The sequence below is a fragment of the Candidatus Neptunochlamydia vexilliferae genome (genome assembly GCF_015356785.1).
Classification (GTDB): domain Bacteria; phylum Chlamydiota; class Chlamydiia; order Chlamydiales; family Simkaniaceae; genus Neptunichlamydia; species Neptunichlamydia vexilliferae.
This window is the reverse complement of record NZ_JAAEJV010000014.1, coordinates 1-42319: the sequence shown is the minus strand read 5'-3', so window position 1 is coordinate 42319 and position 42319 is coordinate 1. Positions and strand designations below refer to the sequence as shown.

The following is a 42319-nucleotide window of genomic DNA, read 5'->3' as shown; positions in this document are numbered from 1 at the left end:
TTAAGCTGCTCTATCTGTTGCTTGTAGTTTTTCTCTTGGTTTTCTAGCGTTTCTTTGCTTAAGGTTTCTTTTTGCTGCAGCATGTTTTGGTGCTGGTTATTTAGCTTCTGTAACTTCTGTTTATGCTGTCGTCTAAGCTCTTTAAGCTCCTTATTTAGGTTAGCAACTGCTTCATCTTTGCTTTGAGAAAGTGTTTCCTGATGACGTTTATTAAGCTGCTCTATCTGCTGCTTGTAGTTTTTCTCTTGGTTTTCTAGCGTTTCTTTGCTTAAGGTTTCTTTTTGCTGCAGCATGTTTTGGTGCTGGTTATTTAGCTTCTGTAACTTCTGTTTATGCTGTCGTCTAAGCTCTTTAAGCTCCTTATTTAGGTTAGCAACTGCTTCATCTTTGCTTTGAGAAAGTGTTTCCTGATGACGTTTATTAAGCTGCTCTATCTGCTGCTTGTAGTTTTTCTCTTGGTTTTCTAGCGTTTCTTTGCTTAAGGTTTCTTTTTGCTGCAGCATGTTTTGGTGCTGGTTATTTAGCTTCTGTAACTTCTGTTTATGCTGTCGTTTAAGCTCTTTAAGCTCCTTATTTAGGTTAGCAACTACTTCATCTTTGCTTTGAGAAAGTGTTTCCTGATGACGTTTATTAAGCTGCTCTATCTGCTGCTTGTAGTTTTTCTCTTGGTTTTCCAGTGCTTCTTTGCTTAAGGTTTCTTTTTGCTGCAGCATGTTTTGGTGCTGGTTATTTAGCTTCTGTAAATTCTGTTCATGCTGCCCTTTAAGCTCTTCAATCTTTTTGTTTTTGAGTGTAATTTTGTTTTTTAAAGAGACGTTTAAAACTGCAAAAGGGGCTTTATTATTGTTCTTTTTAAGTGATTCCTTTTTATAGTTTTTCTTGCCAGTTTTTCTCTGCAAAGACTGAGGGCATGAGTTGTAGATATGAGGGTTAATGATGCTTGCAAAATGAATAATGGGCAAGGTAGCAATGGTTACGACCAGTCTTGCTAGATGCTCTAGATCACCTGAAAGCGCCCCAAGGTCAAGAGTTATAACATGCCAAGACAGTTTCACTGATATGACATAAATCGCATCGATTGAAAAAATAAAAGGGCTTAAGAATGCTGATATTCGGGATGTCAAGCCTGCTAAGCTCGAACTTTTGCTATTTGTTTGATCTATAATGCCACAAATCCAGCGACCACTTAATGAGTCTTTTTCAGTGATAAGTTTCCTAATATAGGGAACGTTTTGTGTAGAAACTTTAGACATAACTCGACACCTTGGGTAAAGCGGGGTTTATTTGACTAAAGCTTCTAACATAACCAAAAATTAAATGTCACCATCTTTTCGTAAGTTTTGCAATTTATTCGCTATGTGTATTAGTCTATAATGAATTACTATTGCAGATTCACCTAAAAAAGGAGGTGCAAAATGAGCGTAAATGAAACAGGATGTTTTTCTTTTCTATTTCAATGCTGTGCAAATACAAATAGTGGCGAGTATGAACAGCTAAAAGATTCAAGCAAAAAAAATGCAAGTTATTCAGGGGTAAATCAAGCTGAAAAATCTCAGATAAATGAAAAAACAGCAAACTTAAGTTCGACTCCCTTAAAAACTGCTGACCAGCAGCTTTTTCGAAAAGATACCCCAAAGGTAGATGAAAAAACCAAGCAAAAAGATACCAAGTTTTTACTAAACTCTCCTCAACAACATCTAAAAACTTCAGCAAGTAGTGGTTTGATTAATAATGGGCTAGACAGCTCCTTTAGCGACCCTTCCCTTGTGTTTGATGCGTTTGCAAAAAGTTCTAGTAAAAATCTTAACTATGATTCCGATGAGGGATTCTAATGCATGACTATTGTCTTATAGGGGCTGTTCCCGCTTCATCATTGATTCAATGCTTAGTGCTCTGTCAACCTTAAAATTAAGGATAGATTGGTTGAGTTTTTTTCGGCTGGCAAAGTGTGGAGATCGAACACGAAGCCAGTCGAGAAAAGATAAACCATTGTAGCAACTTCTAGAAAAACACTTTACATTTATCTAAATATTAGCTTAGAATTGGGGCACTACAAATTGATATGACCATAAATTGATGGCCGTCTAACTTTAAAAAAGGATGTAAAATGAGCAGTGTAAATAATAACAGTGGGGGATTACTTAATTGGCTATTCTCTTTTTTTGGCATTGAGTGCCGAGCTAAACCTTCTTCTTACTCCGGTGTATCGATCCTAAATGATTTTAGCGACGACGAGATAACTAAAAACACTTCGGAAATAGGAACCAATATTATAATAAACGTCTCTTCCGAAGATGAATCAAAAAACACATCTCTAGCCAATATAACCTCAACTCCCCCACCAAATAAACAGTTAAGCAATAACAGTCACCTCAACCTCAACTTAAGCCCCATAAATTTATCAAGTACTTTTAGTAAAAGCTCAGAGTGCCTATCGCCAACCAAGGCTGATAAAACTAACCTGAACTCAGGTTCTATAAAAATCAACTTAACAAGTAGCCTTAATAAAAGACCTCCAACTCCTGTTGGAAGCCCTAGTTCTTTAATTAATTCCTCTTTGCTACTCAATGAGTCTTCGGTCGATCAAAACGATACCTTTAGCTATAATAGCTCTTTCAATGATGCCTCTTCCTTTGCTGCAGACAGCGATAATGATGGCTTTAATACCTCTGGTGGCTTCTGAAGATTATAATGTAGAGCTCTGTAACCTTAAAACTGAGGCCGCTCCTTCCATTAAATCTAAAAATCAGATGATGACCAACTCTGAGTCCAAAGAGCAGCGCCAGCGTAAACGCTAGGGAGCCAGAAGAGCCACCCGATGATGGTGGTGGTCAGGACCATACTGAGGATGCCGGCGATAAAGCCGGCAGTGAGGAGGGGCATAGTGCGGGCCTTTAGCCCTCCGATCCGCTCACGGGCGGGCTGCCCTTGGATCATCAAGGAAAGGTCGGCCGCATCGATGAAAGCGATGTGGCCCATCCCCACCTGAGCAAGGAAGATGGCAAGGGGGCCGAAAAAGAAAAGAGCAATGAGGGTCACAAGGGGCCAGAAAAGGCGCCACCCTAAGGTTCTAAAGAGGACCTGAACCGTCGACACGGCAGCTTGAAAAGTCCCCTCCCCTTTAATGGGAACCTGCTTGTCATGAAGGATCTTCCCAATCATGTTTTCGAAAGCAAAGTTCAAGATGATCGGAAAAACCGAAACCCACAAAATAATAATGGTCAGCGAGGCATACCCAAAGGACTTAAAGACTCCCCAGGTATAGCTCAGCCAATTGGTCGTCCCTTCAGGCCAGCTAAAGTAGGTCGTTAGGACAAAGACGACAATCAAGATGATAAAGGAAAAAAGAGCGGCAAAAAGGGGGGCCACCCAAAGGTGGGGACGCTGAAAAAAGTAGCCAAAGCCGACAAAGGTGACGTTGGTTGAGGTGATCTTTTCCATAAGACCCACTATGCTTGGCTAGCTGCTTTGTGTAAATTTTTTATTCTGCATATGCAGAATTTTGTTTCTTAAAAATTTCTTTATCTTGTAGAATCTTGATTTCGTTAACTAGCGGTAGATAGGACTATGATCTATAGATTGGCATTTTTGGTTTTTATCTCTTTAGGAATGGCTCTTTTTGGACAAGAGGACATTTATCTCAACCCAGAACAGCATGTCCTTCGTGGCAAGGGATGGACGGGGATCATCGCTTTTGAAGATGGAACCTGTTTTAAAACCCTCCCCGATGATGCGGAGCGAGTCTATGAAGAGTGGGAGCATGGCGATACCCTCGTCCTTATCCCCAACACAGCTTACTTCGGAGGCTCTGAATACTACATCGAAAACTGCACCAAAGATGAGCTTGTTCATGTCGACTTCCACGCAGCTCCCGACAAGAGTGATGAGTATACCTGGACCATTTTCCACATCGACCCCTACTATGGAGAGATTGTGATCTCACGGGCAGGAGGAGAAAAGCAGGAATGGAAGGTGGAAGAAAAAGACCTTTCCCTCATCCAAGAATGGGAAAAGGGAGACCGGATCACGATTGGAAAAAATGATGTCTGGTATCGGCAATTTGTCACCAATTGCCGCTACATTATGCTGAACTGTGACAAAAATGAAACCGGTTACATCAGAATCAAACTCGGAGAGTCTCTATGAAAAAATATCTCACCCTACTGCTCCTTTCGCTCATGACCCTGGCATCTGCAGCCCAAGTTTCCTTCCCCAACACTTCTGGAGGAACTCTTGAGGTGGGAGAGCACCGGATTGCTGTTATCACCTCTTCAGGCATTGTTGAAATTGAAAATAGGGCCCAGTTTCGGGTGGTTGCCGCCGATCTCTATACCGTTGTTGACAACTGGTCGGTCCATGATAGGCTCAGCTTTAGCTCTAATCCCTACCCATTTGCAAAGGGAGAATTCTTTATAACAAACCTCAGCCGCGGGGGAGAGTATGTCCAAGCTGACTTTACCCAAGCCCCTCTTATTGGTCACCCTGAAACGAACCGCATCGTTGAGATAAATAGTGACGAGGGAGAAGTGGTCCTCATCAACGGACAAGGGAAGCAAACCCGCTGGGAAATCGAACTATCAGACCTCTCGATGCTCGAAGAGTGGCGGAAAGGAGACTCCATCCTCGTTGGGATGAATGATAACTGGTGCTCTTGTGTTTTTTCGAGTTGTCCAAATATCCTAGCAAGCTATGAAGCCAAGCGAACCATTCTATACCTGCATGCTACCCTAAAGGAAGAAAAGTGATAAATCGTAAAACTACTACTCCTAAGGACACTATAGCAACCTTCTTTGATAGCTGCTTGATCAGAGGGGGCTTTTCTATCCTTACAACCGCTGTGGCCTATAAAGTCTTAAAAACCAAGTGGCTGAAGCGGACTCGACTCCGCAGTTTTGTTGTCTTAACAATAGGAGCAGCGGGCTTTTTCTGGACAGGTGGCTTTACAACTGCTTGTTGGAAAAAAACAAACGAGTATGTCCAAAAGTTCCTGAATAAAAAAGATAGGGCTAAGTGATTAAGATAACTGGAGAAGTTTCTCATAGGAGGAAAGTTCAAGGCGCCCGATGCAAAGAGCCCCAAAGCGGGCTCTTGAAGGAGGGCAACAAAGAAATTTCCCCTATGAGGGACTTAAACAGTCTATCTTAATGCGTTAACCCTGTCTAAAACTAAAGATTGACCTATAGAGTTCCGATTCTTATCGTAAGGATATGGATGCAGATCGCTCTCTTTCAGCCCAGACCTTCAAGTATTGGGAGATTTTTCTCTCGTGGCTTTTTAAGTATGGCTCCCGCTGCTATGAGGTAAGGGGGGCTAAAGATCCCCATATTTATGAGAACCCCTCAGAAGGACTTGCCCAATTTGCAGAGAGCTACCGGAAGTGGCAGGCCTCTAAGGGAATCATCTGCCAGGTCACCTCTTCTTTTGAAGATGTTGAAAAGGTGAGCGCCGTCCTTAAAGAAATCTACCAAACGGTCGACAGCTCTGTGATGTGTGAGTGGGCCATCTGTGAGGTCCTAGCAAAAGCAATGGCCTACCGCAACCTCAAAGAGGGGTATGAAATTCCCCTTCCCATCATGGGAAAAGATGGGTGCATGGAGATGGCAACCTATCGGGTTGATCGGGTTTTTGATCTATGGCGTGAGGTGCGCGCCTTTGGCCTTATCCGATGTGACAGAAGAGAGGGGGCGCCGACCCTCCTTTTTCGGGGAACCGATTTCTCTCTTGTAAGCGAAGGGGGGCGGGCGTCCATCATTAGCGATCTCGATCCCAAAGGGCCCGGCTGGACCCTTTTTGAAAGGGGGCAAAATGAGATCCATCAGTGGCTCTCTGCAGGACAAGAAAAGGGACGGGTGATGGGGCATAGTTTAGGGGGAATCGTCGCTGCCTACACAGTGATCCATGAAGCCCCACTGATCAGCCAACGGCCCCACGAGTGCTCCTATGCATTTAACTTTCCAGGCGTCTCTGAGGAGCTCGCTAAGGAGTGGGATGCCTTGAAGGAAAAACCTCTTTTCAAAGGGTTCGTCTGCCGCGGCGATCTCGTCTCTAAATTGGGAATCCTCTTTGGTGATATCTATGAAATTTCTCTTGAAAAGCCCCTCTCTCCGATCCGGGCTCATGAGATGCTCCTTTTTGCCGCTGCAAGGGGGTATCTCCATGAGGTGGACCTCGAAAAAGAAAACAGCTCCTCCTCTCGCGCTTTTTATTCGAAGCTTCAATCACAAACCTCTTCCATTATATATGAATTTGGGTTAAAATTCCTATTTACACAATGATGTACGATATAGACCCTGCTATTATTCAGCCCGCTTACTGTGAAGAGCGAACAGTAACCCAGCTAAAGTGTGTGGAAAAGCCTGAGCTTGTTCTTTACATGCGTCCCAGTTGCCCCTATTGTCAGCGGGTAACGCGCTACCTCCAAAGCATCGGCAAAACGATCCCTCAAAAAGATATTGGAAAGGATAAACAGGCTGCTGCTGAGCTGATCCGCGTTGGAGGAAAAAGGCAGGTTCCCTGCCTTTTTATCAACGGCAAGCCCCTCTATGAGTCGCGCGATATCATCAACTGGCTCAAGGCAAACCAAGATAAATATTAATGCTGTAATGGTTTGTGCTCTATTAAGATATTCCCTATAGGCCAACTGAAAACTCTAAAGACCCATATATAGATCCGTCGGGGCTACGCCCCCGCTGCCCCTTGAGCTTCAAGCGAACAGTCAAATCGGACCTTCAGTCGGGGGTCTGGGCGAAGCCCTAGGCAAGCCCCTTCTTCATGCCAATTTTACAGGTTCGCCTTGAAGCCGCGGACTGCTCAGAGCAGCCCTTTCCAACCTGACGATTGAGGGCTGTCCCTTCGCAGGAGAGTTTTTTTCTTTTTTCTTCCCCAGTGAACTGACGTGAGTTCAAGCCCGGAGGGCGCCAGAACGAACGCGGTGAGCTGTCCGCGGCTTCAAGATGGCTGTGCAAAATCGATCTGAACGAGGGGCCCGCACAGGGTTGTAACCCGGGCCCCCGAGGAAGGTCGATTTGGCTTGCCAGATTGAAGCTCAAGGGGCAGCGGGGGCGTAGCCCCGACGGATCTATATATGGCTCTTTGGAAGCTTTAATTATTTTTAAAGGAAATAAACCACTATATTAATGCTGAGAAATCCAGCGAAGAAGGAGCCCATCCATCCAGTGAAAACCTCCCTCTTTCCCTGGCATCCCTAGATACCCAAGATGTCCCCCCTTCTCGGTAATGAGAACCTCAATCTGCTCGGGAAGATCGATCCCTTCTAAAACATGGCAATCAACAATGGGATCATCACGGGCAAAAAGAAGGTGGCAGGGAACGGTGATTTTATGAATGAGCCGCCCCGAACTACAAGCCTGATAGTACTCCGCAGCATTTTCTTGCCCCGACTGTGGAGCAATATAAAGCTCGTCAAACTCAAGAAGGGTCATCTCGGGAGAAATCCGAATCGGAGGCAAAGCCTCAAAGGTCTCATGACGAAAGGTAACCTCCTCTCGAAGAGCGCTCATAAAGTAACGTTCGTAGAACCGGTTTTTGCTAAGGTGCGCAATGCTGGAACCTAGATCAAGGGGAGGGTTAACCGCAATAATCTTAGTGACAAGACTTTCGATCTTTTCCTCATATTCTCCTGCCATCTTGAGGATAATGTTCCCCCCAAGAGAAAAACCAACCACCGTCACGGGAGAGTGAGGTGCATCCCGCTGAATTTCCTTAAGGGTGAGATACATGTCTTCGCTTGCATCGGCATGGTAGAGCTTTTTCCCATACTCTTTTCCACTTCCACACCCTCTAAGGTTCACCCGAATGGCGCGGATCCCTTGGCGATAAAGCTTACGGGTCATCCGCACAAGGTAAGAAGAGCGGTGACACCCACAAAGACCATGGATCATCACCACGGTAGGATCACTTTCTTTCCACCCTTTGGGAGTGCTCACCTCCATTGCAATCCTTTCTCCATCAGGAAGATGGACAAAACGGGTAATCGATGGTAAGCGGCGGGTAAATGGTAAAAAAGATGCTGTGATCGTCTGAGCATGCCGCCCTGTAAATAGCGGAAATGGCCTAAATGAAGGCTGCTTCCCCATACGTTTCCCCCCTTAGATAGTAGTCACAAGTAACGGTCCCCTATATTTATTTTAAAATGGGGGGAGTTTTTTTATCAAAGAGGAATTGAGTAGAAGAATACAAGGCACTCAGTGCCAGGGTTTCTGAACCCAAGACTAGCATTCGAAATGTGGTAGAACATCGCCCCAAAACGGGACCTTTTTTTGAACCGGTAAGAGAGCTCTGCAGAAGAGCGGAACTCGAGAGGGAGACCTAGCTCCATCCCTCCCCCCTTGATGTAGATCCCTGGGGCAAAGCTCGGGGTAAAGACGAGCTGGGGAAAGAGAAAAATATCAAAGGCGATCCCCCCATAAAAATAGGCTGAGCCTGTGGTGGTTGCCATCACCCCAACCAGGGGACGGAAAAAAAGACGTGAATTCCTATAAAAAGCGTAGTCCGAGCGGTATTCGACCTGGAAGAGGAGGCTCTTTGTATTCCTCACAATGTTAAAAACCCCCATCCCTACATTGAGGAGCTTCGGCTCTTCTATGGGAGGCTTGTCTTGAGCCATGAGGAACAAAGGAACAAAGAGGAGGAGGAGAGTTTTTCGGATCAAGTGAGTGCCTCAACGATTGCTTTTCCAAAGGGGGGAAGGTCTTTAGGGGTGCGGGAGCTGATGAGATTCCCATCGATCACAACGGGTTCATCCTTCCAAATCGCCCCTGCGTTTTCGAGATCATCCTTAATCGCCACAGTTCCTGTTGCCGCCCGCCCCTTGAGGATCTTTGCGGAGATGGGCACCCACCCTCCATGACAGATAAAGGCGATCATTTTCTCGGCCTGGTCCATTTCTTGAACGAGTTTAAGGACTTCGGGAACCCGCCGGAGCTTATCGGGAGAAAATCCTCCTGGAATGAAAACGCCATCAAACTCCCCCGCTTCCATCTCTTTAAAAGTGATCGCGCTTTTGGAGGGGTAGCCATGCTTGCCGAGATAGGTCCTCTTTTCCTCTCCTGCAATGACCACCTCGATCCCCTCTTCTTGCATCCGAATCACCGGATAGAGAAGCTCTGAGTCTTCAAAAATATCGTGAACAAGAACCAGGCAGCGTTTGGAAGCTATTTTTGATACCTTTTGACCCATCTTTTTATCCTCTTTGCCTTCTAAAAATTTCGCCTTGTCTTCTGGACAATGTTCTCAATTTTGAGAACGCAAACTGAACTAAAAATCTGGGCACAACTTGCATCAAAAATAACTTCCAAACACTGCTAACTTTTGTCATTTTTTCCCCTTTGTCTGAAAGATGATCCGCATCATCCCCTCTTCAAAAGTCACCTCAGGCTCTTCGTCCATATCGACCTTTTTGGAGAGGGGGACCCGGTAGGAAAAATCCTCGGTGGCGCGACGGTAATATTTCCGCTCTTTTTCCTCTTCTTTTCGCTCCCCCTCGATGAGGAGGTAGGTATCGGCCTGGGTCACCTCTATCGCATCGGCGCTAATCCCAGGAAGGGCCGCCTCCACAACAAAGCTCTTCCCCTCTTCATAGACACTCAAGCCAGGCTCGTCGGAGGCTATGGAAAGATCTTCTTCCGAAGAACAAGAGAAGTTCACAAATTTTTTCTTTAATATTATCCTGGCTCCTCTTGCCGTACTTTATTTTCTGGAGAGATTTCTTGTCAAAAGTTCTGTTTTCTGCTATATTTCTCCCCATGGAAGGAAAGCAATTACTTTTAGAACGCCTTGTCTTAGAATTTCCCGAGAGCTCCCGCTCGACCCTGCGCAAGTGGGTGAAAAATGGGCGCATCTTCGTCGATGGAAAAAAGATCAAGCTCCCCAATGAAACGATCGGAGAAGGGGCAACGATTACCCTTAAGGAAAAGCAAAAGTTCCTCGATCTAGATATCGAGGTGCTCTATGAGGATCGTGACCTCGTTGTGGTCAATAAACCCGAAGGGGTTTTAAGTGTTGCTGCTGCGTTCGACAGTGAAAATACGGTCCATGGGGTGATGAAAAAGCACTACCGACGGGCTTTCCCCGTCCACCGCCTTGATCGGGAAACCTCGGGGGTGATGGTCATGGCACTGACCGAAGAGGCGTGGGAAAAGCTGAAAGAGCAGTTCCACGCTCACTCGATCCATAGGCAGTACCGGGCAATCGTCCGTGGGCGTCTCGAGGGAGAGGGAACCTGGAAGTGTCGTCTGAAAGAAGATCAAAATTACTTCGTCCGCCCCCACCCAAAGGGAGACATGGCGATCACCCACTATAAGGTCCTTGAGACTCGGGGAAAAACAACTGCGATCGAGTTTACCCTCGAGACGGGGAAGAAGAACCAGATCCGCGCCCAAGCGCTTGCGGCCACCTTTCCCATCCTAGGAGACCAAAAGTATGGAGATACCGGTAGTCACCGCCTCCACCTACATGCCTGCTGCCTCGCATTTACCCATCCCATCACGGGAAAATCAATGCACTTCGAATCCCCTGTTCCCTTTTAAAGGTGCTTTAGGGATAATAAGCGTATGAGACGGTTATATAGAGATCGGTGGGACAAGAAAATTGGAGGGGTCTGTGGCGGCCTGGGACACTTCCTCGGAATGGACGCGACGGTGATCCGCCTCCTCCTTGTTTTCCTCTGCATTTTTACGGGGGTCTTACCCCTTCTAATTGCCTATTTTATTGCATGGATCCTGATGCCGCTTGGCCCTACGAACTACATCCAGTATGACTGCAAGCGGCTCTACCGCTCGTTAGAAGGGAGGAAGATTGCTGGGATCTGCGCGGGCGTTGCCGAGGCTCTTTCGATCGACCCGACGATCGTCCGGATCGTAGCCCTTGTCGCTATGGTCCTTACCGGCTTTTTTCCCGTGATCATCGCCTACATCGTTGGCGCCGTGATCATCCCCGAAAAACCTCTTTAACCCTACTCAAATTACGTGCATGTAATTTAAGTAGGGTTAAATGACCATCAATCTACCCCATTAAGGGATAAATAGTAGGTAGTTGTCTCCTTCCTGGAAGGAAGTGGGAGAGAGCATCTTTATCTCGAAGGGGAAGTGATCAACGACGTTGTAGGGAATCTGAACCTTTTCAGAACTTGGTTCATGGCCGGCGCAGGTAACGAGCGACTCGATCTCCACTAGAGGAAGAGCGAGATTAAAGGGAGTCTCCGCCACCCCCACAACTTTGAGATGAGAAACCTCTCCTTCCATTTGGATGAAGAACTTTTGGTCACACCGCCGTTTAAAGGCTGAAAAGGAGATTTGCTCCATATCGGGAAAAACCCCTCGGGCAATCAGAAGATCTTTCATGCTTAAAAAAGCTGTTTTGCTGACAAAGTCTCTCCAGATGCTTTTTTGGTTTTGGGTTGGCTCGTTCAGATACTCGGGGTAGATAAACTGGAAGCAAAGGGTGGTCCCCTCTTCGGTGTTGAGCCCCACCCACATCTGGTAGTAGTGGCGCCCTTTCGGCCCTTTAGCATGGAGCTCCCGATAGGGGAAAATCCCCCACTTCCCTCGCTGCATTTTGATCCCGGTAAAGCCGGCAGCCGCCAGGTCGTGAGTGTTGGCATCGCAAGAAAAGCGGTCAAAGCCGAGCTGAGCGACCTTGGTCGAAATTTGGGCGCGGATCAGACACCCTTTAAGGGTGCTCGTATCGGCAAAGTAATCTGCAGTATTGCTCTTGGTTCCCCAGTAATAACCTCCTTCCTTCATCCCTAAGGTGAAATCTTGGGGAATGCAGGGGTTGACTAAGGGGGGATGGGCAATATCAGGGAGGAGTTGCAAAATGCGCAAATCTTCGGCCTTGTTTTGGGAAAATCCCAAAACAGTCATCGCCATTAAGAGAAGGAGGTAACGTAGCATTTTTAACTCGAGTTTTCACCTATGTTAAACACTCTCTTTTTTTCCCGCCATTTTTTTTTGAGCTGTCATCACATATTGATGAACCGAGAGATCGACAAACGCATCGGCATACTTGTGGACGATAGCGGGACTTTCTGCTGTCAGGTTAGGGCATCCACTCACCCTGAGGACATCGAGAGGGAGCTTGAGAAGAGCCTCTAGCCCTCGGTTGGTGAGATGGGGAACCGAGGTTAAGCGAAGGTGTCTAAGAGATGTCTCTTCGATTTGTGTGAAAAGGTGATCGGTAAGCTGCGCGCAATTCGTCAATTTAAGAAAACGGAGAGTGGGGTGGGGAGCAAAAAGGGTGAACGCTTCTTCATCTGTGAGCCCCTCGCAGTCAACGAGGTCAAGTTTTGAAAGAGGAAGGGCATCGATCACTTCCCGAATTCCTTCGGCAGTAAGGTGGGTATAAGAGAGGTACAGACAAGAAAGATAGGGAAAGAGCTTCGGCAATTTTTTGAGCGATTTGATCGGTGTTTCTTGGATGTTAAGGGTGTGGAGTCCTTTGATCGGGGCATCGAGTGTTTCTAAGTCAAATCCTGATACATTGAGCTCATGGAGGGTTTGGGGAAGAGCATAGAGCCATTTGTCCGTTAAAAGAAGACACCCCGACACATTGATCTCGATAAGGGCTGGGCACCGCTTTAATAAGGTCTCCATCCCTGCGTCGGTGACTCGATAGGAGTTTGTTAGGTGAAAGGTGGTCACCTCCGGGCTTACCTTAGAAAGTATGGCATCATCGATTTTCTGATCATCGTAGGCGGTAAACATAAGTGCTAGAGGAGGATCTTTTTTATCAAAAGAGGGGGGAGCGAGTCGCTTACCCCGATAGAGCCCTCCTATCATCTCCCGGAATGCATCTAAAACAGGGGCTTTCCCCTCGAGCACTTCATCTTCTTTGCGTGTGCAGAGGTCCGCCTCCAAGTAGCTAGGGTTATGATAAAAAATCCGAGGCTCTCTTTCTTTGCGGAGAAGGGAGCGCCCGATTCCATGCTGGTACCCTTGCCACCCGAAAAGGTCCATGACCGTCGGAAGGAGGTCGCACTGAGAAGCCAGTACATCGCTTTTTTGTGGGGTTTCGATCTTCCCCTCCCCATAGATCAGTAAGGGGACATGGAAGTTTTCCTTCCGGTTGCCCCGATTGTACTCGTAAGCGCCATCTTCGACCACCATCCCATGGTCTCCCATAATAAAAAGGAGGGTGTTTTTCAAAACCCCCCGCCGTTTTAGCTCCCCAATAAAGTGACCCACACATCCATCGGTGTAGTGGAGCGTCTGGAGATATTGGGGATAATACTCTCCCCCTACCTCTTCAAAATTTGGCCCCTTATAACTCTTAGGAACCTGCCATGGGTGATGAGAGGTAATCGTGAACAAGGTATAGAACTGAGGGACCTCTTGGTGTCTTTCCAAGTGGTCTGCCACACCGTTCAAAAGATATCCATCCTCAATCCCCCAGGAGCTTCCAAGCGCTTCGCTGGAAAAATCCTTTTTATCAATCACCCGTGTGACTGCCCTTCTCTTTAAAAAATGATCCACCCCACCCAGAGACCAAGAAGCGCCAGTAAAAAAGTTGGTCTCATAGCCCCGCTCATGAAACAGCTCTGGAAGGCCCACAGTGGGGAGGTTGAGCTCAAGCCCTGTCTTTGTCCCGAGCGAGTACGGGAGGCCATAGAGCGCGGTATAAAAAGCGCGGAAAGTCAAAACCGAGTTCGAATAGAAGTTAGAAAAAACATGACTCTTCTTTGCCAACGCGCAGAGGTTCGGGGTCACCTCTTCCCGAAAATCTTTGGCGCGGAGCGACTCAAAAAAGAGGAAAATCACATGGGGTTTTTCCCCGGGTTCTAGCCTAATATTAAACGTGCGCTCCCCCTTAAAGCCGGCCGTATAACGAAGAAGGGGGTAGTCAATTGAGGGGGCACTTGAAATCTCATTTTTAGAAAGAAGTTCCCGTTTGATGAAGGGAAGAAAGTTTTTCTTTTTAGGTTTGAAGAGCTTTTGGAAAAGCTCCTTTTCCCATATGAGGATAAGACTCTCTTTTTGAGCTGGAACAAGTCCCAAAACAAGAAGCCAAGGGGTGAAGGGATGAAAAAAAAGGGAGAGAGCCGTCACCCCTAAAAAAAGAGGGAGGACACGGAAGATTCCGATCGCTTTGGCCGAGTCCTTAAACTCCCCGAGCTGAAAAAGGAGAGGAAAAGAGCCGCTTCCCAAGCGAAATCCCATCTTCTTATCGATATAGGCGTCATATAAAACCAAAAGCTCTAGGGCAGGAGCCAGCCAAGGGACAAGGGCAAGCTGCATCGCAGCTCCCAGTTCCTGTAAGATCCCCAGGATACTAAAGTCCCGCCTGATAAAGAGGCGAGCGAATAAAAGACTCAGCATTAAAATATACCTAACGCATCAAGCATAATAATGACAACCATGAGAGGGGCAAGATATCTGATACTGATCTCAAAGTACCACTTTAGAGAAGGATAACTCCCAAAGAGCCCCTCTGCCCCCTCTTGAAGATGGGGGAAGGCCCGCTTAAAGGTCCACCGCCACCCCACAAGCAAGGCAGCACACAGCCCCCCAAGAGGAATCAAGATATTCAGGGACACATAGAGAAGAAGATTGAAAAAATTCATCCCAAAAATGGTAAACCCGCTCCACGGCCCAAACGACAAGGTGCACGGAAGGGCCACAAGAAAAACGGCTCCCCCTGTAAAGGAAGCTGCGCGGTGGCGCTTCCATTTTTTTGCGTCGATCAGGTAAGCAATCAGCGGCTCCATCGCCGAGATCTGAGAGGTGAGCGCCGCTAAAACAAGGAGGAGGAAAAAGAGGATACTCATCAAGTAGCCTCCCGAGATCTGGGAAAAGACGATCGGCAACGTTTCAAACATCAAGCTCTCCCCCGATGCCGGAGACAGGCCGGCAGAAAAGACGATCGTAAAAATGGCAATTCCCGCGAGCATCGAGACAATGATCCCAAACAGGGTGATCGGCACACAGGTTCCCGGAATATTTTCCTTTTTGCCTAAGTAGCTCCCATAGGTGACCATCGTCCCCTGTCCCAAGCTTAAAGAAAAGAAGGCCTGTCCCAGGGCAAGGAGGATTGCCAGAGGGGTCACCTCCGACCAGTCGGGCTTAAAGACAAAGGCAAGACCCGCCTCTCCCCCTGGCATCATGAGCCCCCGCACTGCGAGGAAAAGTAAAACAAAAAAGAGAAGGGGCATCATGATCTTATTGCCCGCTTCGATCCCTTTGCGCACCCCCGTATAGAGGATCAAAAAGGCCAACGATAAAAAGGCAATCAGTACACCCACTCCCCAAAGAGGAGAAGCGGTAAAGGCTTTGAAGTGGGCCGTTGCCGCACCGCTTGAGTTTAAGCCGGAGAGCTTGCCCAAAACCGCCTGGACCAAATAGCCGAGCGCCCATCCAGCGACTGTCGCATAAAAGGAGCTGACCAAAAAGCCGGTGAAGATGGTCATCTTTCCCGCTCCTTGCCATCCCCGGTGACGCCCAATTTGCTTGAAGGAACCTGAAGGGTTAAGTTGCGCTTTGCGCCCAATTAAAATTTCTGAAACCAAGACAGGAAACCCGACAACCAGAAGACAGATCAAGTAGAGAAAAACAAAGGTCGCTCCCCCATTCTCCCCCATCACATAGGGGAAGCGCCAGATGCTCCCCAGCCCAATCGCTGAGCCTACCGCCGCCCATATAAATCCAAGACGTGACTTCCACTGTTCCCGTTTCATCCACTTATGTTACCAGAGATTCCTGATATAGACCAGTGAAAATCGGAGCGTCTTCGGGCACAATTCGCTTCTCTGAGTAGAGGCGGTGGAAGAGGCGCTCGTAGTCTTTAACACTTTGGAGAAACTCCTGCGCAAGTTGCGGATTTTGGGGCGCAATATTTTCCTTTTCCTCGGGATCCTTTTCAAGATCGTAGAGCTCGATCTCTTGGGAAATCCGGGTATAGATGAACTTATATTTTCCAGCGCGGCACCCAAAGTTTTTAAAGACATAAGGGTTGTGGAAGAAGATGGGGCGCCCCTCACTTTCTCGTATCAGAGAACTTCCAATCGAGATGTTAAACCCATGGAGATCGAGGAGGTCCATCAGGGTCGGAACAAGGTCGAGCTGGCTCCCGGGAGCGGTGATCCGCTTGGGCTCGATGATCCGCCCCTCGCCGTAGATCAGCAAGGGAACCCGGATGTTTTCCTCATAGAGGTAGCGCTGCTCCACAAAGTTTCCATGCTCTCCCATCGGGTAGCCATGGTCACCTAAGATGAAGAGAAGGGTGTTTTGAAGGAGCCCCTTTTCTTTGAGAAGCTCGATAAGAAGGCCCAAGCACGCATCGGTATAGTGGAAGGTGCTGAGGTATTTTTTATAGGTGCGGGAGATCTCTGGAGGGAGCGTCGGAGGCTTATAGTGCTCCGGCAGGTTCCAGGGGTGGTGGTTGGTGATCGAAAAGAGGGTGAGAAACTGGGGATGATCCTTATGCTTTTCTAAAAAGTCTGCGGTGTAGTGCATCAGGTATTCATCGGGAAGACCCCAGCTCGAAACAGGCGCCTCAGGAAAGGCCCGCATCATCTCTTCCTTCCCGTGGATCGCATCGTAGCCATGGAGCTCAAAGAAAGCGTCTTGGTTTTCGAACTCGACCGTTCCATTGTGGAGATAACTTGTTTGGTACCTCCCTTCATGCATCAGCTGCGGAATCCCGATAAAGGGCGCTTCTGTCCGAGCAGCCTGCTCCGAAGCGTCCACATCGGAAGGAACCCCAAAAAGGGAGGAGACAACAGAGCGGGAGGTGCGAACCGAGTTGGCATAAAAGTCGGTGAAGAGGATCCCCTCCTTTGCTAGCCGATCAAAGTGAGGGGTCACCCCTTTTTCAGCGCCAAGAGTGCCCACATTTTTTGCCCGAAAAGACTCTAGAAATAAGAAGATCACATGGGGCGACTCCCCTTCATCGACGCGGATGTTAAAAGCCTTATCGCCTGTGAACCCTTGGGTATATTTAAAGAGAGGGTACTCCGATGAGGGAGCGGTTTTCTTTTCATTATGGCTTTGAAAATGGGAGCGGGCAAGGTAGCCTAAATCGGTCCGATCACTCTTCCTCTTGATGAAGCGGATCAGCTTTTTAAGATACCACATCTCATGTTGAAAGACGATATGATCGGTCCCATAAGAGAGCTTCTTTGGGAGGAAAAAGTGGCCTGCAACTCCCACGACTCCCAAAAGAAGGCCGAAAAGGAGCCACTCCCCTTTCAAAGAAAGAGTCCTCAAGCTCTCCCAAGAGTGCCAATAGGTGAAGAGGGGAAAGGACAAAAAGAGAAGAGCTCCGGGGATAAACCGCCAGATCTTCTTTTCCTTTGCCGAGTCCCAAAAGCAGCGGGCATCGTTAAAAAGGGAGAGGAAAGAGACCTCCATCCGAATGGCTGTTTTCCGGTGGAGAACAGCATCAAAAATCAGATGAAGTTGAAGAAGGGAGGATAGGGTCACAAGAATCCAAAACAGGGCCCCTTGGGCAAAGGGAAGAACCTTCACCATCAATACAAGGATAAAAAGCTGTTGAAAAGCGATAAAAAAATCTTGGCAGGCGCCGGTGAGATAGGAGAAAAAGAGGGAGGGGCGTGCAGGTAAGTTCCTGTGCAAAATCGTAACCCTCACAAAAAGAGAGGGAAGTGCCATTAAAAAAAGGAATACAAGTGCCGCCGCCATGGGTAAAGGGTACCCTCTCTATAAGGAAAAGTCAAATAACTCTTGTTATAAAATTATTTTTTGCATTAACATCTATTTTAATTTTGAACTTTGGGAGCGCTTGTTTGCGATGGAACAGAGTTTACCTGCCCTCTATGTACAGGCAAGTCAATAAAATTTTACTTTGCCATGGTAGATAAGAGCTCTTCACCAAAAGAGGTAAGGTCAAAGTCTCCCTGGTTGGTGAGAATGACGACTCCTACCCCTTTATCGGGAAGGTAACCGATATACATGGCAAAGCCAAAGAGGGAGCCTCCTAAGCAGTAACAATCCCCTTCCTCAATAGAGCGTAATTGCCACCCCAGCGCCATCTTAAAATTTTGAAAGGTATGGTAAGGGGTTTCCATAATAGGAAGAATGGCATTGAGACTTGTCTTTTCCCTTCCCATGCAAAAGGAGAGAAACGTGAGCATATTGCGGGGCATCGAGTAGAGTCCACCCGAACCAATAAAAATCGAGTAGACTTTTTCACTTAAAAGAGGGTAAATACCTCTCGCCTGCTCATACCCCGTAGCAAGCCGTTTTTTCTGCTCGGCCGATAAAGTAAAAACCGTGTCGTCGAGGTTGAGAGGGTGGAGGATCTGATCCTTCATCAGCTCGGGGAAAGAGCGCTTCGACAAGCGGGAGAGGAGGCTTGCCAAAAAAGCATATCCAAAGTTGGAATACTCACACTCGGTTCCCGGCTCCCTTGGAAGCTGATATTTTGAGAGGAAGCGGTACATTTGGCTCACACTAAAGGAGGAGCGGCTCGAAAGCGAGTAAGGCATATCGGGAAGGCCCGAAGTATGCGTTGCCAAGTCGCCCAGAGTGATCTCTTTTCCATTGTAGGTGGGAAGGACTGTTGACTTGGGGACAAACTTGGAGACCGGATCGTTTAGGCTGACCTGCCCTTCTTGAACAAAATAGGCCAAGATAGAGGCGGTGAAGAGCTGTGTGATCGGACCAATCCGAAACTCGGTGAAGGGGTTGACAGGGATGGTCGTCGTCAGAGAAAGGGTTCCCCGCGTCACGATTTGTTGAAAAGGCTCTCCCTCATCTTCCCCAATGGCTATCACAGCGATCCCTGTCGGCGAGTATTGGTCCCGATAGGCGGTCACCTTTTTTTGGATCGTTTTTTGCATCTCTCCCGAAAAAAGGAGGGCTGGCAGCAAAAAAACAAGGATTTTTCTTTTCAACTTCATATAAGTCATGCTATAGTGGATCCTTTATTATCTATAAACAAAAAGATGAAAAACAGCACCCGCACCCTCAATATTTTTCTCTTAGCCATGATTAATGTGGCAGCGATTTGTAGCATTAAAAATTGGCCATTCACCGCTGTTTACGGCTTTTCCTCTCTCTTTTACTTTATCGTTGCGATCCTCATTTTTTTTATTCCGGTTTCTCTCGTCTCTGCAGAACTAGCCACTGGATGGCCTGAAAGAGGAGGAGTCTATGCATGGGTCAAAGCAGCCTTTGGCCACCGCCTTGGATTTCTTGCTGGATGGCTCCTTTGGACCGAAAATGTGGTCTGGTACCCAACAATCCTTTCTTTTATCGCCGGAACAGTTGCCTACATCTTTAGCCCTACATTGGCAAATAATACTTTCTATATGTTCTGCATGATCTTTGGAACCTTTTGGGGAGTAACATTGATCAACCTTCTGGGAATGAGAGTCTCGGGATGGATCAGTTCCCTTGGGGTAATCCTTGGCACGATTACTCCTGGCATCATCATCATTGGACTAGGAATCGCTTGGCTCAGCGGTGGGAAGCCCTCCCATGTCGACTTTAGCTGGGGAAGCTTCATCCCCGACTTAAGCAGCCCCGCTAAACTCTCTCTCCTTGTCGGAGTCCTCCTCGGTTTTGCAGGAATGGAAATGTCAGCCGTCCACGCTCGCGATGTTCAAAACCCCCAGAAAAATTATCCCCGCGCTATCTTCCTTTCCGCAGTCATTATCGTCATCCTTTCTGTATTAGGAACCCTTGCGATCGCTGTTGTCATCCCAAAGGAAAATATCAACCTCGCTTCAGGGGGAATGGAAGCGATTTCTATCTTCCTTGATTCTTATAACCTTAGCTGGGCCATCCCGGTCATTGCTGTGATGATCACCTTTGGCGCTCTTGGAGGTACAAGTACCTGGGCTGCGGGTCCAAGCAAAGGGCTCCTTGCCGCCGCTCAAGATGGAGACTTTCCTCCGGTCCTTCATAAGGTCAACAAACATGGCATGCCTGGTGCGATGCTTATCTTTCAGGGAATCATCGTTTCGATTCTCGGAGCGATCTTCCTTTTCATGCCAGATGTCAACAGCTCTTTCTTAATTCTCCTTATCTTAGCCTCACAGCTCTATTTGATCATGTATATCTTGATGTTTGCTGCTGGAATTGCTTTGAGGTATAAAAAGCCAAATACGCCTCGTCCCTATAAAATCCCAGGTGGAAACTTTGGAATGTGGCTCACAGCTGGTACCGGTCTTCTTGGCGCCCTTTTTTCTATCATCATTGGCTTCTTTCCTACTGATGACCTTGAAACAGGAAGCATCCTCTTCTATGAGCTCTTCCTCTCTCTTGGAATTATTGGCTTCTGCGCCATGCCTTTTATTATTCTCCTCTTTAAAAAACCAAGCTGGAATGAGCCCTAATGAGGATTGTCTGGTTTCGCCAAGATTTAAGATGCCAGGACCACCCCGCCTTATCAGAAGCTGCTCAAAAAGGAGAGGTCCTCCCTCTCTATATCCTTAATGACACCCATCCTGGAAAGTGGGTGATGGGAGAGGCAAGCCGGCTCTGGCTCCACCACTCTCTCAAAGCGCTGAGTGATTCTTTCAACGGCCACTTAGCTTTCTACAAGGGAGATCCCCTAAACATCCTCCCCCAGCTCATCAAAGAAACAGGCGCTGAAGGGGTTTACTGGAACCGGTGCTACGAGCCTTGGGCCATCACAAGAGACAAAAAACTGAAAGAGCACCTCAAAAAAGAGGGGCTCGATGTCCAAAGTTTTAATGGCTCTCTTTTATGGGAACCGTGGGAAACCACAAAAGGAGATGGAACCCCTTATAAGGTGTTTACCCCCTTTTACAAGACCAGCTGTTTAAAGGGAGAGCCTCCAAGAACTCCTCTCCCTAAGCCAACTCTCACTTGCGCCCCTCTCCCCCCTTCCAGTCTCACTCTCAACGCCATCGACCTTCTTCCTAAAAAGCCTTGGGGAAAAGAGGTTTTTTCGGGGTGGGAGCCTGGAGAAGCCGGAGCGGAAAAAAGGTGGGAAATCTTCCTCAAAGAGGGGCTCAAAGGATATAAAGTGGGACGGGATTTGCCCGCACAAGCCCATGTCTCTCGCCTTTCCCCCCACCTCCATTTTGGGGAAATTTCTCCCCACCAACTGTGGGCAGACGTCTCCAAAATAGAAGAAGGCCATGACACCAACCACTTCTTAAGTGAGCTCGGATGGCGAGAATTTTCCCATAACCTCCTCTACCACTTTCCCTCCCTTCCTGAAAAAAATCTCCAAGAAAAGTTTGACCGCTTTCAATGGAAAAAAGATCCTAAACTCCTTAAAGCTTGGCAAACAGGACACACGGGTTACCCCTTTGTCGATGCAGGGATGCGGGAGCTTTACGCCACCGGCTACATGCATAACCGAATGCGGATGGTTGTTGGTTCTTTTCTGGTGAAAAACCTCCTCCTACACTGGCACGAAGGAGAGGCTTGGTTTTGGGACTGTCTCTTCGATGCTGACCTTGCCAATAATAGCGCCAGCTGGCAGTGGATCGGAGGGTGTGGCGCCGATGCTGCCCCCTACTTCCGGATCTTTAACCCGATCACCCAAGGGGAAAAGTTTGACCCTCAAGGCGACTATACCCGCAAATATGTGCCCGAGCTCGCAAAACTTTCCGATAAGTACCTTTTCCGTCCCTGGGAAGCCCCCGAAGAGATCCTCGAGCAAGCAGGGATTGTTTTAGGAAAAGACTATCCTCTTCCGATTGTCGATCTAAAAGCTTCAAGAGAAGAAGCTCTTGCAGCCTTTGAAAGAATTAAAGAGAAGTAAGAAACCCTTCTGCATCTTCTTTGATCATCTTGATCCGTTCAGGATCCATTTTTTGAAGGGTCCGGTAGATCATCTGAAGGCGCCTGTTATCAGAAAGCTTCGTCTGATTTCTCAAGAGAAAATCCCAGTAAAGATAGTTGAAAGGGCAGGCCTTTTCCCCATTTTTTTCTTTGACATTGTAGGCGCAGTTTTTGCAGTAGTTGGACATTTTATTGATGTAAGCCCCACTGGCGGCATAGGGCTTGGTTCCTAAAATCCCCCCATCGGCATAGAGAATCATACCAGTAACATTTGGAAGCTCGACCCATTGGTAGGCATCAGCGTAGACGATCCAATACCACTCATTCACCTCATCGGGGTAAAGCCCTGCAATCAATGCAAAATTTCCCAAAACCATGAGACGCTGAATGTGGTGGGCATAGGCATTCTCCTTTGTCTCTCGAACACACTGAGCTAAACAGTTCATCGGGGTTTTTCCTGTCCAGAAAAACTCGGGAAGGGAACGCTTTGCGTTGAAAAAATTGAGGGTTGCATACTGGGGCATCTTCAGCCAGTAGATGCCTCGCACATACTCCCGCCATCCTAAGATCTGTCGAATAAATCCTTCAACAGCGCTGAGGGGGGCCTTTTCTTTTTGGTAGGCCTCTTCAGCCCTTTCGATCACCTCTAACGGCTCGAGCAAACCGGTATTGATGTAGAAACTGATATGGGAGTGAAACATCCAGGGCTCTTTTTCGATCATGGCATCTTGATAGTGGCCAAAAAGGGGAAGGCGCTCGGTGATAAAAAGATCGAGAGCCTTTAAAGCCCCCTCGCGAGTCACTGCAAAATAAAAGGGGGCAAGGTCTCCAAAGTGGGTAGAGAAGTGGCGTTTTACAAGGGCTAAGGCCTCTTGTGTTATTCTATCTTGTTTTTCCTCGTAAGGAGGAGGAACCTGGAGCCCCTCTTTGGGAGGGTTTCGGTTTTCAGCATCATAGTTCCACTTCCCTCCAATCGGCCCCTTTTGCTCCATTAAAACTTGGTGTTTTTTTCGCATCTCACGATAGAAAAACTCCATCATGAGCTCTTTCCTCCCCTTCGCCCAAGCGGCAAACTCTTCTGGAGTGGAAAGGAAGCGGGTATCGGAACGTATTTCTAGCTCGACTTTAAGGGCCTCAAGCTCTTTTAAAACATGATACTCGCTTGGAAAAGTCACGATCAGGCGGCTCAATTTCTTGTCTTGCATCACCTTTTGAATGACAGTGGAAAGAGAGTCTTGTGTCAGCTCGACATAGTAGACGGGATACTTTTTCTTTTTAAGCAGCGATGCAAAGTGGCGACGAGCAGAGATCAAAAAGGCAATTTTTTTCTTGTGGTGTTTGACATGTGTAAACTCATCAAGTGTTTCGCAGAAAAGGATAGAGTCTTTTTTCTTATCACACCCTTCAAGCGCTGTCAGGGTTTCACTTAGCTGATCACCTAAAACAAGTCTTAAACTTCCCATCTTAAAGGAGCCACCATGTCCCTAAAGAGAGGTAAATCAGGGTGGTGAGGACGTCGGCGAACATGAGGACCACAGGGCCGGCAGCCACGCGGGGGTCCCATTTCCGGGCATGGAGGATCAGCGGGACCGCTGAGCCGATCGTCGAGGTGACATAGACCGAGATCATGATCCCAAAGGCAATGGTCAGTCCAGGAACGATCCCATCCCCCCAGAGGAGGGAGACCGAGCCGACGATCATCCCGGAGGTGGCTGCAATCAGAGCTACGATCTGCCACTCTCGAAAGAGGCATGCCCAGGTATATTTCGACCGGCGGGTATTCTTCTTGAGAAGCTGCATACTCTGCGCCATCGATTGCATCGAGATCGACTCGGAAAGGGTGAGGACAAGGGGGATGAACATAGCGAGAAGGAGAACTTTAGCAAGGACCACCTCATAGACCACAGCAATAATGGCGCAGGCAAATCCTCCAAGCATATTACAAAAGATCCATGGCATCCGAGAGCGGTACCCTTGCCAAGGGGTGGCTTTCTTCCCCTCTTCGACATACATCCCCAGCAGCTGAAAAACGTCAGAACGGTGACGGGCCGACGCAATGTCGACCTTTTCTTCAAGGTAGACGCTGACATCGATCACCCCTAAAAGATGGTTGTTATCGTCAACAACGGGAAGGGCGAGGAGGTGGTGGGTCTCTAAAAACTCCATCGCCTCTTGGAGAGTCTGGTCTCCTTTGAGGCTAAAAAGATGTGTTCCCATGATCTCGGTAATGGGCACTTCTGGCTCGGTGAGGAGAAGGCGGCGGGTGGGGACAACGCCAAGGAGCTTCCGGTGCTCATCAACCACATAGATATAAATAATTTCATCGGTGATATGTTTATCACGGAGGTAGCGGAGGGCTTCTTCAACAGTATGGTCAACGTGGATGGTAGTCCTAACGGGAACGATGAAATCTCTAAGGGGCTTGCTCAAGTCTCTTTCTGACATGTCATTAGATTTACCTCTTTTGCCATAAATGTCAATTGGGTAAAATGGATCTTTATGAAAGATACGTCATGGAAGCAGGTTGGTAAATGGTATGATACCCTCGTTGCTAAGGAGGGACATACCTACCACAAAGAGGTGATCTTCCCAAGGCTGAAGGAGTGGTACTCCTTCGGTGAGGAAGATGCGGTCCTCGACCTTGGGTGTGGACAAGGGGTTTTTGCCCGGCAACTCCCAAAGGGGGTGCGCTATGTGGGGGTCGATGCGGCAAAATCACTGCTTCAAAAGGGAGAGAAGCGGTCGAATCATCGGTTTATGCTCGGAGATGCTACCAAACCGCTGAAAGTAGAGGGCGATTTTAGCCATGTTTTCATCATTTTAGCGCTCCAGAATATGACCGATGGGGCAAAGGCAATTGCCAATGGAGCCAAGCACCTCCGGAAAGGGGGGACGCTCACCCTGGTTCTCAACCATCCCTGTTACCGGATCCCGCGGCAGTCGAGCTGGGGGGTTGATGAAGGAAGAAAGATCCAATACCGGCGGATCGACCGCTACCTCTCTCCGATGGAAATTCCGATTCAGATGCACCCAAGCAAGGGGGGAAAGTCAGAAAAAACTTTTTCCTACCATGTTCCCCTCTCAACTTACGTGACGTGGATGGGAGAGGCAGGCCTTGCGATTACCCGCATGGAAGAGTGGGATTCGCCAAAAATGAGCACTGGAAAGTGGGCAAAAATGGAGAACCGCGCCCGAAAAGAATTTCCTCTTTTTCTTGCCATGGAAGGAACCTTAAGCTAAAATCACAGCTATGTGTGGAATATTTGGTTACATTCGCTCCCCCAAAGAGCTTAGGAGTTCTGTCGATGTCTGCATCGATGGGCTAAAACTTCTCGAGTATCGGGGTTACGACTCTTCGGGCATTGCAGGGATGATCGATGGGAAGATCCGGGCTTGTAAACGAGCAGGCAAGGTGGGCGCGCTCGAAGAGGCGGTCACCGAGGAAAACCTCGAGCTGGAAAGTGCCATTGCCCATACCCGCTGGGCCACGCATGGAATCCCTAACCAGGAAAATGCTCACCCCCATCTTGACCAAGAAGAGACCTTGGCAATTGTCCATAATGGAATCATCGAAAATCACCATGCTATCCGGGAAAAACTGATTCAAAAAGGGGTACAGTTTTCTTCTGATACCGACACCGAAGTGATCGCTGCTTTGATCTCTCACTACTATCAGGGAAACCTCCGGACAGCGGTCCAAAAAGCGCTCCGAGAACTCCATGGTTCTTTTGCCCTGGCGATCATCCATAAAGATCACCCTAATGAGATTATTGGCGCCTCTAGAGAAAGTCCCCTCGTCGTCGGGATGGATCCCAAAACGGGAGAGGCTTATCTCTCCTCTGATGCAAACTCTTTTAACGGAAAGGTGCTCGACGTCCTCTACCTCAAAGATGATGAGGTGGTCCTCCTCAAGCACAACAGCTTTACCCTCTATAATACCCATGGGCGCAAGGTAGAGAAAAAGCTGACAACGGTTGCTTTTGAAAATACCTCTGTCTCGAAAAATGGGTATGACCATTACATGCTCAAAGAGATCTTTGAGCAGCCGCAAACGGTTCAACAGGCAATGGCAGGACGCCTGTGCGAAGAGTTTGGAAAAGCAGAGCTAGAAGGGCTCAAGCTTTCCGATCAAAAACTGCAGTCGGTCAACCGGATCCTCATCTTAGCCTGCGGAAGCTCTTGGCATGCGGGCTCCATTGCCGCCTCGCAGTTCGAACACCTCGCCCGGATCCCCACCGAAGTGGAAATCGCCTCGGAGTTCCGCTATACCAACCCCATTATCTCTGAAGATACCCTCGTCATCGCCATTAGCCAATCGGGAGAAACAGCTGATACGATCGCTGCCGTCCGTGAAGCAAAAGCAAAAGGGGCCAAGGTGGTTGCTCTCTGCAATGTTGACCACTCGACACTTGTCCGCGAAACCGACTCTTTCCTCTTTTTAAGAGCGGGACCTGAGGTAAGTGTCTGCTCGACCAAAGCTTTCACCAGTCAGCTGACAGTTCTTTCCCTCCTTTGCCTCCACATGGCCCGCCTCCGCCACCTCAGTGAGGAGGAAGGGCAGCAATTTATCAAAGAGCTCAAACACCTCCCCCATAAGATCACCCAAGTGCTCGCGCAAGGGTCGCAGATTGAGGCCTACGCCGAAAAGTATGCATCCTTTGAGCACTTTTTTTTTATGGGGCGGCGTTACATGTATCCCACAAGTTTAGAAGCAGCTCTCAAGCTCAAAGAGATTAGTTATCTGAATGCAAATGGCTACCCCGCTGGTGAGATGAAGCATGGCCCCATCGCCCTTGTAAATCCCGACTTAGCCGTCATCGGCCTCTGCGGCAACCTTCAAACCTTTGATAAGATGATGAGCAATTTGATGGAGATCAAAGCGCGCGGCGGCTCCATCCTCGCCTTTGCTCCGAAGGGAAAAGAGGAGGTCCTGACCATTACAAACGATGTCCTCTGGATCCCCAAAGTGATCGATCCCCTCGCCTCGATCCCCTACTCAGTTGCCGGACAGCTCTTTGCCTACTACGTCGCAAAAATCCAGGGTACCGACATCGATCAACCCCGCAACCTTGCTAAATCAGTTACCGTTGAATAACTCACAAGAAGACAATTCTTTTCACTAAACCATGAAAAGCGTAAAATTCTCTTGTTGAAATAGATAGAAATACTTAAATACTTATATCTGATATAATAAGGGAAAATAAGGAGAGATGCTATGGCTACTCAAATGACTCGAATGTCTATTGACATTCCAACAAAAGATCACCGACGTCTAAAAGTTCTTGCTAATTCTCAGGGGCTTACTATTAGGGAGTTTGTTCTAACTTCTCTAGAACCAGCTCTACACCCAACAAAAAAGCCTAACAAAGAAACACAAAAAGCAATGGAAGATGCTAGAAAACGAAAAACAATCAAAGCAAATGACTTTGAAGATCTCTGTGATAAGCTAGGAATATAATGCTTTCTGTAGAATATACAAATACGTTCCAAAAAGACGTGAAAAAGATGAAACGTCGAGGAAAAAACACAAAGAAACTAACCGATGTTATCTATCTTCTTATGTAAGAAGAACCATTACCTCCAAAGTTTAGAAACCATAAGTTAATAGGAAACTATAGAGATCATTGGGAGTGTCATATTGAGCCCGATTGGCTCCTTGTTTACCAACTGATTAGGAAAACTCTAATCCTAGTTAGAACAGGTACTCACACAGATCTTTTTTAAGAAGTCACTTACGCCATTCAGCAATAAGATTGGCAACGAGACCCGTCCAGCCGGTTTGGTGCGAAGCGCCCAGCCCCCGCCCCGTATCGCCATGAAAGTGCTCATAAAAAAGAATAAGATCTTGGAAATGAGGCTCGTTTTGAAGGAGGTCATAGTCCCCATAGATGGGGCGTTTTCCTTCAGAATCCTTTTTGAAAAGGTTGATGAGAGCATCGGCAAAGTAGTGGGCCATTTCGTGGGGCGTTTTCCCCTCCACTTTAATCTGATCTCCTGTGTGCTCTCCTAAGGTTTTGAGCGCTTCGATAAAGAGGAATGAGGTGGGAAACCAGATCGGCCCCCGCCAGTTCGAGTTTCCTCCCATGAGGGTCGACTCGGCCTCTGCCGGCTCATACTTGATCCGGCTCCCTAAAAGCTCGTAAGGGTTTTTCTCATGATATTTCGAAAGACTGCGGATTCCGTAGTCAGAGCGGAATTCATTGGGATCCCACACCTTTTCGAGAACCCGTCCAATTTTTTCAGGTTCCATGAGGGTGAGGAGATACTTTTTCTTTCCGTCTTGCTCGATGGGGGTGACACAACGGCTACAGATATCTTCCCGGTTTTTGGTAAACCACTGGAAGCTCTCGGCAAACCCTTTGAACTGGTCAAGCTCCTCAGCGGTAATGCAATCGACAGCATAAAGAGGGATAAGCCCCACCATCGAGCGGACCTTGATCCGGATATGGTTATTGGTCTTGCAACCGGTGAGGACGTCGTAGAAAAAGCCATCCTCTTCGTCCCAGTTTTGGACCTCTCGGTTTTCGGCAGCAACTAAGGCATTGGCAATATAGACAAAGTGCTCATAAAACTTGATCGCCATCCCCTCGTAAACAGAATCCTCTTTAGCAAGCTCGAGAGCCATCCGCATCAGGTTAAGGCAGAAAAAGCCCATCCATCCCGTTCCATCGGACTGCTCGATCTTCCCGCCGCCGGGAATCTCCTGACTCCGGTCGACAACGGTGATGTTATCCATCCCAAGAAAGCCCCCCTCAAAGACGTTATTCCCCTTTGCATCGACCTTATTGACCCACCAGGCAAAGTTGAGAAGGAGCTTATGAAAACACTTCTTCAAGAAGGCGGTATCCTTCTTCCCATCCATGTTAAAGAGGCGGAGGGCTGCCCATCCCTGCACCGGAGGGTTGAGGTCAGAAAACTCCCACTCATAAGCAGGAACCTGCCCGTTGGGATGTTGAAACTGATCAAAAAGGAGGTACCACAGTTGGTCCTTCGCAAAATCCATATCGGTAAGGGCAAGAGATATACAGTGAAATGCCAAGTCCCACGCCGCAAACCAAGGATATTCCCACTTGTCGGGCATCGAAATGATCCGCTTTGAGATAAGGTGTTTCCAGTGGGTATTTCGGATACTTTCCCGCGACTGAGGAGGAGGCTCCTCAGGATTGTCCCCTTTGAGCCACAGGTTCACATCGTATAGGTAGATCTGCTTGGTCCAAATCATCCCCGCTAAAGCCTGCCGCTGGATGATCTTTTCCTCTTCAGTGGCCCCTTTCGGATGGATCCCCGCATAGTATTCATCAGCCTGCCGCTTCCGTTTATGGATCGTCTCCTCGACCCCCGTTAGCGGATGCTTCAGCGGTGTATTGGTCAAACGGAGGAGGATCTCTTCCTTCCCTCCAGCAGGCACTTTTAAGTCCCTAAAGTAGAAACAAGCTTTGGTCCCCTTCTCCTCAGGGTTCACCTTCTCCTTATCGTCTAAAACAATATAGCGGTGAAAGGCATCTTTCGTATAAGGGGTCTCACTTTTTTCTCCATAGAGATGCTCTTTATTGGTCTCATTGTTGGTAAAGAGGATCTCGGCCCGCTCATCGGCATAAAAATAGCGCTTTCCTACATGGTAATCAAAGCTTAAACGGCTAGGCGACTGGGCCATACTATCATCGGCCTCGATGCATCCCCCCTTGCCTCGCCGCATCACCGGCTCAGGAAGTCTCTCCTCGCCCCATCCCCACGTATTGCGAAAGATCAGCTGGGGAATCACATGGATCGACTCCTCCTGGGAGCTCCTATTCTCGATGGTTAGCTTGACGCAGATGTCATCCTTGCCCCCCTTGGCATACTCGATATAGATGTCAAAATAGCGCCCCCCATTAAAAATCCCCGTATCGACAAGCTCATATTCCCGCTCTTCGATCCCCCGCTGTCGCCCTTCCTCAGCAAGCTTCTCATAAGGGTACTCTTCGCACGGATACTTATAGAGATAGCGCATATAGGAGTGGGTAGGAACCCCGTCTAAATAGTAATAATATTCTTTAACATCTTCTCCATGGTTCCCCTGATGGGTCCCCACTCCATAAAGTCTTTCCTTCAAAATGGGATCTTTTCCATTCCAAAAGGCGTGGGTAAGAGCCAAAATCTGATACCGGTCGCAAAAGCCAGCGATTCCATCCTCGCCCCACCGATAGGTCCGGTAAGGGGCCATCTCATAGGGGAAGTGGTCCCAAGCATTTCCATCTCCACTATAGTCCTCCCGGACCGTACCCCACGAACGCTCAGAGACATAGGGCCCCCACTTCTTCCAAGGAAAGACATCTCCCCCCTTTTGCAAAAGGCGGAGCTCTTCCTCCCCATATTCAAAAAAAATTCTGTTTTTTTCCATGTCCTTTTTTTATAACAACAGCGTTAAATTGTATAATTAAAACTTTTTTATTTTATAAAAAACGCTTAATTATTTATTTAGTGTTTACATTAATAGCGACTATGCTATAATCGTGTCATAATAATAAAATAATAGAGGTAATTATCATGTCCTACCCTTTGTATGATCTTGGCGCTTCACTTGTCGATAAAATCCCCGGTGCCAGCACCCTTAATGGAGCCTATAGCTTTTATAAGGCTATTTCTCCCTTACTCGTTCTCCTTCCTGAGCTTGCAAAGCTCACAGGAAGCGCTTCAGACAATATGAAGAAACTCAAAAAATGTTTAGAAGAATTTGACAAGGCGATCGACCAGAATAACTATAATCGGTTGCAGCAGCTCGCTCCTCACATCCAAGTCACGATTAAAGAGGTAAGCGAAGACCTTGAAAGTAATTTCACAGCAAGTTCTTCGCAAAAACAAGCAGGGGCTCTTGCAGATCTCTATGCAAATTTAGCAGACTTTCTAGCTTTAAAAGGACCTGACCATAACAAATTAAAAGAGCTTACAGGAAAAGCATTAAAACTCGTTGAAAAAGAGGTCGAGGAGCAGAAAGGTGCGGTTCAAAAAGGTGTGGGAGCCATCGCTAGAAAAGCCAAGAAGGTCTTTAAAGAGGAGTTTGGTGGCATCGAAGGACTGACTCCCCTCGAGCTTCCTCCCCTTCCTCTTCACAAGCTCATGAGTGACCTTGCAAAATTTAGGTTTAATCTCAATGGATCTCTCCCTCAGCTTGTCCACAATACACTAGCAAACGACCTGAAAGAACTTGAGAAATCTCATCCCTTATTTAAAGGGGTCTATAATGATGTGATGGGAAATCGTGGCAATAAAAAACTTATTGATATGATTGAGCCTGCTTTAACCAATTTTATTAAAAAAAAGGTTCAGCCTAATCTTGAACTATCGACAGATAAGACTCTCTTTTTGGCTGTTGCAGAAGCTCTTGAGATCGAAAAGTTCGATAAAATCATGCATGACTTAGAGAATGGCCAAGGGCTTTTACCAGAAAAGGTCGACCAAGCAATTGATGCCCTGAGAAGACATCCTTTTATGACTAGAGCCAAAGATTTCAAAGCCCGTTTTGGAGCTCTTGTTAAGCGTTATATCGATGCGACTTATAACCGCTTCCAAACCGAAGATATTAATGAGGCCTTTACCTATTTGCAAAATAGAAAATATGGTGCTGCTCTGCTTAAGCTTAAGAGGATCTATGGAGTGACTGGAGATGGAAGCTCTGAAATTGAAAAAACACTCGATACCGTTACCTCATATGGAGAGAAAATTCTTCCTAAAACGACAATGGAGAGTCTCCGAGAAATCCTTGAAGTTTTTAAGACTAATGTGGTTTCTTTTTGTGGATCAAAAGCAAAACCAAAAAGCGCTCTTCCTACCCCTCCTTTAAAACAGATCTTAGACCGAGTAAGAGCGGGAGGAAATGACCTTGTCATCCAACATAACCTCAAAATCGATGTGAAAATATTAAAATCGGCCTACCCCGAATTTAAAGACCTTGAGGTTAATTTTGAAGATCATGAAGGTGTTATAGAGCAAATTGCAACCTTCATTGAAAGCCATGTGCAAGAAAGCTTAAATAGTGATGACTTTGCTCTAGCCCTTTACCATGCGGCTATAGAGTATGGAGAGGTCGGCTCAGATGTTCAAATAGAAAAAGCAGGTCAAATCGCTTGGGGAAAAAAGTTTTTAGAAAAAGAGAAAGAGGGTGAAAACATCCATCCTATCTTTTTCCATGCGGTTACCCGTGTTCTTGAGATGAAAAAGCTCGAAGGAGCCATCAATGCCCTTACAAATGGCAACCCTAAAACGCTCCAAGAAGTATCCCAGAATGTTGATATTGCCCTAACCCTTCTTGAGGGAGTCTCTTACCTAGAGGGAGCAACGGAGTTGCTCCAAGGGATCTACTCAACAGTTGATAGACTTATTAATAGCGCTTACTCTCTGATTAAAGCAGACCTTACCCATGAGGAAGCAGAGCAGGTCGAGGCCAAAATCCATGAAGCAACAAATTTGGCAAAGGCCAACCAGCCAGCTGCAGCCTTGAAGATCCTTAAAGGGCTCTTTGAGAGTGGTCCTGTTGCAAGGAAAACCCTTGCAGTCGAAGAGACCGCTTCATCAGCGATTGGTGACCTTGCCCGCGATTTTACCAAAAATACCCGCCCTGTCGAAGAGGTTTCTACTGAACAGCTCACCCCTGCTACAGACCCTAAACATAAGATGATCAATAACCTGACTGAGTTTGCAACGGTGCAAGCGATTGGAAGCTTCATCGGTTGGGATGCAGAAAGAATTAACAGCGAGCATTACAAGCTTAACCAAGATCTTGGGGGAAAAACAGGAGAAGACAGAAAAGCGGCCTTTAAAAAGGCTCTTAATAAATGGATTGAAGACTCCAACCTCGGTTTTTTCTCTAAAGTAACGGGGTATATGATGACCTCATTGGTTCGTAAACTCACGAAGATCTTTGCTAAAAGGTTTATTGAAGCGGTTGTTGCTCAAATGAGAACGTTGATGTTCGAACCGATCAACAACCCCTTAAGTAATGTCCATCATAAGCCCATTGAAATAGGGATCGAAGCGATTCTGCGTTATCTTAACGCTCATAACCAGTGGGAGAAAGGAAGTTCTCTCTTAGGAAAGTCAGAGACAATCCACCAAAACCTATGTGATCCAGCCCAAAATGGTGGAGTCGATGTTGCTAGACTTTATCGCAGAGTGATCAAAGATGGGTTGAAAGTGGTGTTAAGTCGACTCTCCCTTCGAGAAAAAGCTGCCACGTGGCGACAAGAGCTTTCTGAAGCTGTAGAAAGTAGTCACTCTAAAACAGAAGCAGCCTTACGAATAATTGCTTCTGGGTTAGGGGCTACCGCTACCTACTTAGGGCTTCCCCTCCTTGTCGTTGCAGACTGGGCCCAGTTCCTTACCCTTAAAGGAAGTTCCAACGTTGCCCTAAAGCTCTTTAAGGTTGGAGAGCATGTCCTTCATTCAGTGAAAGGTGTGATGGGAAGCTCGGCCCTTTCCCATCAGCTTAATACCGTTATCCTTACTCAGCTAGAGGAGTTTGAAGCCTCTATGGATGAGGATGGAGAAGACGGTATGGAACACCATGAGACCAGAAAAGGAAAAAGGCTCTTTGGAGAACTTGCTAGCAACTTCATTAAGTTACTTGAGAAAAAACCAAAGCTTTCTCGAGATCAACAGCTAAAAGCTGACACCATCCTCCAGCATTTAAAGAACGGAGTTGAAGGTCTAGCAAAAGATCAAATCGTCGCCATTGCTGGTGACATTACCGCTCTTATTTATGAAGCGATGAGAACCAAAGAAAATATGGAGATGATCCTGAATGGAAGTCTAGAAAGTATTGCAGAAGCCTTCCTTCCAACAAGGCATGGCTGCCTTCAAGATCTCTATAGCGAAGAAGAAATTAAGCAAATAGGGAATCATGAAGCCCTACTAAAACATTTCGAAAAAAGCCATGAAGATTTCACTCCAGCGAACTTTGAAAAAGCTCTTCGAGAAAAACATGCCGAAACCGAAAAAAAAATTCGAGAGACGATCGAAAGGATCTGCTCGAAAAAGCTCGATGCCGTGATTACCGAACAGTTTAGTCCCCTCCTTACACCAGCAAACCAAGCCGTTTTAGACCAGGTGACGTTCATCGAAAACCAGCTGATCCCCGAGCGCGCTCTTGCCCAAACAAGAGAGGCTACCTACATCGCTAGAGTGGAAAAGCTACTTAAAGAAAAAGACTTTGAAAATCTTAATGAGGAGCACCGAAAGTTCCTTAGCCAATTTAAGAGAAATATAGATCTTCTCAAAGCAAAAGAAGATGGAGCTAGATGTGCCACGCAAATGCGTACTCTATACGAAATGGCAAAAAGACTTGCTCCTCATATTGAAGCCCTTTCCAACGCAATTGCAGATAAGCGATACGCAATAGCACAACAAGCTCTAGCAGAGCTTCAGAAAAAAGCAAAAGATGAAGTTACCCTTCTCTCGACAATCCGTCATGCCATCGATACACAGCACCAATCCTTAGGAGATAAAGCGGGAACTTGGGGACATCACCTCCTTCAGATGGGAGCCGATGCTGCAACTCCTCTCGTTAAGAAAGGGATCGGAGCTGCCTTAAACACAGTTTTTGATAGAGTCCTCGATCTAAAAGATGGCAATGTTTATAGCGCACTTGCTATCGCAGGGCTTAGAAACTTTGACAAACGAGAAAGAGGCGGATCTGTGCAAGACAATCAGCTCATCGACCAGAGTACCAGTGCCACAATGAACTCGTTTCAAGTCATGTAATAGGGTCATACTTGGGCTTGCAGTAGGTCTCTTTAATGAAGAAGAGGCTGCTGATAACGCCCACAAAGAAACAAAGCGGGACAACCACGAGGCCAATGTGGTAGTTCTCAATCGAGTAGACCGGGGCACCATATCCGTCCCGGCCTCCTCCCCAGTAAAGCTGGAGCAAAAAGCCCACCAGCGGCTGAAAGAGAGCCCCTCCTGCCACCACCGCCATATTATTCAATCCAACAGCCGTCCCTACTACTGAGGGGCGGTTATTATCCTTTACAAGGGCAAACGACAAGATCTGACCTCCAGCCGCAATCCCCATCCCAAAGAGGAGAGCAAAAGCCGTTCCAAATCCCACCGGCAGATAAAACAAAATCAACGAGCAAACCAGTCCCACCGAAGAGCAAGCCGTTAAAAGGACTTTCCTCCTTCCCAAGTGATCAGAAATCCATCCCAAAAAGGGACTTGTAAGGCCAATCCCGACCCAAACAAGAGCCATCGCCAAAGCCGCCTCCGCTGTTTCCACCCCAAAGCGGACCTTCATGTAGGGAACACCCCAAAGAGCTGCAAAAACCGCCACCGGCCCCCAGCCACAAAATGCATAAAGAGCGATCCACCACGTCTGGCTACTCCGAACGATTTCCCGCAGCTCAGCCAGCAAATGATGGTGACGTTGATAGGGGCGATCGCGGATCACCCCTACGCAGAGGCAGGTCAATACAACCCCCAGTCCCCCCAATAGGACCATCACCATCCGCCAGTCAAGTTCCTCCAAAAGCCATGACAAAGGAAGCTCCCCACAAAGCGCCCCCATCGCCGCCAGGAACTGGGCAACGCCCACCAAAAAAGCAAAATATTTCGGAGGGAACCACCGGGCCGCCACCACCAAAACCCCTACAAAGGCAAATGCCGAGCCGATTCCCATCAAAAAGCGGCCCGCAGACGCCCATATAATCCCATCGGCCCAGCCAAAGAAAAATGTTCCCAAAGCGCAAAGAAAAACCGCCCCCGAAATGAGCCACCGGGCGTTGAAGCGGTCAAAAAGGAGCCCCACTGGGATCTGCATCAGCGTGTAGCTATAAAAATAAAAAGAGGCCATCACCCCAAGGGCCGCCGCTCCCCCACCGAAATCGAGCATTAAATGCTGCGTCATCACACTTGGGGAGACCTGCAAAGCCATCTCATAGAGGAGGAAAAAAGCTGCTAAAAGATAAATAAAAATTCCAATCATTGTTTCATATATACCATAAGGTGTAAAATAATGGCCATGAAAATCGCCGTAGCCCTATCAGGAGGAGTCGACTCCTCAACAGCCCTCTATCTTCTCAAAAAAGAAGGACACGATCTTTTTGGTCTTTTCATGAAGAACTGGGAAGAAGAAGATAGAGAAGGGCACTGCATCGCCGAAAAAGATGCCGAGGATGCCCGCGCCGTGTGTGAGCTTCTCGACATTCCCTTCTACACCGTCAACTTTGCCAAAGAGTATTGGGACAATGTCTTTACCCATTTTCTCAAAGAGATTGAGCTGGGCCATACCCCCAACCCCGACATCCTCTGCAACCGCGAGATCAAATTTAAGGTCCTTTTCGAAAAAGCCCTAGCTCTCGGCGCCGACGCTCTTGCAACAGGCCACTATTGCCAAACCCAAAATGGGCAGCTCCACAAAGGGCTTGATCCCAATAAAGACCAAAGCTACTTTCTCTACACCATCAAGAGCTCCACCCTCAATCGCGTCCACTTTCCCATCGGCCATCTCGAAAAGCCCCATGTCCGCGCCCTCGCCGAAAAAGCTTCTCTCCCCGTCTTCAGCAAAAAGGACAGTACCGGCATCTGCTTCATCGGCAAAAGAAATTTCCGCACCTTTCTAGAAAAATACATCCCCCACGAGCCTGGGATTATCGAAACTACCGATGGCAAACAGGTCGGCACCCATGATGGGATCTATTACTACACCATTGGCCAGCGGAAAGGGATGGGAGTGGGCGGTCCAGGCGAGCCCTGGTTTGTCGCTGCCAAAGACAAAAAAAGCCGGAAGCTCATTATCGCCCAAGGAGAGGATCATCCCGCCCTCTTCGCTCCTGCCCTTATTGCCACCGAGCCCTCCTGGGTAACCGAAGAGCCTACCTTCCCCCTCCATTGCCGGGCCAAAATCCGTTACCGTCAAACAGAGCAGCCCTGCACCGTTGAAAAGAGTCGCGATACCCTCCATGTCCGCTTCGACGAGCCCCAAAGAGCCATTACTCCCCGCCAATCTGTTGTCTTCTACGATGGGCCCCGCTGCCTTGGCGGCGCCATCATCGACCATCCAACTCACTAAAAAACAACCCACTAGACAGGTGTGCGTTCACAACGCACACTTTTAGCCAAAAGTGTGTATTGACAACGCACACCTATTTAGGTATTATAAAAGCAAAAAGGGTAAATAATGGACCGTGAGTTACTTAAGCAAGTAATTGCAGATCAGAAAGACTATGCTTTTCCCAAAACTTTCTTTGATCGAACCCAAGAAGCGGTGATTCAAAAATTTATTGACGATCCGAGCATATTGATCATTAGTGGAATCAGAAGATCGGGAAAATCAACCATTCAGCGAGTGCTGCAACAAAAGCTGCCTGAGTCAGACTATTATCTTAATTTCGACGATGAACGATTAGTCCGCTTTGGGGTTGAAGATTTTCAGGTATTGCTAGAGGTTTTTGCAGAGCTATTTGGGAAGCAGTCGACCTTTTACTTCGATGAAATTCAAAATATTGATGGGTGGGAGCAGTTCGTCCGAAGGCTTTATGAAAAAGGAAACAAAATTTATATCACAGGGTCTAATGCAAGGCTTCTTAGCCAGGAATTAGGGACCCATCTGACAGGTAGGTACATTCGATTTGAAGTCTATCCCCTTTCCTTCAAAGAGATTATCCAACATGAGTATCCACAAGTGCTCACTAAAAAAACTCCCACAACAGATGATGTTGGGATGGCACTGCACCATTTTTCTGACTATCTAAAGCATGGAGGCATCCCAGAGTATTACAAGTTTCGAAAAGCAGAGTATCTAAAAGATCTATACGAAGGGATTCTCTATCGGGATATTGCAGCCCGTTACAACATTACCAACGAAAAACCAATCCGAGAACTTGTTTACTATTTTGCGAGCAATATCGGGAAAGAGTTTAGCTATAGAAAGCTAGGGGAAGCCGTAGGACTTAGCAGTCCCCACACCGTCTCCAACTACTGTGACTATCTAGAAAAATGTTACCTTTGTTTCTTTTTAAGTCGGTACAGTCATTCCCTCAAAAAGCAGATTCTATACAATAAAAAATGTTACATGATCGATCCTGCCCTAATCCGGACGATAGGGTTTCGAGTGAGCAAAGATAGAGGAAGGCTCTTAGAAAACATTGTCTTTCTCCATTTAAAAATGTTGGGGCTCGAAGTCTACTTCCACAAAGAGAAAAAAGAGTGTGACTTCATCACAAGAAAAGAAAACCGGATTACCCAAGCCATCCAAGTTTCTGCAAGCCTTTCCGATGAGAAGGTCAAAAACCGAGAGCTCGAAGGGCTTATGGAAGCGATGAATGCTTATGGGCTTAAGGAAGGTCTCATCATCACTGAAAATGAGCAAAACACCCTCGACATCAACAGCTTTACAGTCAAAGTTATTCCAATATGGAAGTGGCTACTTGAGCTTTAGTGCTACCAATCATCCGCTTTATAAATAGAGCCACACAGCCCACAAAGACCGCCCCTAGCGTCAAAAAGAGCCCCATTTTCCCCAATCCCACCAGTTTCGGTCCCACGCCGTAGACCAACATGCCAGCCCCCAGGCTCCCTCCAATTAGAAGCGCCATCTCTCTTACAGCAATCCCAGTTTTCCACCCCTTCAGGGCCCCTCTTAGCCCCAAAAAGTTCATCCAGATGCCCAGACTCGTACTCAGAGCGATTGCAATGGGGCCCAGTCCCATTCCAAAGACGAAAAGGCCATTAAGTCCAATATTCAAAGCCACCGCTCCCACAGAGAAAAGCATCGGCGTTTTAAAATTCCCCTCAGCATAAAAGACCGTCGAGTAAAGAAGGATCAGGGTTGCCGGAACGATGCCCAGGCCATAGACCCCTAAGCAAGCCGCCGTTTGACCCACCGCATGCTCAGAAAAGCTTCCCCGCCCGAAGATACAGTCGATAGCCCCGTAGCCCAGAACCCCAATAGCCACCGTCATCGGCACCATGACAGCAAGGACCCTGCGGCATCCAAAGCGAAAGATCCTTTCCCCCTCTTCCCGATCGCCCCCCTTAATCGCCCGAGACAACACCGGCACCAACGTATTCACAGCCGCAATACCGAAAAGAGCCAGAGCCAGCTGCTGGAACTTACTCGCATACCACAAGTAGACAGGACCACTTACGTGAGCAAACCGAGCAAAAACAGCATCCAAAAACGAGTTAATCTGAGCAGCGCCCACCCCGATTGCGCCCAAGCTAAACGTTCGCCCCAGTCTCCACATCTCGCCATCAAATAAGCCACCCCCAAGCCACCGACCCCGTCCGATCTCCAGCCGCAGCTGGACAGCCGTCACGAGCCATTGAAGGACAAAGCCCCCCAACACCCACTGAGCGAGACCGACCATCGCCCTTTCCATCTCCCAGTTCCGCACCATCCAAGCACCAATCATCCAACAGGTGTTGCACAAAACGGGAGCCATGCTCGAAACAAAAAACTTATTTCTGCACTGCAGTAGCGAGATATTCAGGCCATATAAAGCGACAAAGAAAAGAGCAGGGAGCATCCACCCCGTCAACCGGGCGATTTCCCCCTTGCCCAATAGCAGCTCGCCCAGTCCAATCGCACACAAGACAACCAGCCCGACCACCACACACAGTTTCCGGAAAAACGCCTCCCCTGCACGCCTCTCTAGCCCCTCAAACTGTGGAATGAATGCTGACTGCAGAGGGCCCTCACCAAAAAAGCGTCTCAATACATTCGCAAACCTAAAAGCGACAATAAAAGCGGCCACCGACGGATGGTCCCCAAAAGAATAGGCCATGACCAGGTCCCGCCCCAGCCCGCTCACACGGCTCAGCATCATTCCCGAGAAAAGTCTTCTTAGGCCCGACCCAAAATAGCTAGATAATTGCCTGCTCATCCCCCTACGATATCCCAATTCCAACCCAAAAAGCAATCCCCAGCGCACCAACTTTTGGAATTGATGATGGCTCCAGCTTCGCCAAATTCCCTTTCCTACTTACCCATAGCATCATTCAAGACCCTCCTCTGGATTCCTTATCCCTGACCTAGTAGAAAATTTCCTTGCTTATCAAAAAAGCATTAACTAGACTCAATATTTTTCAACTCCTGGGGCTCATATGAAGATCTTTCGCTTTCTGCTCATTTTCTGTATCCCAGCAATCTTTTTGAATAGTCCGATTGAGGCATGCTCCCCTCTTAGGTTGTGGGAGGAAAAAGAATCCATTTGGGATTTTCTCTCTTACGAAAATCTTTCTTACGATAGCCTGTTGGCTTTGATCGATACCATTGAAAATGGAAAAGGCTCTGAGATATGGGAGATCAATGAGGTCATTAGCTTTGTCACATTCCTAGCTCGGAATGGAATAGTAGAGGGAGATATAGCTGCAAAAGAGGAACTAGAGCAAGATATTGCAGATCTTTTGGAGGATGAATCATTTACTTATTGGGAGGAAGAACAGTGGAATATTGCACCGGCAGGTTACTTTGGAGAAAAACCTCACCTAATGACTTGCGGATGGCTATCCAAAAAATGGAAAAAGACGAAAAGGTTTGTTAAAAAGCATAAAAAAGCCATCATCGTTGCAGCTGTCGTGGTGGTGGTAGCAACCGTAGTTATTGTCGCTACAGGGGGATCAGGTACTGGACCCGCTGTAGCAGGAGCAGCAGGTGCTATTGGAGCTGCTAATGGGTCTGAACGTCCTCGAGTGAATAAGCCCGGAGAAGTGGGGTATGAAGCTGAAGAAGAGCCGATAGCTAAGAATCCACCTGTTGAAGAAACCGTTAAAAAGCATATTTTTGCAGTTAAAGAAACCCTGACCGATGAGCTTCCCAATGAAGCAATGAATATCCCCCTTGCAGAAGAAGGAGCCTTTTGGCAAGAGGCTGTTGATAGGACAAAGAATACGGTTTCTTGGATCGCCCATGATGCAATAGAAGAAACAGGAAAATTAATAGGAGCTCCAGAGGAGAGCACCTACAATTGTCATGAAAAGATTGATGGAATAATGGGAACAGATTTTTCCTCGCAATTCAACCCCGAAGTCTTAGCAAAGCAGCCCGATATCATTAGAGGAGAGGTTCCTATCCCTGTTGGGGGCATTGTTGGCTCCTCTGGAAGAGTGGCAGCAGCAGCAAGAACAGCAGGGATTATTGGAGGAGCAGCCGTTGCAAGAGGTGCCTTGAGAGAAACTCCATTTCCCCCATCAAATGCAAACAGCCAATTATATTTAGAAAGACAAATAAGGGAAGATTTAACGTTAAAAGGATACAACCCACCAGGAAGGCCTACGGGTATTCCTGAAGATTGGAAAGTGCATAGATGTAGAAAAGATGGAGGGGTTAAGTATGCCTCTGAGATTATAAAAAAAGACGGGACACCTTATGCAAAACAAGAAATAAGAGTGATGCCGGCTAACCCTAATAGCTCGTTTGAGGGGCACCAAAGGCCTTATGTAAAACATAGGGTTGAGAACAGCTTTTACGATAAAGATGGCAATGTTGTCCCTGAAAGGAGCTTAGAAGCACACATAGATTACGATGAGTATGACTTTGAAAAAATTTCATCTAAGGTTGAAGGATAATTACTATAATGGATAAAAATGCGCTAAATTATTACCGAGATATTTTTCTAGAAAACCTTGAGGGAATCTCGAACATTGATAAGCAAAAAAAAGCTTGGATAGGTGGCAATTATGAAGGCTTTAATACGTTTATCGAAATGTTTGAGAGTTTTGTTTCTCCATGCGAGTATGTGATGAAATGGTCAGTGCTTTCAGACCAGCAGCGGGAAGACCTCAAAAAGTTATATGATATGCTAATAAGCTATCAGGATAAAAAAGAAGAGGATGGGAAAATGGTTGACAAAACAGATAGCGAAATCTGTCAAGACCCCCTTTGGAATGAGATTAGGACGTTTGCTCGTAAGGTTTATAGGGACCTTGAGCCTATTGGGCGGAACAAAGAGGGTTAAGTTCGACTTGATCTTCGATCAGGTGATTGGATGCCAGTGGAAATCCAGTATCAAAAGGGAGTCCTGATTCCCATCTATATCCACCTGAATGAATTGATCAAAATGAAAAAGATATCATTTTATCTCTTGAAAGTGCTGAGATAGATCCAATGTATAATGCCACCAATAGACGTAGACACAAAAATGCGGTAAATTAACAGCCAAATGTAAGGAGGCAAACATGACCGCAAAAAAAGGAAAGAGTAGTGTAACACTACCAGAGCCAGATCGCGCAAACTTTTCAGGAATCCCAGCTGCAAGACGAATGTTTTCAAGCTGATGCTATATTAGTAGAAAATTTCCTTGCTTATCAAAAAAGCATTAACTAGACTCAATATTTTTCAACTCCTGGGGCTCATATGAAGATCTTTCGCTTTCTGCTCATTTTCTGTATCCCAGCAATCTTTTTGAATAGTCCGATTGAGGCATGCTCCCCTCTTAGGTTGTGGGAGGAAAAAGAATCCATTTGGGATTTTCTCTCTTACGAAAATCTTTCTTACGATAGCCTGTTGGCTTTGATCGATACCATTGAAAATGGAAAAGGCTCTGAGATATGGGAGATCAATGAGGTCATTAGCTTTGTCACATTCCTAGCTCGGAATGGAATAGTAG

The 42319-nt window shown here is 47.2% G+C and carries 36 protein-coding genes and 1 pseudogene; 21 read left to right on the top strand and 16 right to left on the bottom strand.

The window, feature by feature from the left end:
• The coding region (locus NEPTK9_RS03940; RefSeq protein ID WP_194847528.1) for a coiled-coil domain-containing protein at window positions 1-1253 on the bottom strand (1253 nt) is incomplete at its 3' end.
• A 162-nt stretch (window positions 1254-1415) separates the two neighbouring features.
• Between NEPTK9_RS03940 and NEPTK9_RS03935 the strand changes: the two genes are divergently transcribed.
• Both NEPTK9_RS03935 and NEPTK9_RS03930 read left to right on the top strand, forming a co-directional pair.
• Window positions 1416-1832 (top strand): hypothetical protein, encoded by a 417-nt coding sequence (locus NEPTK9_RS03935; protein ID WP_194847527.1) that lies wholly within the window; start codon window positions 1416-1418, stop codon window positions 1830-1832.
• A 275-nt stretch (window positions 1833-2107) separates the two neighbouring features.
• Complete coding sequence (locus NEPTK9_RS03930; RefSeq protein WP_194847526.1) at window positions 2108-2683, top strand: hypothetical protein; 576 nt, start codon at window positions 2108-2110, stop codon at window positions 2681-2683.
• A gap of 56 nt (window positions 2684-2739) precedes the next feature.
• On the opposite strand, the gene NEPTK9_RS03925 is transcribed toward NEPTK9_RS03930, so the two are convergent.
• Window positions 2740-3441, bottom strand: coding sequence for a hypothetical protein (locus NEPTK9_RS03925; protein ID WP_194847525.1), 702 nt, complete (start codon window positions 3439-3441; stop codon window positions 2740-2742).
• Between the two features lie 126 nt (window positions 3442-3567).
• On the opposite strand from NEPTK9_RS03925, the gene NEPTK9_RS03920 reads away from it, so the two are divergent.
• The 5 genes from NEPTK9_RS03920 to NEPTK9_RS03900 all read left to right on the top strand — a co-directional run bounded on the left by NEPTK9_RS03920 (window position 3568) and on the right by NEPTK9_RS03900 (window position 6595).
• A complete protein-coding gene (locus tag NEPTK9_RS03920; RefSeq protein WP_194847524.1) occupies window positions 3568-4146 on the top strand; it encodes a hypothetical protein in 579 nt (192 codons plus the stop codon).
• Complete coding sequence (locus NEPTK9_RS03915; RefSeq protein ID WP_194847523.1) at window positions 4143-4745, top strand: hypothetical protein; 603 nt, start codon at window positions 4143-4145, stop codon at window positions 4743-4745. The genes NEPTK9_RS03920 and NEPTK9_RS03915 overlap by 4 nt, the downstream gene beginning before the upstream one ends.
• Complete coding sequence (locus NEPTK9_RS03910; RefSeq protein ID WP_194847522.1) at window positions 4742-5014, top strand: hypothetical protein; 273 nt, start codon at window positions 4742-4744, stop codon at window positions 5012-5014. The genes NEPTK9_RS03915 and NEPTK9_RS03910 overlap by 4 nt, the downstream gene beginning before the upstream one ends.
• A gap of 193 nt (window positions 5015-5207) precedes the next feature.
• Window positions 5208-6275 carry a hypothetical protein gene (locus NEPTK9_RS03905; protein WP_194847521.1) on the top strand — a complete coding sequence of 356 codons (1068 nt, stop codon included), beginning with the start codon at window positions 5208-5210 and terminating at the stop codon, window positions 6273-6275.
• Window positions 6272-6595 carry a glutaredoxin family protein gene (locus NEPTK9_RS03900; protein ID WP_228547015.1) on the top strand — a complete coding sequence of 108 codons (324 nt, stop codon included), beginning with the start codon at window positions 6272-6274 and terminating at the stop codon, window positions 6593-6595. Before NEPTK9_RS03905 ends, NEPTK9_RS03900 begins: the two co-directional genes overlap by 4 nt.
• A 538-nt stretch (window positions 6596-7133) precedes the next feature.
• On the opposite strand, the gene NEPTK9_RS03895 is transcribed toward NEPTK9_RS03900, so the two are convergent.
• The 4 genes from NEPTK9_RS03895 to NEPTK9_RS03880 form a co-directional block, all read right to left on the bottom strand.
• The gene (locus NEPTK9_RS03895) at window positions 7134-8096 is read right to left on the bottom strand and encodes a YheT family hydrolase (protein WP_194847520.1); all 963 of its coding nucleotides are present in this window, start codon (window positions 8094-8096) and stop codon (window positions 7134-7136) included.
• A 74-nt stretch (window positions 8097-8170) separates the two neighbouring features.
• The gene (locus NEPTK9_RS03890; protein ID WP_194847519.1) at window positions 8171-8671 is read right to left on the bottom strand and encodes an acyloxyacyl hydrolase; all 501 of its coding nucleotides are present in this window, start codon (window positions 8669-8671) and stop codon (window positions 8171-8173) included.
• Entirely contained in the window at window positions 8668-9198 is a 531-nt protein-coding gene (locus NEPTK9_RS03885) for a type 1 glutamine amidotransferase domain-containing protein (protein ID WP_194847518.1), read from the bottom strand. The genes NEPTK9_RS03890 and NEPTK9_RS03885 overlap by 4 nt, the downstream gene beginning before the upstream one ends.
• Before the next feature lie 135 nt (window positions 9199-9333).
• Entirely contained in the window at window positions 9334-9666 is a 333-nt protein-coding gene (locus NEPTK9_RS03880) for an Hsp20 family protein (RefSeq protein ID WP_194847517.1), read from the bottom strand.
• A 62-nt stretch (window positions 9667-9728) separates the two neighbouring features.
• Between NEPTK9_RS03880 and NEPTK9_RS03875 the strand changes: the two genes are divergently transcribed.
• Window positions 9729-10547: an RluA family pseudouridine synthase gene (locus NEPTK9_RS03875; protein ID WP_194847516.1), complete on the top strand. Its 819-nt coding sequence runs from the start codon at window positions 9729-9731 to the stop codon at window positions 10545-10547.
• Between the two features lie 24 nt (window positions 10548-10571).
• Window positions 10572-10970: a PspC domain-containing protein gene (locus tag NEPTK9_RS09640; RefSeq protein WP_228547014.1), complete on the top strand. Its 399-nt coding sequence runs from the start codon at window positions 10572-10574 to the stop codon at window positions 10968-10970.
• A gap of 60 nt (window positions 10971-11030) precedes the next feature.
• On the opposite strand, the gene NEPTK9_RS03860 is transcribed toward NEPTK9_RS09640, so the two are convergent.
• The 5 genes from NEPTK9_RS03860 to NEPTK9_RS03840 all read right to left on the bottom strand — a co-directional run bounded on the left by NEPTK9_RS03860 (window position 11031) and on the right by NEPTK9_RS03840 (window position 18874).
• Window positions 11031-11912 carry a hypothetical protein gene (locus NEPTK9_RS03860; RefSeq protein ID WP_194847515.1) on the bottom strand — a complete coding sequence of 294 codons (882 nt, stop codon included), beginning with the start codon at window positions 11910-11912 and terminating at the stop codon, window positions 11031-11033.
• Between the two features lie 24 nt (window positions 11913-11936).
• Complete coding sequence (locus NEPTK9_RS03855) at window positions 11937-14333, bottom strand: sulfatase-like hydrolase/transferase (RefSeq protein ID WP_194847514.1); 2397 nt, start codon at window positions 14331-14333, stop codon at window positions 11937-11939.
• Window positions 14333-15688 (bottom strand): sodium-dependent transporter, encoded by a 1356-nt coding sequence (locus NEPTK9_RS03850; protein ID WP_194847513.1) that lies wholly within the window; start codon window positions 15686-15688, stop codon window positions 14333-14335. The genes NEPTK9_RS03855 and NEPTK9_RS03850 overlap by 1 nt, the downstream gene beginning before the upstream one ends.
• Window positions 15689-15692: 4 nt before the next feature.
• The gene (locus NEPTK9_RS03845; RefSeq protein WP_194847512.1) at window positions 15693-17588 is read right to left on the bottom strand and encodes an LTA synthase family protein; all 1896 of its coding nucleotides are present in this window, start codon (window positions 17586-17588) and stop codon (window positions 15693-15695) included.
• 224 nt (window positions 17589-17812) lie between these two features.
• Entirely contained in the window at window positions 17813-18874 is a 1062-nt protein-coding gene (locus NEPTK9_RS03840; protein ID WP_194847511.1) for a serine hydrolase domain-containing protein, read from the bottom strand.
• Between the two features lie 45 nt (window positions 18875-18919).
• Between NEPTK9_RS03840 and NEPTK9_RS03835 the strand changes: the two genes are divergently transcribed.
• Entirely contained in the window at window positions 18920-20314 is a 1395-nt protein-coding gene (locus NEPTK9_RS03835; protein ID WP_194847510.1) for an amino acid permease, read from the top strand.
• Window positions 20314-21717 carry a cryptochrome/photolyase family protein gene (locus NEPTK9_RS03830; protein ID WP_194847509.1) on the top strand — a complete coding sequence of 468 codons (1404 nt, stop codon included), beginning with the start codon at window positions 20314-20316 and terminating at the stop codon, window positions 21715-21717. The genes NEPTK9_RS03835 and NEPTK9_RS03830 overlap by 1 nt, the downstream gene beginning before the upstream one ends.
• On the opposite strand, the gene NEPTK9_RS03825 is transcribed toward NEPTK9_RS03830, so the two are convergent.
• The gene (locus NEPTK9_RS03825; protein ID WP_194847508.1) at window positions 21704-23200 is read right to left on the bottom strand and encodes a cryptochrome/photolyase family protein; all 1497 of its coding nucleotides are present in this window, start codon (window positions 23198-23200) and stop codon (window positions 21704-21706) included. The two genes, NEPTK9_RS03830 and NEPTK9_RS03825, sit on opposite strands and share 14 nt — an antisense overlap.
• A gap of 1 nt (window position 23201) precedes the next feature.
• The gene (locus NEPTK9_RS03820; protein WP_194847507.1) at window positions 23202-24182 is read right to left on the bottom strand and encodes a magnesium transporter; all 981 of its coding nucleotides are present in this window, start codon (window positions 24180-24182) and stop codon (window positions 23202-23204) included.
• A 54-nt stretch (window positions 24183-24236) separates the two neighbouring features.
• Between NEPTK9_RS03820 and NEPTK9_RS03815 the strand changes: the two genes are divergently transcribed.
• From NEPTK9_RS03815 to NEPTK9_RS09635, 4 genes and pseudogenes are all read left to right on the top strand, one after another.
• Entirely contained in the window at window positions 24237-24977 is a 741-nt protein-coding gene (locus tag NEPTK9_RS03815; protein WP_194847506.1) for a class I SAM-dependent methyltransferase, read from the top strand.
• Between the two features lie 10 nt (window positions 24978-24987).
• The gene (glmS, locus tag NEPTK9_RS03810) at window positions 24988-26832 is read left to right on the top strand and encodes a glutamine--fructose-6-phosphate transaminase (isomerizing) (RefSeq protein ID WP_194847505.1); all 1845 of its coding nucleotides are present in this window, start codon (window positions 24988-24990) and stop codon (window positions 26830-26832) included.
• Window positions 26833-26952: 120 nt separating this feature from the next.
• Window positions 26953-27195, top strand: coding sequence for a hypothetical protein (locus NEPTK9_RS03805; RefSeq protein WP_194847504.1), 243 nt, complete (start codon window positions 26953-26955; stop codon window positions 27193-27195).
• Between the two features lie 122 nt (window positions 27196-27317).
• Window positions 27318-27461: pseudogene (locus NEPTK9_RS09635) on the top strand (type II toxin-antitoxin system YafQ family toxin); the annotation flags it as partial.
• A 4-nt stretch (window positions 27462-27465) separates the two neighbouring features.
• On the opposite strand, the gene NEPTK9_RS03795 reads toward NEPTK9_RS09635, so the two are convergent.
• Window positions 27466-30117: an MGH1-like glycoside hydrolase domain-containing protein gene (locus NEPTK9_RS03795; RefSeq protein WP_194847503.1), complete on the bottom strand. Its 2652-nt coding sequence runs from the start codon at window positions 30115-30117 to the stop codon at window positions 27466-27468.
• Window positions 30118-30263: 146 nt separating this feature from the next.
• Between NEPTK9_RS03795 and NEPTK9_RS03790 the strand changes: the two genes are divergently transcribed.
• Entirely contained in the window at window positions 30264-34472 is a 4209-nt protein-coding gene (locus NEPTK9_RS03790) for a hypothetical protein (protein WP_194847502.1), read from the top strand.
• On the opposite strand, the gene NEPTK9_RS03785 is transcribed toward NEPTK9_RS03790, so the two are convergent.
• Entirely contained in the window at window positions 34465-35694 is a 1230-nt protein-coding gene (locus NEPTK9_RS03785; RefSeq protein ID WP_194847501.1) for an MFS transporter, read from the bottom strand. The two genes, NEPTK9_RS03790 and NEPTK9_RS03785, sit on opposite strands and share 8 nt — an antisense overlap.
• A 30-nt stretch (window positions 35695-35724) precedes the next feature.
• Here NEPTK9_RS03785 and mnmA point away from each other — a divergent pair, with 30 nt between their 5' ends.
• Together mnmA and NEPTK9_RS03775 are read left to right on the top strand one after the other, a co-directional pair.
• On the top strand, window positions 35725-36780 hold the full coding sequence (gene mnmA / locus NEPTK9_RS03780) for a tRNA 2-thiouridine(34) synthase MnmA (RefSeq protein ID WP_194847500.1): 1056 nt from the start codon (window positions 35725-35727) through the stop codon (window positions 36778-36780).
• Window positions 36781-36888: 108 nt separating this feature from the next.
• On the top strand, window positions 36889-38148 hold the full coding sequence (locus tag NEPTK9_RS03775) for an ATP-binding protein (RefSeq protein ID WP_194847499.1): 1260 nt from the start codon (window positions 36889-36891) through the stop codon (window positions 38146-38148).
• Here the strand turns inward: NEPTK9_RS03775 and NEPTK9_RS03770 are convergent.
• Window positions 38114-39595: a lipid II flippase MurJ gene (locus NEPTK9_RS03770; RefSeq protein WP_194847498.1), complete on the bottom strand. Its 1482-nt coding sequence runs from the start codon at window positions 39593-39595 to the stop codon at window positions 38114-38116. The two genes, NEPTK9_RS03775 and NEPTK9_RS03770, sit on opposite strands and share 35 nt — an antisense overlap.
• A gap of 268 nt (window positions 39596-39863) precedes the next feature.
• Between NEPTK9_RS03770 and NEPTK9_RS03765 the strand changes: the two genes are divergently transcribed.
• From NEPTK9_RS03765 to NEPTK9_RS03755, 3 genes are all read left to right on the top strand, one after another.
• Window positions 39864-41279 (top strand): hypothetical protein, encoded by a 1416-nt coding sequence (locus tag NEPTK9_RS03765; RefSeq protein ID WP_194847497.1) that lies wholly within the window; start codon window positions 39864-39866, stop codon window positions 41277-41279.
• Between the two features lie 8 nt (window positions 41280-41287).
• A complete protein-coding gene (locus NEPTK9_RS03760) occupies window positions 41288-41668 on the top strand; it encodes a hypothetical protein (protein WP_194847496.1) in 381 nt (126 codons plus the stop codon).
• Between the two features lie 446 nt (window positions 41669-42114).
• Window positions 42115-42319: hypothetical protein (locus NEPTK9_RS03755; RefSeq protein WP_194847495.1), on the top strand; the 205-nt coding region annotated here is incomplete at its 3' end.

Bases quoted from the DNA above. Each gene is read 5' to 3' on its own strand.
- NEPTK9_RS03935 (WP_194847527.1), top strand. From the start codon at position 1,416: ATGAGCGTAAATGAAACAGGATGTTTTTCTTTTCTATTTCAATGCTGT.
- NEPTK9_RS03930 (WP_194847526.1), top strand. From the start codon at position 2,108: ATGAGCAGTGTAAATAATAACAGTGGGGGATTACTTAATTGGCTATTC.
- NEPTK9_RS03925 (WP_194847525.1), bottom strand. From the start codon at position 3,441: ATGGAAAAGATCACCTCAACCAACGTCACCTTTGTCGGCTTTGGCTAC.
- NEPTK9_RS03920 (WP_194847524.1), top strand. From the start codon at position 3,568: ATGATCTATAGATTGGCATTTTTGGTTTTTATCTCTTTAGGAATGGCT.
- NEPTK9_RS03915 (WP_194847523.1), top strand. From the start codon at position 4,143: ATGAAAAAATATCTCACCCTACTGCTCCTTTCGCTCATGACCCTGGCA.
- NEPTK9_RS03905 (WP_194847521.1), top strand. From the start codon at position 5,208: ATGGATGCAGATCGCTCTCTTTCAGCCCAGACCTTCAAGTATTGGGAG.
- NEPTK9_RS03900 (WP_228547015.1), top strand. From the start codon at position 6,272: ATGATGTACGATATAGACCCTGCTATTATTCAGCCCGCTTACTGTGAA.
- NEPTK9_RS03895 (WP_194847520.1), bottom strand. From the start codon at position 8,096: ATGGGGAAGCAGCCTTCATTTAGGCCATTTCCGCTATTTACAGGGCGG.
- NEPTK9_RS03885 (WP_194847518.1), bottom strand. From the start codon at position 9,198: ATGGGTCAAAAGGTATCAAAAATAGCTTCCAAACGCTGCCTGGTTCTT.
- NEPTK9_RS09640 (WP_228547014.1), top strand. From the start codon at position 10,572: ATGAGACGGTTATATAGAGATCGGTGGGACAAGAAAATTGGAGGGGTC.
- NEPTK9_RS03860 (WP_194847515.1), bottom strand. From the start codon at position 11,912: ATGCTACGTTACCTCCTTCTCTTAATGGCGATGACTGTTTTGGGATTT.
- NEPTK9_RS03855 (WP_194847514.1), bottom strand. From the start codon at position 14,333: ATGCTGAGTCTTTTATTCGCTCGCCTCTTTATCAGGCGGGACTTTAGT.
- NEPTK9_RS03850 (WP_194847513.1), bottom strand. From the start codon at position 15,688: ATGAAACGGGAACAGTGGAAGTCACGTCTTGGATTTATATGGGCGGCG.
- NEPTK9_RS03840 (WP_194847511.1), bottom strand. From the start codon at position 18,874: ATGAAGTTGAAAAGAAAAATCCTTGTTTTTTTGCTGCCAGCCCTCCTT.
- NEPTK9_RS03835 (WP_194847510.1), top strand. From the start codon at position 18,920: ATGAAAAACAGCACCCGCACCCTCAATATTTTTCTCTTAGCCATGATT.
- NEPTK9_RS03830 (WP_194847509.1), top strand. From the start codon at position 20,314: ATGAGGATTGTCTGGTTTCGCCAAGATTTAAGATGCCAGGACCACCCC.
- NEPTK9_RS03825 (WP_194847508.1), bottom strand. From the start codon at position 23,200: ATGGGAAGTTTAAGACTTGTTTTAGGTGATCAGCTAAGTGAAACCCTG.
- NEPTK9_RS03820 (WP_194847507.1), bottom strand. From the start codon at position 24,182: ATGTCAGAAAGAGACTTGAGCAAGCCCCTTAGAGATTTCATCGTTCCC.
- NEPTK9_RS03815 (WP_194847506.1), top strand. From the start codon at position 24,237: ATGAAAGATACGTCATGGAAGCAGGTTGGTAAATGGTATGATACCCTC.
- glmS (WP_194847505.1), top strand. From the start codon at position 24,988: ATGTGTGGAATATTTGGTTACATTCGCTCCCCCAAAGAGCTTAGGAGT.
- NEPTK9_RS03805 (WP_194847504.1), top strand. From the start codon at position 26,953: ATGGCTACTCAAATGACTCGAATGTCTATTGACATTCCAACAAAAGAT.
- NEPTK9_RS03795 (WP_194847503.1), bottom strand. From the start codon at position 30,117: ATGGAAAAAAACAGAATTTTTTTTGAATATGGGGAGGAAGAGCTCCGC.
- NEPTK9_RS03790 (WP_194847502.1), top strand. From the start codon at position 30,264: ATGTCCTACCCTTTGTATGATCTTGGCGCTTCACTTGTCGATAAAATC.
- NEPTK9_RS03785 (WP_194847501.1), bottom strand. From the start codon at position 35,694: ATGATTGGAATTTTTATTTATCTTTTAGCAGCTTTTTTCCTCCTCTAT.
- mnmA (WP_194847500.1), top strand. From the start codon at position 35,725: ATGGCCATGAAAATCGCCGTAGCCCTATCAGGAGGAGTCGACTCCTCA.
- NEPTK9_RS03775 (WP_194847499.1), top strand. From the start codon at position 36,889: ATGGACCGTGAGTTACTTAAGCAAGTAATTGCAGATCAGAAAGACTAT.
- NEPTK9_RS03770 (WP_194847498.1), bottom strand. From the start codon at position 39,595: ATGAGCAGGCAATTATCTAGCTATTTTGGGTCGGGCCTAAGAAGACTT.
- NEPTK9_RS03760 (WP_194847496.1), top strand. From the start codon at position 41,288: ATGGATAAAAATGCGCTAAATTATTACCGAGATATTTTTCTAGAAAAC.